Below are 51024 nucleotides of genomic sequence, written 5' to 3' on the forward strand. Positions count from 1 at the left end.
CGCGAAGGCGGCCGCACCGTCGGCGCCGGCGTCGTCGCAAAAATCATTGCTTAAGGAGCGGGCATGTCCACCAAGCAAAAAATCCGCATCCGCCTCAAGGCTTTCGACTACAAGCTGATCGACAGCTCGGCCGCCGAGATCGTTGACACCGCCAAGCGCACCGGCGCGATCGTCAAGGGCCCCGTGCCCCTGCCGACCCGCATGAAGCGTTTCGACATCCTGCGCTCGCCGCACGTCAACAAGACCAGCCGCGACCAGCTCGAAATCCGCACCCACCAGCGTCTGATGGACATCGTGGACCCGACCGACAAGACGGTCGACGCCCTGATGAAGCTCGACCTGCCGGCTGGCGTGGACGTCGAGATCAAGCTGCAATAAGCTTCTCGCTTGAGCACCGTCGGGCCAGTCGCCCAGTGGTGCTTGCAGAGAAAAAGCCCGCCGGTTATACTGGCGGGCTTTCCGGCTTCTGGCCGGAGATTTCGTGGTGCCGTTTGATCCTGAATCATCGGCCCTTAGCGCGGAGCCTCGGTTCCGCACCATCAGCCCCGGCCAATTGAAGTCGGGAACGGAGAAAACAATGAGTCTTAGCAACTCCCTCGGGTTGTTGGGTCGCAAGGTGGGCATGATGCGTCTGTTCACCGATGACGGGGACGCAGTGCCTGTCACGGTGGTCGATGTGTCGAACAACCGTGTGACGCAGGTCAAAACCCTGGCCCATGACGGCTACGATGCGCTGCAGGTCACCTTTGGTGCCCGCCGTGCCTCCCGCGTGACCAAGCCCGAAGCGGGCCATCTGGCCAAGGCCGGTGTCGAAGCGGGTGAAATCATCCAGGAATTCCGTGTCGCCTCCGACGTCGCTGCCCAGTACCAGCCCGGTGCCGTGGTCGCCCCCAACGCGATCTTCGCGGCGGGTCAGAAGGTGGACGTGCAAGGCACCTCGATCGGTAAAGGCTTCGCCGGCACCATCAAGCGCCACAACTTCAGCTCGCAGCGCGCCTCGCACGGCAACAGCCGTTCGCACAACGTGCCGGGCTCCATCTCCATGGCCCAGGATCCGGGTCGCGTGTTCCCCGGCAAGAAGATGACCGGGCACATGGGCGATGTGACCAAGACCATCCAGAACCTCGACATCGTGCGCGTGGACGAAACCCGTCAACTGCTCATGATCCGCGGTGCCGTTCCTGGCTCCAACGGCGGTTTCGTGACCGTGCGTCCCGCCATCAAGGCCAAATCCGGCAAGGGAGCAAACTGATGCAAGTTGAACTCCTGAACGACCAGGGTCAAGCCTCGTCCAACGTGGACGTGCCCGAGACCGTGTTTGGTCGCGACTACAACGAAGCCCTGATCCACCAGCTCGTGGTGGCTTATCAGGCAAACGCCCGTCAAGGTACGCGTGCACAAAAAGACCGCCAGATGGTCAAGCACTCGACCAAGAAGCCGTTCAAGCAGAAGGGCACTGGCCGCGCACGCGCCGGTATGACGTCTTCGCCGCTGTGGCGCGGGGGTGGTCGCATTTTCCCGAACAGCCCTGACGAAAACTTCACCCAGAAGCTCAACAAGAAGATGTACCGCGCCGGCATGGCGTCCATCTTCTCGCAGCTCGTGCGTGAAGGCCGTCTGGCCGTGGTCGATTCCCTGAAGGTGGACTCGCCCAAGACCAAGCAGCTGGCCGACAAATTCAAAGCCATGAACCTGCAATCGGTGCTGGTGATCGCCGAGGAAGTCGACGAGAACCTGTACCTGGCTTCGCGCAACCTGCCCAACGTGCTGGTGGTCGAGCCGCGTTACGCCGATCCGCTGTCGCTGGTGCATTACAAGAAGGTCATCGTCACCAAGGCGGCGATCGACCAGCTCAAGGAGATGTTCGCATGAGCGTCACGAAATACGACGAAGGTCGCCTGATGCAGGTCCTCGTGGCACCGATCGTGTCCGAGAAGGCCACCCAGGTTGCCGAGCAAACCAACGCCGTGATGTTCAAGGTGTTGCGTGATGCCTCCAAGCCCGAGATCAAGGCGGCCGTTGAACTGATGTTCAAGGTCCAGGTCAAGGGCGTTTCCGTGCTCAACCAGAAGGGCAAGTCCAAGCGCTTTGGCAAGACCGTCGGTCGTCGCGACCACGTTCGCAAGGCCTATGTGACGCTGATGCCGGGTCAAGAGCTGAACTTCGGCGGAGAGGGCGTTTAATCATGGCAGTCATCAAGATGAAACCGACTTCGCCAGGCCGTCGCGGCATGGTGAAGGTCACGCGTGACCAACTGCACAAGGGTGCGGGTTTTGCGCCCCTGCTGGAGCCCCAGTTCCAGAAGGCCGGTCGCAACAACAACGGTCACATCACCACCCGCCACAAGGGCGGTGGTCACAAGCACCACTACCGTGTGGTTGATTTCCGTCGCAACAAGGATGGCATCCCGGCCAAGGTCGAGCGCATCGAGTACGACCCGAACCGCACGGCGCACATCGCGCTGCTGTGCTACGCCGACGGCGAGCGCCGCTACATCATCGCCCCCCGTGGCGTTGAAGTGGGCGCGACCCTGCTGTCCGGCTCGGAGTCGCCGATCCGCGTGGGCAACACGCTGCCGATCCGCAACATCCCGGTCGGCTCGACCATCCACTGCATCGAGCTGCAGGTCGGCAAGGGCGCGCAAATCGCCCGTTCCGCCGGTGCTTCGGCCGTGCTGCTGGCCCGCGAAGGCATCTACGCCCAGGTGCGCATGCGCTCTGGTGAAGTGCGCAAGGTCCACGTGGATTGCCGCGCCACCATCGGCGAAGTGTCCAACCAGGAACACAGCCTGCGCCAGTTGGGCAAGGCCGGTGTGAAGCGTCACATGGGCATCCGCCCGACCGTTCGCGGTACCGCGATGAACCCGATCGACCACCCGCACGGTGGTGGTGAAGGCAAGACCGGCGAAGGCCGCGCTCCGGTGGATCCGTGGGGCAACCTGACCAAGGGCTATCGCACCCGCAACAACCGCCGCACGCAGTCGATGATCGTCTCGCGTCGCAAGAAGTAAAGGGTTGACAACATGACTCGCTCACTCAAAAAAGGTCCGTTTGTCGACCACCACCTGCTGGCCAAGGTTGAAAAAGCCCAAGCCACCAAGGACAAAAAGCCCGTCAAGACCTGGTCGCGCCGCTCGATGATCCTGCCCGATTTCATCGGCCTGACCATCGCCGTGCACAACGGCAAGCAGCACGTGCCCGTGTACATCACCGATCAGATGGTGGGACACAAGCTCGGCGAGTTCTCGCTGACGCGCACGTTCAAGGGCCACCCGGCCGACAAAAAAGCGAAGAAGTAAGGACTAACCATGGAAACCCGTTCAATCGTTCGAGGCGTTCGCCTCTCGGTCGACAAAGGCCGACTGGTTGCCGACCTGATTCGTGGCAAGAAGGTCGACCAGGCGCTCAACATCCTGGCGTTCACGCAGAAGAAGGCCGCTGGCATCGTCAAGAAAGCTCTTGAGTCCGCCATCGCCAACGCGGAACACAACGACGGCGCCGACATCGACGAACTGAAGGTCAAGACCATCTATGTCGAGCAAGGCACCACGCTCAAGCGCTTCTCGGCCCGCGCCAAAGGCCGCGGCAACCGCATCAGCAAACCCACGTGTCACATCTACGTGACGGTTGGCAACTGAAGAGGTCACAGGAATATGGGACAGAAAATCAACCCCACCGGGTTCCGCCTCGCAGTTTCCCGCAACTGGGCCAGCCGCTGGTACGCGAGCAACCGTGACTTCGCCGGCATGCTGGCCGAAGACATCAAGGTGCGCGAGTACCTTAAGGGCAAGCTGAAGAACGCCGCCGTTTCGCGCGTCGTGATCGAGCGCCCCGCCAAGAACGCCCGCATCACCATCTACTCGGCGCGTCCGGGCGTGGTGATCGGCAAGAAGGGCGAGGACATCGAGAAGCTGAAGAAGGAACTGGCCGCCAAGCTGGGCGTGCCGGTTGCGGTCAACATCGAAGAAGTGCGCAAGCCCGAAATCGATGCCAAGCTGATCGCCGACAGCATCACGCAGCAGCTCGAAAAGCGCATCATGTTCCGCCGCGCCATGAAGCGCGCGATGCAGAACGCCATGCGCCTGGGCGCCCAGGGCATCAAGATCATGTCGTCGGGTCGTCTCAACGGCATTGAAATCGCCCGTTGCGAGTGGTACCGCGAAGGTCGCGTGCCGCTTCACACCCTGCGCGCCGACATCGACTACGGCACGTCCGAAGCCAAGACCACCTACGGCATCATCGGTGTCAAGGTCTGGGTCTACAAGGGCGACACCCTGGGCCGCAACGATGCGCCCGTGGTGGCCGAGCCGCGTGTGGAAGAAGAGCGTCGCCCGCGCGGTCCGCGCCGCGAGCGTCCGGCAGGTCCTCCTGCCCGCGCCGCAGTTCGCCGCCCTGGCGCCAATGCCGCTCCGGCCGATGGCAGCGACAAGCCTGCCGAAGCCACCGGCACCGAAACCAAACCCGCCGTTAAGCGCGTTCGCAAAGACGCCGCGCCCGCATCTGCAGCTGCGGACGGCAAAGGAGAATAAACATGTTGCAACCTGCTCGCCGCAAGTTCCGTAAAGAACAAAAAGGCCGCAATACTGGCGTCGCCACCAGTGGTGCCACCGTCGCGTTCGGCGACTTCGGCCTGAAGTCGACCGACCGCGGTCGTCTGACGGCTCGCCAGATCGAGGCCGCACGCCGTGCGATCTCCCGTCACGTGAAGCGTGGCGGCCGCATCTGGATCCGCGTCTTCCCGGACAAGCCGATCTCCCAGAAACCTGCCGAAGTTCGTATGGGCAACGGCAAGGGTTCGGTGGAGTACTACGTGGCCGAGATCCAGCCTGGCAAGGTGCTCTACGAAATCGTGGGCGTGCCCGAACAGCTGGCGCGCGAGGCATTCACGCTGGCGGCCGCCAAGCTTCCGTTGCGCACCACGTTCGTGACGCGCATGTTGGGTCAGTGATTCAGGAGAACACAAGATGAAAACTGCTGAACTGCGCCAAAAGGATGTGGCCGGCCTCGAAGCCGAAGTGAAGGCACTGCAAAAGGCCCACTTCGGTCTGCGCATGCAAAAAGCCACTCAACAACTCAACAACAACGCCACGCTGGGTGATACCCGCCGTGCGATCGCTCGCGCCAAGACCATCCTGGCCGAGAAGCAGCGCGCCGCCGCCGCGGCCAAATAAGGAGTGACCATGACGGAAGCTAAAACATCCCTCAAGCGCACCTTGGTTGGCAAGGTGGTCAGCGACAAGCGTTCCAAGACCGTGACGGTGTTGGTGGAGCGCCGTGTGAAGCACGAGCTCTACGACAAGATCGTGGCGAAGTCCAGCAAGTACCACGCTCACGACGAAAAGAGCGAGTACAAGATGGGCGACGTGATCGAGATCACCGAGAGCCGTCCGCTGTCCAAGACCAAGAACTGGGTCGCCACGCGACTGGTGCAAAAGGCCGCGCTGGTCTGAGCCCCATTGCGTTGCTTGCAGCGCAGATCGAAAAAGCGACCGACAATTCGGTCGCTTTTTCTTTTTCCGGCCCGGCATGAACGGGCCTTCCAGCCACGGCCTGCGGGCCACACAACGAGGAGCACGACATGATCAAGGTGGGTGACAAGATTCCGGCGGCCACGCTGATGGAATACAGCGAAGTCGAAGGCAATGGCTGCAGCATCGGCCCGAACCCGGTGGACGTGCAGAAGGCGTCGGCGGGCAAGACGATCGCCGTGTTCGCGCTGCCCGGCGCGTTCACGCCGACCTGTTCCGCCAAGCACGTGCCGGGCTTTGTTCAGCACGCCGCCGACTTCAAGGCCGCGGGCGTGGACGAGATCTGGTGCCTGAGCGTGAACGACGCCTTCGTGATGGGAGCCTGGGCGCGCGACCAGAAGACGGGCGACAAGGTGCGCATGCTGGCCGATGGCAGCGCCGATTTCGCCAAGGCCACGGGCCTGACCCTGGACCTGACCGGCCGCGGCATGGGCCTGCGCAGCAACCGCTACTCGATGCTGGTCAAGGACGGCGTGGTGCAGTCGCTGAACGTCGAAGGCCCCGGCAAGTTCGAGGTGAGCGACGCCGACACCCTGCTGGCCCAGGCCAAAGCCGGCGCCTGATCCGCCACCCATGAAGAAAGCCGCCGGTGTCGCCACCTGGCGGCTTTTTTGTGGGCGCTTGTCCGGCTAGAGATCGACCTTGAGGTAATGCGCACCCGGAATGGGGTTGTGGTAGTACGGCGCCACCTCGACAAAACCCATCTCCTGGTACAGGGCGCGCGCCGTTTCCATGTCGCTCAGGGTGTCGAGCAGCATGGTGGTGTAGCCCGACAGCTGGCCGTCCGACAGCACGCGCTCCACCAGCAGGCGACCCAGGCCAAAGCCGCGAAAGGCCGGGCGCACGAACAGGCGCTTCATCTCGCAGGCGTTGAGGTGGTCGGTGTTGTAGAGCGGGCGCATGGCGCAGCAGCCGGCGGGTTCACCGTCCACGCAGGCCAGCAACAGCGTGCCCGCCGGTGGGGCGTAGGCGCCGGGCAGTTCCGCGAGCTCGGCGTCGAAGCCCTGGAAGCACAGGTCGATGCCCAGTCCTGCCTGGTACTCCAGGAAGAGCTGGCGAACGGTCTGCAGGTCGTCGGGAAACTGGGCCGGTCTCAGCGAGATCACGGCGGTTCCGGTGTCGGTCATGGCGGTGGGGAGAGCGGGCGCGAAGCCCGGTGGGTGGCGTGGCTGCCACTATACGACAGCATGGGCCGACCGCCGCCTCAGAAGGCGTTGCCCAGGCTGACCAACCAGCTCACCGCCGCGGTGCACAGGCCCAGCACCACCAGGGCCAGCAGGCGCGTGCCCGCCGTGTCGCGGGTGCTGGGCACGGGTACCGGCAGCTGCTTGTCGCCCACCATCATGGGCCGCACGAGGCCTTGCTTCTTCACCCACTTGTAGTAGGCGATGGCCAGCAGGTGCAGGCCCACGAGCACGAAGACGATGAGCTTGCCGATCTCCTTGTGGTAACCGGTCGCCAGCGATACCGTCTCGCCCGAGACGAAGCGCACCAGCGGGCCGAAGAAGGCGATTTCGTCGTCGCTCATGAGACCGGTGCCCACCTGGGCGGCGAGGATCAAGAGGAGCGCGAAGACGGAGAGCGCCCCCAGCGGGCTGTGGCCCACCGAGTGCTCGGGCCGGCCCCGTCCCCGGAGGTAGGCTGCCAGAGACGAGGGTGCATAGATGAAGCGGGTGAAGCGCGACCAGTGGCCGCCGATGAAGCCCCAGACCAGGCGGAACAGCAGCAGGGTCAACACCGCATAACCCAGGCGAAGGTGCCAGTTCATCCAGTTGCCGCCGATGCTGCCGGTGACGATCAGCCCGATGACGCAGGCCGCGAGCAGCCAGTGGAACAGACGGGTGGGCAGGTCCCAGACGCGGATGGTGTGCATGGTGATCGTGGAGGTTGGATTCGGAATCGAGGAATAGAGAAGGTATATCGGAAAACGTTCCAGTGGAACTTTGGCCAATTCCCTACACTCCTGAGCGGGTGGCTCCCGGAGCCACGCCGCAACGCCCCACAACCTCCTCAGGAGTTTTCATGAAAATAATCGCTCCCCTCGCCTTGGCCCTGGCCTTCGGCACCCTGTCGGCACCCGCCTTCGCGCAATTCCAGAAGCCCGAAGACGCGGTGAAGTACCGCAAGGGCGCGTTGACTGTGATGGCCAACCACTTCAGCCGCATCGGTGCGATGGCCAACGGCCGTGCGCCCTTCGATGCCAAGGTGGCCGCCGAGAGCGCCGTGATCGTGGAGACCATGAGCAAGCTGCCGTGGGAAGGCTTCGTGCCGGGCACCGACAAGGGCGACACCGGCGCCTTGCCCGTGATCTGGACCGAACAGGCCAAGTTCAAGGAGAGCTCGGAGAAGCTCCAGAGCGCCACCGCCCAGCTGGCGGCCGCCGCGAAAACGGGCAACCTCGACAGCGTGAAGACCGCGTTCGGCGCCACGGCCCAGACCTGCAAGGCCTGCCACGACGCCTTCCGCAAATAAGACGGATCGCCCTCCAAAGAAAAGGCCGGGAACGATCCCGGCCTTTTTCATGGAAGCTCGCCCGTGAAGGTTCAGGCCTGCTGGGCCAGCAGCTCTTCGATCAGCTTGTGCAGCGCGGGAAAATCGGGTTCCCCCACATAGCGTTTGACGATGCGGCCCTGTTTGTCCACCAGGTAGGTGGTGGGCGTGAGCTTGACGTCGCCCCATTGCTTGGCGATGTCGCCAGTGTTGTCCAGCGCGACCTTGAAGGGCAGCTGGCGGGACTGCGCGAAGTTGAGCACCCAGGCCGGCGGGTCGTACTCCATGGCCACGGCCACGGTCTCGAAGCCCTGTCCCTGGTACTTCTGGTACGTGGCGACGATGGAGGGCATTTCCTTCACGCAGGTGACGCAGGTCGTGGCCCAGAAATTCACCAGCGTGACCTTGCCTTTGAGGTCGGCTGTGGTGGCCTTGCTGCCATCGAGCAGCACAAAGGCGGATTCGGGCGCCGCGTCGCGGCCCGCGCAACCCGCCAGGCCCAGGGCGCCGAGGGCGCCCAGCGCGGCAGCCGCTTGAAGGGTGCGCCGGCGGTGCTGGCCGCGGGGGCTGAGATCGGTCATTGTCTTTTCACTTCCCGGGGGCTACATTGCCCCACGTCATTCATTGAACAGCTTGCTTCCCGGAGGAACCGCCATGCAGCGCCGCCAGTTTACCCAGTCCACCACCGCGATGATCGGCCTTCTGGTCCTCGCCGCCCATCAGCAGGCCAAGGCCTTGTCCTTGGGCGATCTCACCGAAGGCGACGCCAGCCAGGGCATCAAGGTGGCTCTGGAAAAGGGCGCCCTGGCCGCGGTGGCCTTGCTGGGCAAGACAGATGGATTCCTGGGCAACCCAAAAGTTCGGATTCCCTTGCCCGGATTTCTCGAAGATGCGTCCAAGCTGCTCAAGATGACCGGCCAGGGCAAACGGATCGACGAACTGGTCACGAGCATGAACCGGGCTGCCGAGGCCGCCGTGCCGATGGGGCGCGATGTGCTGGTGGGGGCGGTGAAATCCATGAGCGTGAGCGACGCCAAGAACATCCTGGGCGGGGGCGACAACTCCGTGACGCAGTTCTTTGCCGAAAAAACGCGCAGCCCGCTGGGCGAAAAGTTCCTGCCCATCGTGACCAAGGCCACCGACAAGGTGGGGCTGGCCAACCAGTACAACAAGGTGGCTGGCAAGGCCGCGGGCATCGGGCTGGTCAAGTCGGAAGACGCCAACATCCAGCGCTACGTCACTGGCAAATCGCTCGACGGGCTCTACACCATCATTGGCGAGGAAGAGCGCAAGATCCGCCAGGACCCGGTGGGCACCGGCAGCGCCATTCTGAAGAAGGTTTTTGGCGCTTTGAAGTGAGCGCCTCCTTGCAATTTTTTGCCGAAACTACTTGAGCTTCTGTCTGGCCTCGGCCAGGCGGGCTTCCAGGTATTCACCGTAGAAGTCGGGCACCGCAATGCCGACCAGGCGCTCGGCGAGCTCCCTCCCGTCCGGGCCGAAAAACAGCACCGTCGGCGTGAAGCGGGCCTTCCACGCCCGGGCCTGGTCGGCCGGCGTGCTCAGTTGCCCATCAAAACCCTGCAGGGTGCCCGTGCGGTCCATCACGTCGACCTGCACCGCGTGGACCTTGCCCTCGCGCCGCATGGGCAGCAGGTAGTGGTTGCGCACGATGGCGCAATAGGGGCAGCCGGTCAGCGTGGTCATCACCACCAGAGGCTCGCCGCGGGCGGCCGCGGCCTGCGCGGCGCCGCGCAGCGAGGTGGGTGTGGGCAAGGCCTGCGCGGTGATGGAGGGTGGTGGCGTGGCGATGTCGCTCATGGGGTCAAGATGGTGGGGCGTGGGCGGTCAGACCGCGCCGCGGCGTTGAAGTTCGGTCAGGCGCTCGGGCGGGCAGGCCAGCCAGTCATCCAACACCTCGGCCGTGTGCTGGCCCAACAGCGGTGGCGGCAGGTCGTTGCGCACCGGCGTGGCGCTGAGCTTGAGCGGGCTGGCGACGAGGTCGACCGCATCGGCCAGCGGGTGTGACCACGTGTGCACCATGCCGCGCGAGCTCACGTGCTCGTCGGCGAACACCTCGGCGAGGTTGTTGATCGGGCCGCAGGGCACTTTGGCGGCCTCCAGCGCGGCCAGCCAGTCGGCTTTGCCGCGCGTCTTGAGCAGGTCGGCCAGCAGGGGCACCAGCACCTCGCGGTGGCGCACGCGGTTCTGGTTCTGCGCGAAGCGCGGGTCGGTGGCGAGCTCGGGCCGTCCGGCCACCGCGCAGAACTTGGCGAACTGGCCATCGTTGCCCACCGCCAGGATGATGTATTGCGCCTGGCCTTGCGCGTCCGGTGCGACCTCGAAGGCCTGGTAAGGCACGATGTTGGCGTGGGCATTGCCCGCCCGGCCCGGCACCTTGCCTTCCTCCCGGCCGCGCACCAGGTAGTTGGCCCCCAGGTTGGCGAGCATGGCGACCTGGGTGTCGAGCAGCGCCATGTCGATGTGCTGGCCTTCGCCGGTGCGCTCCGCGTGGCGCAGCGCGGCCTGGATGGCGATGGTCGCGTACAGGCCGGTGAACAGGTCCGTCACCGCCACGCCCACCTTCTGCGGGCCGCCGCCGGGCAACGCATCGCGCTCGCCGGTCACGCTCATGAGGCCGCCCATGGCCTGGATGGCGAAGTCGTAGCCCGCGCGGTCCTTGTAGGGGCCGGTCTGGCCGAAGCCGGTGATCGAGCAGTAGACAAGCCGGGGGTTGATCGCGCGCAGTGCGGCGTAGTCCAGGCCGTAGCGCGCCATGTCGCCGACCTTGTAGTTTTCGACGAACACATCGGCCTTGGCCGCCAGCTCGCGGATCAGGGCCTGGCCCTCGGGCGTGGCGATGTCGCAGGTGATGGAGCGCTTGTTGCGGTTCGCACCCAGGTAGTAGGCCGCCTCGGCGGTGTCCTGGCCGTCGCGCCCCTGCAGAAAGGGCGGGCCCCAGCCGCGGGTGTCGTCGCCGCCGGGATGGCCTGCGCCCGGAGGGCGCTCCACCTTCACCACATCGGCGCCCAGATCGGCCAGCGTCTGCGTGCACCAGGGGCCGGCGAGCACGCGCGAGAGATCCAGTATGCGGATACCATCCAGAGCATTCATGTTGCCATTGTGCGCGACCCCGCCTTCGCTGCGGTGTCCGGCGGTGGCCTCTCTGGCTGGAATTCCATGTCTGTCCCCGTTCCCGGCGCCGCGCCGCGCCGCCGCCTGCGCCCGCTGGGGCTCGCGCTGTCCGCCGGGCTGGTTCTCAGTGCGTGCAACCCCACCTTCAACTGGCGTGAATTGCGCCCCGAGGGCTCGCCCTTGCTGGCGCTCATGCCCTGCAAGCCCGAGTCCGCCGCGCGGCCGGTGCCGCTCGACGGCCGTGCGCCGGCCGAGTTGCACATGCACAGCTGCGACACGGGGGGCCTGACCTTCGCGGTGGCCTGGGCGGAGTTGGGTGACGCCGCCCGGGTGCCCGCCGCGCTGGACGGCTGGCGCCGCGCCTCGCTGGGGGCCGTGCGCGTCGACCCGGCGCGAGCCGACGACCCCGCGGCACGCTGGCCGGTGGCCGTGCCCGGCGCCACCCTGGCCCTGGGCCTGGCGGCGCAAGGCGCCGACCACCAGGGCCAACCGGTGCAGGTGCGCGCGGTGCATTTCGCGCGCGGCACGCAGGTGTACCAGGCAGCGGTCTACGGCCCCGCGCTGCGCGACGACGTGACCACCGCCTTTTTTGACGGACTCAAGCTGCCATGAACCCGACTGTTCGACCCGGTCTCGTGCGCCTCGACGGCGCTGTGGCCCCGCGTCCCCCGCAAGGCGAGTTGCTCGCACCGCGCACCGTGGTCATCGTCTTCCTGACCTTCGCGCTCGCGTATTTCCTGTCGGCGCTGTTGCGCGCCATCACGGCCACGCTCTCTCCCACCCTGAGCGCCGAGATGTCGCTCAACGCGGGCGACCTTGGCCTGCTGGCCGGAGGCTATTTCTTCGGCTTCGCGCTCACGCAACTGCCGCTGGGCAACTGGCTGGACCGCCATGGCCCGCGCACCGTGATCCTATGGTTCCTGGGGGTGGCGGTCGTCGGCTGTGCCGCGTTTGCGCTGGCCACCAGCTTCACCTGGCTGCTGGCCGCGCGCGTGCTCATCGGCATGGGCGTGAGCGCCTGCCTGATGGCGCCGCTCACCGGCTACCGGCGCTGGCTCACGCCCCTGGCGCAGATGCGCGCGAACTCCTGGATGCTCATGACCGGCTCGTTTGGCATGGTGGCCGCCACCTTGCCGGTGCAGTGGCTGATGCCGCTGACCGGCTGGCGCGGCCTGTTCTGGCTGCTGGGCGGGTTGATCCTGCTGTCGATGGTGGGCATCGTCTGGACGGTGCCGCGCTGGCGGCGGATCGAGCCGGCGGAGGCCGCCGCGCCGGTTTCCGAGCCGGGTTACGGCATGGTCTGGCGCCATCCCTATTTCCGCCAGATGGTGCCGATTGGCTTCGTCAACTACGGCGGCATGATCGCCGTGCAGACGTTGTGGGCCGGGCCCTGGATGGTGAAGGTCGCGGGCTACACGCCGGAGCAGGCGGCCGGCGGCCTGTTCGGCATCAACCTCTGCATGCTGTGCACCTTCTGGCTCTGGGGGGTGTTCAACCCGCGGCTGGCGCGCCAGGGCTGGCTGCCCGAGCGCCTGATCGCCTGGGGCTTGCCGCTGAGTTTCGCCGTGCTGGCCGCCATCGTGCTGCTGGGCGAGCGCGCCGGCTGGCCGCTCTGGGCCCTGTATTGCGTGAGCTGCACGGTCGGCTCGCTGTCCCAGCCCGCGGTGGCCCTGGCCCTGCCGGCCGAGGCCGCCGGGCGGGCGCTCTCGGGCTACAACCTGGTCATCTTCGGTGGCGTGTTCGTGGTGCAGTGGGGCATCGGGCTGCTGATCGACGCCCTGGGGCTGTTCGTGGACGACGAGGTCGCCCGCTACCGGGGCGCCATCACCCTCTTTGGCGTCTGTGGCGTTCTCGCCTACGTCGTGTTCCTGCGCGCCCACCTGGGCCGCGCGGCCGGCCGCGCGGGCTAAACTGGGGCCATGAACGGCATCCTCATCATGGCGCACGCGCCGCTGGCCTCCGCACTGCGCCAGTGCGTGCTGCATGTGTTCCCCGAAAGCGCCGACGCGGTGTCGGCGCTGGATGTGCAACCCAACGTGCCGCCCGAGGAGTCGCTGGCGCAGGCCCGCGCGCTCATGCGCCAGATGCACCTGCCGCAGACGCTCGTGGTGACCGACGTGTTCGGTGCCACGCCCTGCAACGTGGCGCAGAAACTCATCGACGGCATCAACTCCAAACTCATCACCGGCGTGAACCTGCCCATGCTGTTGCGCACCGTGTCGTACCGCCATGAATCGCTGGATGCGCTGATCTCGCGCGCCATGATCGGCGCCACGCAGGGTGTCATCCAGGTGGCGGTGACCGCGCCTCAGAACCAGGCCAGAAGAGCCACGCATGATCAAGACCACCGTGACCATCAGCAATAAGCTCGGGCTGCACGCGCGCGCCTCGGCCAAACTCACCAAACTCGCCGGCGGCTTCGCCTGCGATGTGTGGATGTCGCGCGGCGAACGGCGCGTCAACGCCAAGAGCATCATGGGCGTCATGATGCTGGCCGCCGGCATCGGCAGCGTGGTCGAGATCGAGACCGACGGCAAGGACGAGCAATCCGCCATGGACGCGCTCGTCGCTCTGGTCAACGACAAGTTCGGCGAGGGCGAATGACCATCTCCATCCACGGTCTGGCGGTCTCCCGGGGCATTGCCATCGGGCGGGCCGTGATCGTGGCGTCCAGCCGCGTGGACGTGGCGCACTACTTCGTGCAGGCCGACCAGGTCGAGAGCGAGATCGAACGCCTGCGACATGCGCGCAACGCGGTGGCCGAGGAGATCGTGAAGGTGCAGCACAGCCTGCACGATCTCGGCCCCAATGACGCGCACCCCGAGCTCACCGCGCTGCTCGACGTGCACCTGATGCTGCTGCAGGACGAGCAGCTCACCAGCGGCGTGAAGCACTGGATCGTGGACCGCCACTACAACGCCGAATGGGCGCTGACCACCCAGCTCGAGGTGATCGCGCGCCAGTTCGACGAAATGGAAGACCCGTACCTGCGCGAGCGCAAGGCCGACCTGGAGCAGGTGGTCGAGCGCATGCTGCGCTTCATGCGCGGCGTGGCCTCGCCGGTGGCGCCGGGTGGCGAAGCCAAGGCGGTGCACGACAGCGCCATCGAGGCGCCGCTGGTGCTGATTGCGCACGACCTGTCGCCCGCCGACATGCTGCAGTTCAAGCAGAGCGTCTTCGCCGGTTTCGTCACCGACGTGGGCGGCAAGACCAGCCACACCGCCATCGTCGCGCGCAGCATGGACATCCCGGCGGTGGTGGGTGCGCGCTCGTCCAGCCAGCTGATCCAGCAGGACGACTGGGTCATCATCGATGGGGATGCCGGCGTGGTGCTGGTCGATCCCTCGCCCATCCTGCTGGCCGAGTACGGCTTCAAGCAACGCCAGGGCGAGGTCGAGCGCGAGCGCCTCTCGCGCCTGAAGAACACGCCGGCCGTCACGCTCGATGGTCAGAAGATCGAACTGCTGGCCAACATCGAACAGCCCGAGGACGCCGTGGCCGCCCTCAAGGCCGGCGCCGTCGGTGTGGGCCTGTTCCGCAGCGAGTTCCTGTTCATGGGACGCGCCGGCAAACTGCCCGACGAGGAAGAGCAGTACCACGCCTACCGGCGCGCGGTCGAGGGCATGCAGGGCCTGCCGGTCACCATCCGCACCGTCGACGTGGGTGCGGACAAGCCGCTGGACCGGGGCGCCTCGCGCGCCGGCGAGGACCACCTCAACCCCGCGCTGGGTTTGCGTGCGATCCGCTGGAGCCTGGCCGAGCCGGCCATGTTCCTGGTGCAACTGCGCGCCATCCTGCGTGCCGCCGCGCACGGCCCGGTGCACCTGCTCATTCCCATGCTGGCGCACGCCAGCGAGATTCGCCAGACCCTGGCGCTGGTCAACCGCGCCCGCGAACAGCTGGACAACGCCGGCATCGCCCATGGCCACGTCAAGCTCGGCGCGATGATCGAGGTGCCGGCCGCGGCCCTGACCATTCCGCTGTTCCTGCGCTACTTCGATTTCCTGTCCGTCGGTACCAACGACCTGATCCAGTACACGCTGGCGATCGACCGCGCGGACGAAGCGGTGTCGCACCTCTACGACCCGGTGCACCCGGCGGTGCTGCACCTGCTGGCCAGCACCATCGAGCAGTGCCGAGCCAAGGGCAAGGGCGTGAGCGTGTGCGGTGAGATGGCGGGCGACGTGAGCCTCACGCGGTTGCTGCTGGGCCTGGGGCTGCGCAGTTTTTCCATGCACCCCTCGCAGATCCTGGCGGTCAAGCAGCAGATCCTGCGCTGCGACACCACGCGCCTGCAGACCTGGGCGCAGAGCGTGCTCGCCGCGGAAGACCCAGCGGCCCTGATGACCGACTAGTTGCCGTGCTCCGGCGCCGGCTGCGGCTGGTGCGCCGAGATGGCCGCCAGCACGCTGGCGCTCACCAGCACCATGGCCAGGGCCTCCAGCGCGGTGGGCCAGCGCGCCTCCCACAGGAAGCCGTAGAGCAGGGCGAACAGGGTCTCGAAGAGGATCATCTGCCCGATCATGGTCAGCGGCAGCAGGCGGCTGGCCCGGTTCCAGAACGCGTTGCCGAGGATCGAGGCCACGATGGCCATGCCGGAGGCCACGCCGACGAAGCGCCCCCATTGCGCGCCGGTGTGGTCGCTCAGGTTGCTGCCCATGAAGGCCGGCACCGCCAGCAGCAAGGCCAGCCCGCCCGTTACCAGGCCGGTGAGCAGGCTCCAGTCGTGCGAGGACACATGAACCAGGCGCACCAGCCAGCGGCTGTTGCTCACGGCGTAGGCGGTCCAGGCCGCCAGCGCACCGAGGGCGCAGAGAAAACCCGTGAGGCGGTCGGCCACCGGCGCCTCGGACGGCACGCCCAGCGCCTGCCAGGCCACGCAGGCGATGCCTGCGATGCCCAGTGCCAGCGTGAGCGCGAGCCGGCGCAGCGGCACGGCACCGTGGCCCCGGCTGCCGATGAGCGTGACCGCCACAGGCAGGAAACCGATGACCAGCGAAGTCATGGCCATGCCACCGAGCTGAACGGCGGACGCCAGCAGCACGTAGTACAGGATGTTGCCCAGCAGGCTCAGGCGCAGCAGGGCCCACCATTCCGCTCGGCCGATCCGGGGCGTCACGGCGTGCCAGCGTGGCGCGATCAGGGCCAGCGCCATCAGGCCATAGGCCAGGTAGCGGGCGGCCGAGAGTTGCAAGGGCGAGAAGTCGCGCGCGAGTTCGGGGGCCAGGAACACGAAGCCCCAGGCGGCACCGGCAGCGGCGCCAAAGCCGATGCCCAGTGCCAGGGCGTGGTTGGGCCGGCTCATCGTTGGCCGGGCAGGAAGGAGAGGCTCATGCCCGGAGCTTAGCCCGGGCCTTCGTCGCGATCCGCCGGTGTGTCGTCGCGTTTCGCGGGTCTTGAGGGGCGCTCAGCCGCGTGGCGGCTCGCGGCGCAGGGCGGCCGTCAGGGCCGAGGGCGAGCGGTAACCGATGCGCCGCGCCGTGTCGGCCACGCTCAGCCCATGGGCGCGCCAGGCGCGGGCCTGGGCCAGGCGCTGTCGGCGCAGCCACTGCATGGGGCTGTCGCCCTGCTCGGCCTGGCAGCGCGCGGTGAACTGCGATGGGCTCAGGTGCACCTGCGAGGCCAGATCGGCCACGGTCAGCGGGGTCTGCCAGCGGGTCTGCAGCCACTGGTTCAGCGCGGCCCAGTCGATGGGGCGGCGAGGCCGTTCCAGGGGCAGGGCGGTGGCGCAATCGTGTTGCAGCCAGGCTTCGAGCAGCAGGCTGGCGCCGGCCTGGCGGGCGCGTGGCAGGCCCGCCGACACGGCGGCGGCCAGGTAACGCGCCAGGGGTTGCACGCCGGGGGGCGGCGCCGCGACGGCCCGGGCCCAGGCAAGGTCGTGCGAGTCCAGCACCAGGCAGCGCGTGGCGTCCCGTCCCTCGAAATCGTGGTGCTCGCCCGGCGGTACCACGCAGCCGTCGCCGGCGGCGATGCGTTGTCCGCGTCCCGCCACCTCCAGTTCGAGCACACCTTCCAGGCCCACCAGGATCTGGAAGTGGTCGTGGTCGTGGCTGCCGTGCGAGGCGCCGTAGTCGCGCACGCTCAGTTGGTCGTGCGCGGCAGGCATGTCACTTCACTTCGGGATTGAGCACGCCATGGGCTTGCTGGTCGGCGTGGTACGAGCTGCGCACCATGGCGCCCACGGCGGCATGCGTGAAGCCCATTTCGTAGGCCTTGGCCTCGAACATCTTGAAGGTGTCAGGGTGCACGTAGCGGCGCACCGGCAGGTGGTGGCCGCTGGGGGCGAGGTACTGGCCGATGGTGAGCATGTCGATGTGGTGCGCGCGCATGTCGCGCATCACCTCGAGGATTTCCTCGTCGGTCTCGCCCAGGCCGACCATGAGGCCGCTCTTGGTCGGCACATGCGGGAACAGCGCCTTGAACTTCTTGAGCAGGTTCAGGCTGAACTGGTAGTCCGAGCCCGGGCGCGCTTCCTTGTACAGGCGCGGCACGGTCTCGAGGTTGTGGTTCATCACATCGGGCGGCGCGGCCTTGAGGATGTCGAGCGCGCGGTCGTCGCGGCCCCGGAAGTCGGGCACCAGCACCTCGATCTGCGTCTGGGGCGAGAGGGCGCGGGTCTTCTCGATGCAGGCGACGAAGTGGCCGGCACCGCCGTCGCGCAGGTCGTCGCGGTCCACGCTGGTGATCACCACGTACTTCAGGTTCAGCTGCGCGATCGTCTTGGCCAGGTTGTCGGGCTCGTTCACATCCAGCGGATCGGGGCGGCCGTGGCCTACGTCGCAGAACGGGCAGCGGCGCGTGCACTTGTCGCCCATGATCATGAAGGTGGCGGTGCCCTTGCCGAAGCACTCGCCGATGTTCGGGCAGCTCGCTTCCTCGCACACCGTCACCAGCTTGTTGGTGCGCAGGATGTCCTTGATCTCGTAGAAGCGGGTGGTCGGGCTGCCGGCCTTGACGCGAATCCACTCGGGCTTCTTCAGCACCTCGGCCGGCACGATCTTGATCGGGATGCGCGCGGTCTTGGCCTGGCTTTTCTGCTTGGCCGTGGCGTCGTAGCTGGCAGCGGGCTGGGCGTCGCGGACGGTGCTGCTGGCGGGGGCCGTGGGGGTGTCGAGGCGGGTCATGGCATGGGCGCGGGTGGCGCGGTTGGGGTTCAGGGGCTCAGGGTGGCGATGAGCTTCTGGCTCAGCACCGCCGCGGCGTCGTCCCAGGAAGCCGCGACCCCGATTGTAGAAAGGTCGACCGTGGGCAGGCCCGCGTAACCGCAGGGGTTGATGCGATCGAAGGGTTGAAGATCCATCGCCACGTTCAGCGCCACACCGTGGTAGGTGCAATGGCGGCTGACCTTGATGCCCAGCGCGGCGATCTTGCCCAGGCCGGTGAAGTCGGGTGGGGGCAGGGGCTCGCCCGGGTTCCGCTTCTGCGGCCGCTGCGGCAGCACGGCGTGGCTGCCGGGGTCGTCCAGCCGTACGTAGATGCCGGGCGCGCCGGCCACGCGGTGGCCGGTCACGCCGAAGGTGGCCAGGGTGCGGATCACCGCCTCTTCCACGCGGTAGACATACTCCTTGACGAAATAGCCCGCGCGCTGCAGGTCGACCAGCGGGTAGGCCACCACCTGGCCCGGCCCGTGGTAGGTCACCTGGCCGCCGCGGTTGGTCGACACCACCGGGATGTCGCCCGGGGCCAGCAGGTGGTCTTCGCGACCCGCCAGGCCCTGGGTGAAGACGGGCGTGTGCTCGCAGACCCAGAGCTCGTCGGGCGTGTCGGCCGTGCGCGCTGCAGTGAACGCCTGCATCGCCTCGTAGGTGGGCGCGTGGTCCACCCGGCCCAGTGTGCGAATGATCACAGCACGACTTTGACCATCGGGTGCGTGGTCAGCGTGCGGTAGAGCTCGTCGAGCTGCTCGCGGCTGGTCACGTGCACCGTGAGCGTGAGGCCCAGGTAGTTGCCGGCCTTGCTCGGGCGCTGCTCGATCGTGCTCTCGTCGAAGTCGGGATCGAAGGCGCGTGCCACATGCGTCATGGCGGTGGCAAAGCCCTCGACGTTGGCGCCCATCACCTTGATGGGGAAGTCGCTCGGGTAGGTGATGAGCGATTGTTCGGGGGGGATGTCGGGCGGTAGTTCCATCGGTCCGGTGTCCAGTTCTTCAAATCGATTGCGTGGCCACCGCGCGCTGGTAGCCCGCATAGAGGCTCGCGCACACGGGGCCAGGCTGGCCCCGCTGGGCGCCATGGCCCACCGGCACGCCGTCCAGCGTGGTGATGGACAGCACTTCCTTGGTGGCCGAAGAGAGCAGCAGCTCGTCGGCCGACAGCACCTCCGCGCGCGTGACGCGGCGAAGCTCATGCCGCAGGCCTTGCTGCCGGCAGAGTTCCTCGACGAGCCCGAAGCGGATGCCTTCGAGCACCAGGTTGTCCTTGGGCGGGCCCATGACCACGCCATCCTTGACCACCCACACGTTGCTGGAGGCGCCTTCGCTCAGGAAGCCGTCGCGGAACATCACCACCTCCACCGCGCCCGCATCGGCGGCGATCTGACGCGCCATCACCGAACCCAGCAGGCTGGTGGCCTTGATGTGGGCCTTGCGCCAGCGAAAGTCGTCGGCCGTGACGCAGGCCACGCCGTGGGCGCGTTGCTCCGGGGTGGCCAGCTTCATCGGGTTGGCCATCGCGAACACCGTGGGCTTGAGGCCGGGCGGCATCACGTGGTCGCGCGGGGCCACGCCGCGGGTGATCTGTATATAGACGAGCTGGTTGTGTACGCCGCGGGTCTGCTGGTCGGCGATCAGGCGCCGCGCGATGCCCAGCCATTCGTCGGGCGAAAACGGGTTGGGAATGCGCAGTTCGCGCAGCGAGCGCTCCAGGCGCGCCATGTGCTCTGCGAAGCGGAACACGCGGCCGCCATAGGCGGGAAGCACCTCGTAGATGCCGTCGCCAAAGATGAAGCCGCGGTCGAGCACACTCACGCGGGCCTCTCGCAGCGGACCGTAGTCCCCATCCAGAAAGCACAGTGAGTCGGGCAGGTCGGTCATGGCGGGATTATCGGCCGCGCCCTCGGGGCGCGTGGCGGGCACGGTTATCCCGTCCGCCGAATATTGACGGAGGGCTGGGGTTTCTACGTATAATGAGCGGCTTTGCAACCCAGGCGCTTTGTCGTCTGTTTGTCACGCGCGAGGTCGAACATGACGCAAGGCCATTCGATCCCGCCCGGGTGGGCAGACCAGGAAGATGGGGAGCAGGAATCCGATTTCAAGCCATTGACGCGTGAAGAAGCGCAGCAGTGGCGGGTTGGCCAGCCAGTGTTCTCGCTCTGGCGGCTGGTGATGGTGCAGTGGCTGGTGGGGCTGGCGGCGAGCATCGTGGGTGGACTGCTGTGGCAGTCGTCCTCGGTGGCGTGGTCGGTTCTGTATGGCGCGGCGGCGGTGGCAATTCCTTCGGCCCTCATGGCCTACGGGTTGACCTCCAGTGCAATGTCCCGTGTGTGGGCGGCGCACGCCAATGCGGCATTTGCCGGCTTCCTGCTGTGGGAGGGCGTCAAGATCCTGTTGGCGGTGGTCATGTTGGCTGCGGCCCCCTGGGTGGTCTCTCCCCTGAATTGGTTCGGCCTTCTGGCCGGGCTTGTGTTGGTTCTCAAGGTCTATTGGTTTGGATACCTCATCCAGACCAGGCGATCAAATGCAAACGGTTGACTCTCCGGCTCATCGGACACACGAACATGGCTGCTGAAGGCACTTTGACCCCGGGCGAATACATCCGCCACCACCTCGTCCACCTGACGAACCACAAGCAGGAATCCATCGTCGATTTCTCTGTGATCAACCTTGACTCCGTCGTGGTGAGCGCGCTGCTGGGTCTGCTCACGGTGTTCGTGCTCTGGCGTGCCGCCCGCGTGGCCACGGCCGGCGTGCCGGGCCGTTTCCAGGCCGCCGTCGAGATGCTGGTGGAAATGGTCGATTCGCAGGCCAAATCCGTCATCCACAACGCCCAGAGCCGCAAGCTCGTCGCCCCCCTGGCGTTGACGGTGTTCGTCTGGATCTTCATGATGAACTTCATGGACATGATCCCGGTGGACCTGATCCCCCAGATCTGGCACAGCGCCGGCCCGGCCATGGGCTTCAAGGACTACCTGCGCGTCGTGCCCACCGCCGACCTGTCGACCACCCTGGGTCTGTCGGTGTCGGTGCTGCTGATGTGCCTGTTCTACAACATCAAGATCAAGGGGCTGGGCGGCTGGGCGCACGAGCTCGTGAGCGCGCCTTTCGGCACCAGCAAGAACCCGGTCTGGGCCTTGCTGCTGGGCATCGTCAACTTCCTGATGCAGATGATCGAGTTCGTCGCCAAGACGGTCTCCCACGGCATGCGGCTGTTCGGCAACATGTTCGCCGGCGAGCTGGTGTTCATGCTGATCGCGCTGCTGGGCGCCTACGCCACCCTGTCGCTGGGCGGTTCGCTCTTCTTCATTGGTCACCTGATCGCTGGCACGGTGTGGACCTTGTTCCACATTCTGGTCATCACCTTGCAAGCGTTCATCTTCATGATGCTGGCCCTGATCTATCTGGGGCAGGCGCATGACGCGCACTGACGCGGCTCTCTAGGTCGCATTCGGTTTCTCTCGTTTCTTTCCTTTCTCAACAAACTTCCACTTCATAGGAGTCATCATGGAAAACGTTCTGGGTCTTGTCGCACTGGCTTGCGGTCTCATCGTCGGTCTGGGCGCCATCGGCGCATCCATCGGCATCGCGCTGATGGGCGGCAAATTCCTCGAATCGTCGGCCCGTCAGCCCGAGCTGATGAACGACCTGCAGACCAAGATGTTCATTCTGGCCGGTCTGATCGACGCTGCCTTCCTGATCGGCGTGGCCATCGCCCTGCTGTTCGCTTTCGCGAACCCGTTCACGCTGTAATTCGGCTCGCTGCCCCGCGCGGGCTGGTGTTGCGGTGACGGCCTTTCATCCCGTCGCCACCATCCGCCACCCGCGTCGGCAGTCGGTGCGTCACCCCTCTTGTCAACACACAGAAAGGCGTTGCGATGAACATCAATGCAACCCTCTTTGCGCAGGCCATCGTCTTCGCGATTCTGGTGTGGTTCACGATGAAATTCGTGTGGCCACCCATCGCCAAGGCGCTCGATGAGCGTGCGTTGAAGATTTCCGAAGGCCTGGCTGCTTCCGAAAAAGCCAAGACCGAACTGGCCGTGGCCAACAAGCGGGTGGAAGAAGAGTTGAGCAAATCGCGCAACGAATCCGCCACCCGCCTGGCCGACGCCGAGCGACGTGCCCAGACCGTGATCGAAGAAGCCAAGGCGCGCGCCACCGAAGAGGCTTCGAAGATCGTGGCGGCCGCCCGCCAGGACGCCGAGCAGCAGGTCGTCAAGGCCCGCGAAGCCCTGCGCGAGCAGGTGGCTGCCTTGGCCGTCAAGGGTGCCGAGCAGATCCTCAAGCGCGAAATCAATGCCGGCGTTCACGCCGAATTGCTGGGTCGCCTGAAGGCCGAGCTCTGATCCGAGCCTGACGCCACCGACCGGCATTCAAAGGACCACCATGGCAGAAATCGCCACCATTGCCCGCCCCTATGCGGAAGCGCTGTTCAAGGCCGCAGGCCCTGACGCGGCTGGCGCCGCGGCCTGGCTCGACGAGCTGGCTGCCCTGGCCGCCAATGAACAGCTGCGTCAGTTCGCCGACAGCCCCAAGACCGAACCTGATCAGGTGCTTTCGCTCATGACCGGCCTGCTCAAGAGCAGCCTGCCCGCCATTGGCCAGAACTTCCTGCGCACCGTGATCGAGAACGGCCGCATCGAAGCCCTGCCCGAGATCGCCGCCCAGTTCCGCGCACTGAAGAACGCGCAGCTGGGGGCGTACGACGCGGTGGTCCACAGCGCCTTCGAGGTGGACAGCGCCACGCTGGCCGAGCTCTCCGGGGTGCTGGAAAAGCGCTTTGGACGCAAGCTCAACCTCCAGGTGAAGCTGCAGCCCGATCTGATCGGCGGCATTCGCGTCGTGGTGGGCGACGAGGTGCTCGACACCTCGGTCAAAGCCCGCCTGGAACAAATGAAGATTGCCCTGACGGCCTGACGGCTGTTTTTCCGGGCGCGCCTGCACACCATTTAACGAAAGAAGGAAAGAGTCATGCAACTCAATCCCGCCGAAATCTCCGAACTGATCAAGTCCCGCATCGAGGGTCTGGGCGCATCCAGTGATGTGCGCAACCAGGGCACTGTGGTCTCGGTCACCGACGGTATCGTCCGTGTCCACGGCCTGTCCGACGTGATGCAGGGCGAAATGCTGGAATTCCCGGCCAACAAGGAGGGCGTGCCTTCCTTCGGTCTGGCACTGAACCTCGAGCGCGACTCCGTCGGCGCCGTGATTCTGGGCGAGTACGAGCACATCTCCGAAGGCGACACCGTGAAGTGCACGGGCCGCATCCTGGAAGTGCCGGTCGGTCCCGAGCTCGTTGGCCGCGTGGTCAACGCCCTGGGCCAGCCCATCGACGGCAAGGGCCCGGTCAACGCCAAGATGACCGACGTGATCGAGAAGGTCGCGCCGGGCGTGATCGCCCGCAAATCGGTGGATCAGCCGGTGCAGACCGGCCTGAAGTCGATCGACTCCATGGTGCCCGTTGGCCGTGGCCAGCGCGAGCTGATCATCGGTGACCGCCAGACCGGCAAGACCGCCGTGGCGATCGACGCGATCATCAACCAGAAGGGTCAGAACATGACCTGCGTCTACGTTGCGATCGGTCAGAAGGCCTCGTCGATCAAGAACGTGGTGCGTGCCCTGGAGCAGGCTGGCGCGATGGACTACACCATCGTCGTGGCCGCTTCGGCTTCCGAATCCGCTGCCATGCAGTACCTGTCGGCTTACTCCGGCTGCACCATGGGCGAGTACTTCCGCGACCGTGGCCAGGACGCGCTGATCGTCTATGACGATCTGTCCAAGCAGGCCGTGGCCTACCGCCAGGTCTCGCTGCTGCTGCGCCGCCCGCCAGGCCGCGAAGCCTATCCCGGCGACGTGTTCTACCTCCACAGCCGTCTGCTCGAACGCGCAGCCCGCGTGAACGCCGACTACGTCGAAGCCTTCACCAAGGGTGAAGTCAAGGGCAAGACCGGTTCGCTGACCGCACTGCCCATCATCGAAACGCAGGCCGGCGACGTGTCCGCTTTCGTGCCGACCAACGTGATCTCGATCACCGACGGCCAGATCTTCCTGGAAACCAGCCTGTTCAACGCCGGTATTCGCCCCGCCATCAACGCTGGTATCTCGGTGTCGCGCGTCGGTGGTGCTGCCCAGACGGACCTGATCAAGAAGCAGTCCGGCGGTATCCGTACCGACCTGGCCCAGTACCGTGAACTGGCTGCGTTCGCGCAGTTCGCTTCCGACCTGGACGAAGCCACCCGCAAGCAGCTCGACCGCGGTGCCCGCGTGACCGAACTGCTGAAGCAGGCCCAATACGCGCCGCTGTCCATCAGTTTGATGGCCGCCTCGCTGTTCGCTGTGAACAAGGGCTACCTGGACGACATCGACGTCAAGAAGGTGCTGTCGTTCGAAGCCGGCCTGCATGCTTTCCTGAAGGACAAGCACGCCGCCCTGCTGCAGAAGATGGAAGCCGGCAAGGCGCTGGACAAGGACAAAGAAGCCGAAGCCCAGCTCGCCGCTGCGGTTGCCGATTTCAAGAAGACCGGCACGTACTGATCCGCCCCCATTGACCAGCTAAGGAGCCCCAATGGCAGCAGGTAAGGAAATACGCGGCAAGATCAAATCGGTGGAGAACACCAAGAAGATCACCAAAGCCATGGAAATGGTCGCCGCCTCCAAGATGCGCAAGGCGCAGGAGCGCATGCGCTCCGCGCGTCCCTACGCCGAAAAGGTGCGCCAGATCGCTGGCAACCTGAGCCGGGCCAACCCGGAGTACACGCACCCGTTCATGCAGACCAACGACGCCAAGACCGCCGGTTTTGTCGTGGTCACGACCGACAAGGGTCTGTGCGGCGGTCTCAACACCAACGTGTTGCGCGCGGTGACGACCCAGCTCAAGGAACTGCAGGCCCAGGGCGTGAGCGCCGAGGCCGTGGCCATTGGCAACAAGGGCCTGGGCTTCCTCAATCGCATCGGTGCCAAGGTGGTGTCCAGCGTGACCGGGCTGGGCGACACGCCTCACCTGGAAAAGCTGATCGGCCCCGTCAAGGTGCTGCTCGATGCGTACACCGAAGGTCGCATCAACGCGGTCTACCTGTCGTACACCAAGTTCATCAACACGATGAAGCAGGAATCGGTGATCGAGCAACTGCTGCCGCTCAATGCAGGCACCTTGCAAGACAACGCCGGTGGCCGCGACTGGGACTACATCTACGAACCCGATGCAGCCACCGTCATCGACGAACTGCTGCTGCGCTACGTGGAAGCCCAGGTGTACCAGGCGGTTGCCGAGAACATGGCGTCCGAGCAATCCGCCCGCATGGTGGCCATGAAGGCCGCCACCGACAACGCCGGCAGCGTCATCGGTGAACTCAAGCTGGTCTACAACAAGACCCGTCAGGCCGCGATCACGAAAGAACTTTCGGAAATCGTCGCCGGTGCCGCCGCGGTCTGAAGCAGCCGCCCAACCGAATCCAGAGAAAACAGAAGGTATCCATCATGTCTCAAGTACAAGGCAAGATCGTCCAGTGCATCGGCGCCGTCGTGGACGTGGAATTTCCGCGCAACCAGATGCCGCGCGTTTACGACGCGCTGAAAATGGAAGGCTCCACCCTGACGCTGGAAGTCCAGCAGCAGCTGGGCGACGGCGTGGTGCGCACCATTGCGCTGGGCTCGTCCGACGGCCTGCGCCGCGGCATGGTGGTGACCAACACCTCCAACCCCATCATGGTCCCGGTCGGCAAGGCCACCCTGGGCCGCATCATGGACGTGCTGGGCGCGCCCATCGACGAGCGCGGCCCGGTTGACCAGGCCCTGACGGCTTCGATCCACCGCAAGGCCCCCGCCTACGACGAACTGTCCCCCTCGCAGGAACTGCTGGAAACCGGCATCAAGGTGATCGACCTGGTCTGCCCGTTCGCCAAGGGCGGCAAGGTGGGTCTGTTCGGTGGCGCCGGTGTGGGCAAGACTGTGAACATGATGGAACTCATCAACAACATCGCCAAGGCCCACAGTGGTCTGTCGGTGTTCGCTGGTGTGGGTGAGCGCACCCGCGAAGGCAACGACTTCTATCACGAGATGGCCGACTCCGGCGTCGTGAACCTCGAGAAGCTCGAAGACTCGAAAGTGGCCATGGTCTACGGCCAGATGAACGAGCCGCCGGGCAACCGTCTGCGCGTGGCCCTGACCGGCCTGACCATCGCCGAGTCGTTCCGCGACGAAGGCCGTGACGTGCTGTTCTTCGTGGACAACATCTACCGCTACACCCTGGCCGGTACCGAAGTGTCCGCCCTGCTGGGCCGCATGCCTTCCGCCGTGGGCTACCAGCCGACGCTGGCCGAAGAAATGGGCCGCCTGCAAGAGCGCATCACCTCCACCAAGGTCGGCTCGATCACCTCCATCCAGGCCGTGTACGTGCCTGCCGATGACTTGACCGACCCGTCGCCCGCCACCACCTTCGCCCACTTGGACTCCACCGTGGTGCTGAGCCGTGACATCGCCGCGTTGGGCATCTACCCCGCTGTGGACCCGCTGGATTCCACCAGCCGCCAGCTCGATCCGCTGGTGGTGGGCCAGGACCACTACGAAACCGCTCGCGCCGTGCAAGGCACGCTGCAGCGCTACAAGGAACTGCGCGACATCATCGCCATCCTGGGCATGGACGAACTGGCGCCGGAAGACAAGCTGGCCGTGGCCCGCGCCCGCAAGATCCAGCGTTTCCTGTCGCAGCCCTTCCACGTGGCTGAAGTGTTCACCGGCTCGCCCGGCAAGTACGTGCCGCTGGCCGAAACCATCCGTGGTTTCAAGATGATCACCGCCGGTGAATGCGACCACCTGCCCGAGCAGTCGTTCTACATGGTCGGCACCATCGACGAAGCCTTCGAAAAGGCCAAAAAAGTCGCGTAAAGCGGCGTACTCGGGCGCCCGGCGTTGTTGGTGTGCTCGATGTGCTACAGCACATCTCCGCGCACCGCCTAGCCGGACACCCGATTACTTGCTTTCCGTCGACTTTTCAAAGGAGTACATATGAGCACCATCCGCGTCGATGTGGTCAGCGCCGAAGAATCCATCTTCTCCGGCGAAGCCAAGTTCGTGGCGCTGCCGGGCGAGGCCGGTGAGCTGGGCATCCTGCCCGGCCACATTCCGCTGATCACCCGCATCAAGCCCGGCGCCGTGCGCATCGAGAAGGCCGATGGCGGTGAAGAATTCGTGTTTGTGGCCGGTGGCATTCTGGAAGTGCAACCGCACCACATCACTGTGTTGTCCGACACCGCGATCCGTGGCCACGACCTTGATGAGGCCAAGGCGACCGAAGCGCGCCGGCAGGCCGAAGAGGCCGTCAAGAACGCCAAGAGCGATCTCGATCTGGCCAAGGCCACGTCGGAACTCGCGGTCATGGCCGCGCAGATCGCCGCCCTGCGCAAATACCGCCAAAAGAAATAAGCGACGACTTCGTGTCGTTTATCAAGGAAGGACCGGCCTCGTGCCGGTCTTTTTGTTGGCTTTTGCGGCGAGCGGTGTGACAGTCCGCATACCATCTCGGACAAGACAGAACACGTTGGGAGCATCGCCGATGTCATCCATTTTTGAGAGCCCCGACATGGCCCCGGAAGAGGTGGCAGCCCGTTTGCTGGTCACCTCGTCGGCGCTGGCCGACCTCACCCTGAGCGATGCGCTGAAAGTGGTGGGCTACATGCGGCCCAAGCTCATCAAGGCGGGTGCGGTCATCATCCAGGAGGGGGAGGTCAAGCAGACCGACTACATGCTGCTGGTGCTGGAAGGCGACATCGCGGTCGAGAACGAGTTGCCCGGCCTGCATGAGAGCATGGTGGTGAACATCATGGGCCCCGGCCACCTGATCGGTGAAATGGGCGTGCTCGATGGCGCGCCGCGCTCGGCCACCTGCACCGCCAACACCGACATCGCGGCGGCCGTGCTCTCGCGCACGGCCTTGATGCGCCTGCTCAAGGACGACCCGAGGTTGGGCGCCCGCCTGCTGCTGGCGATCTCCAAGCGCATGGCCGATCGTCTGCGCGAGACCACGCGCAAACTCAAGACTTTTGCCCAGATGAACAAGGCGCTGCAGCAGGAGCTGAATGTGGCGCTCAACAACGGCCGCACCGCGCAGGACAAGCGGCGCGGCTGAATCCGCCGGCGCGCGTCAGCGGCGCACGACGCCGTCGGCCAGCTCGTTGCGCCGGGTGGCGCCGGCGTCGGCCGGGAAATTCAGCACCAGCAGGGCGGACACTTCTTCCAGGGCCTGCGTGAGCCCATCCTCGAAAGCCCCCTCGCGCAGGCGCGCACCCAGACGGTCCACGATGGCCTGCCATTCGGTCGGCGCGACGCGTTGTGCCAACGCCCGGTCCGCCACGAACTCGATGGCGTGCTCGGCCAGCAGCAGGTAGATCAGCACACCGTTGTTGTGCTCGGTGTCCCAGATGCGCAGGCGGCCGAACCAGGTCAGCGCGCGCTCGCGCACCACGGTGGACAGCGGGGTGCTGGCATTGATGCGCCAGAGGTAGCTCAGGGGCAGGGCGGCCTCGACGCACAACCGCACCTCGCCGCTGTGCCGGCCCTCGCTGGCGGCCACGCGCCGCGCCAGGCGCTCGGCCATGTCGTCGGGCACCGCGCGCGCGGTGTCCGAGGCGTCCAGCCAACGGTGCTTCAGGATGCGGGTGAGTTTGTTCATGGCCTGTTCCCCTCACCAGCCGCCGGAAGCGCCGCCGCCGCCGAAATTGCCGCCACCGCCCGAGCTGAAACCACCACCGCCAAAACCTCCTCCGCGTCCTCCACCCCCACCTCCGAAGCCGCCACCGCCCCAGCCGCCGCCACGCCCGCCGCGGCCGGAGCCTCCCGAAGTGGGTGCCGGCAGGAATTGCAGGAACAGCGCGGCCAGCATGCCGAGCAGGCCGGCGCCGATGGCCACCCAGACCACGGCGGTCAGCATCCAGGCCAGGCCACCGGCGCCAATGCCCGTGAACACCGTGCCCAGCTTGTTGCCGAAGATGCCGCGCAGCACGGCCGAGAACATGGGCACGGCAAAGACCAGGAACACCAGCACCTCCATGCCGTCGAAATCGTCGAGGCCGGCGCCATCGCGTGTGGCCTGTTCCGCGGGCAGGGGCAAATTCTCACCCCGGATGCGGGCCAGGATCTGATCGACACCGGCCTCGATGCCGGCGGCGTAGTTGCCGATGCGGAACGCGGGCGTCACCGCGCCGTCGATGATGCGCTTGGCCATCAGGTCGGGAATCGCGCCTTCCAGCGCCTTCGCGGTGGCGATGCGCAGGCGCCGGTCGTCCTTGGCGATCACGAACAGCACGCCGTCGCCCACATCGCGCCGGCCGATCTTCCAGGCGTCGCCCAGGCGCTGTGAGTAATCGGCGATGTCTTCGGGTGCGGTGGTGGCCACCATCACCACCACCACCTGCGAGCCGTTCGTCTTTTCAAAGGCCGCGAGCTTGGCCTCGATGGCGGCGAGGCTCGCCACATCGAGCGTGCCCGTCTGGTCGATCACGCGCGCGCGCAATTCTGGGATGGGCTGCAGGCCTTGCGCCAGCACCCAGGTGGGGAAGAACCAAAGCCCCAGGGTGGCCAACAGCCACCGGGCCAGGCGCAGCGTCATGGCTTCTTGAAGTCCACCGTGGGCGGTGTCGAGATCGCGGCCTCGTTGGCGACCTGGAAGTTGGTCTTGGGGCCGTAGCCGAAGACCATCGCGGTGAGGTTGGTGGGGAAGCTGCGCGCGAGCACGTTGTACTCCTGCACGGTCTGGATGTAGCGGTTGCGCGCCACGGTGATGCGGTTCTCGGTGCCTTCGAGCTGCACACGCAGGTCGCTGAAGCCCTGGTTGGCCTTGAGGTTGGGGTACTGCTCCACCACCACCATCAGGCGGCTGAGCGCGCTGCCCAGTTCGCCTTGCGCGGCCTGGAACTGTTGCATCGCGGCCGGGTTGTTCAGCGTCTCGGGCGTGACCTGGATCGACGTGGCCTTGGCCCGGGCCTCGATCACGCGGGTGAGCGTTTCCTGCTCGAAGTTGGCCTCGCCCTTGACGGTGGCGACGATGTTGGGGATCAGGTCGGCTCGGCGCTGGTACTGGTTGAGCACCTCCGACCAGGCCGACTGGCTCTGCTCGTCCAGGCGCTGGAAGTCGTTGTACCCGCAGCCCGTGAGGCTGGTGGCGAGCAACAGGGCGGCGGCCCAGGTGGACAGGCGTCGAATGGATGTGCGCATAAAACCTCCGCTGGATGAGATCAGGTCGATCAGCGGGAATATACCCGGGGGTGCCCCCGGGCAGCCGGGCACTGGCGGCAAAATAGCCCCCATGCGAAAACCCAAACTGCCCCCCGGTTCGGCGGACGACACGGAGGCGGCCTTCTACGACGCGCTGCAACACGCCGACATCGAGCGCCTCATGGCCTGCTGGGCGGACGAGGACGACATCGTGTGTGTGCATCCGGGGGGGCCTCGGCTCGTGGGGCACGCCGCGGTGCGCGCCGCGTTCGAGACCATGTTCGCCAGTGGCAGCGTGCAAGCCCAGCCCGAGAAGGTGCGCCGGCTCGATGCCGGTGGCTGCAGCGTGCACAGCGTGGTCGAGCGCGTGGCCGTGATGACGGACGATGGCATGCAACACGCCTGGGTGGTGGCCACCAACGTCTATGCCAAGACCGCCCAAGGCTGGCGCATGGTCGCGCACCACGCCAGCCCCGGCTCACGCACCGAGCCGCTCGAGGCGTTCACCACCCAGCCGGTGCTGCATTGAAGTCCGACCGCTTTTCCTACCGTGCGCCGTGGTGGTTGCCGGGAGGCAACCCGCAGACGGTGTGGGCCGCGCTGGCCAGCCGCCGCCATTTCGGACCGCCGCCGCGCTGGAAGCGCAGCCGATGGAAGACGCCCGATGGCGACTTCATCGATGTGGACCAGGCCTTGCACAGCAGCGCGCCGGAGGCACCCCTGCTGGTGCTGTTCCATGGGCTGGAGGGTTCTTCCGCGAGCCAGTACGCCGTGGCCTTCGCCGATTTCGCCGCCGCCCACGGCGTGGCCTATGCGGTACCCCACTTCCGGGGATGCTCGGGCGAACTCAACCAGGCGCCACGCGCCTACCACTCGGGTGACTTCCAGGAGATCGACTGGATCCTGCGCCGTTTTGCCGCAGAACACCCGGGCCGGCCACTGATTGCCGTGGGCGTGTCGCTGGGTGGCAATGCCCTGATGCGCTGGGCCGGTGAGATGGGCTCGGAAGCGACCTCCTGCGTGCGCGCCATTGCATCGGTGTGTTCCCCGCTGGACCTGGCTGCGGGCGGCGACGCCATCGGGCGCGGCTTCAACCGCGTGGTCTACACCCGCATGTTCATGCGCTCCATGGTGCCCAAGGCGCTCGGCAAGCTGGAGCAGCACCCGGGCTTGTTCGACCGGCAGAAGCTGCTGGCCGCGCGCGACCTCTACGAGTTCGACAACCTCTTCACCGCGCCCCTGCACGGCTTCAAGGACACGGCCGACTACTGGGCGCGCGCCTCGGCCAAGCCGGTGCTTCAAAGCATCCGCGTACCCGCGCTCGCGCTCAATGCGCGCAACGACCCCTTCGTGCCCGCCGAGTCCCTGCCGACCCAGCAGGACGCGGGCCATCACGTCACCCTGTGGCAACCCGAGCAGGGCGGCCATGTGGGCTTTCCGGTTTCGCACGGACCCCTTGGCCTTCCCGGGCATGTGCGCGCGATGCCCGAGGCCGTGGGAAACTGGCTGCTCGCCCATCTTTGAGGAGCCTCGCCATGGACGACATCGTCAAGGCCGCGATGGCCAAGTGGCCCAATGTGCCGCACTGTTACGGCTGGCTGGGCCTGGATGCCCGCGGCAACTGGTACATGCGCGACGACCGCACGCAGGCGCAAGGGCCTTTCCCCGCCAGCAAGGGCTCGCTGCTCAAGCACGACAAGCTCATCGAGTTCATCCACCGCAACTACGCGGCCGACGCGCAAGGCCAGTGGTACTTCCAGAACGGGCCGCAGCGCGTGTACGTCGAACTCGAAGCCACGCCGTGGATCTGGCGCCTGCAGCCCGAGGGTGGTGTGTCGTCCCACACCGGCCTGCCGGCGCGGGTGCAGGAGAGTCTGCTGGACGAATGGGGCCGGCTGTACCTGGTGACCAATCTGGGTGTCGGGCTGGTGCACAGCGCCGACATGAACCTCGCCGCCGACGCGGTCGAAGCTGGCCGCTGGCGCCCGGCCGAGGTGCTTGCCGATGCGCTGCCGGCGCGGTTCGGTTTCATTCCCCATCCCCAGGCGCTACAAGCAGCCTGAGGGCGGCCGCGCGCGGGCACAAAAAAGCCGGCACGGGGCCGGCTTTTGGGCGGAAGGGGACGTGCCTTACTTCACTGCGTTCAGCATGTACTGCACGGCGGCCTTGATGTCCGCCTCTGCGGCGGCGCCTGCACCACCCTTGGGAGGCATCGCACCCTTGCCCTTGATGACCGTGGCGGTCAGGGTGTCCAGGCCAGCGCCCACGCGGGGTGCCCAGGCGGCCTTGTCGCCGAACTTCGGTGCACCGGCCACGCCGGCCACGTGGCACACGGCGCAAGCCTGCTTGTACAGGGCCTCACCGGCGCCAGCGGCCACGGTGGCCGAGGCGGCAGGTGCCGGCGCAGCGGCAGCGGCAGCAGGGGCCGCAGCAGCCACGGCAGGAGCGGGGGCAGGCGCTGCAGCGGCTGGCGCAGCGGCCGCAGGGGCTGCTGCAGCTGCGGGTGCCGGTGCCTGGGGCTCGGGGAACTTGCCGCCAGCGGCGTTGGCCAGGTGCACCACGGCGCGGCCGATCTCGGCGTCGCGGAACGCGCCGCCGCCTTGCGCGCCCATGGCGCCCTTGCCTTTGAGGGCAGAGGTCAGCAGGGCTTCATAGCCGGTGGCGATGCGGGGACCCCAGGCGGCGGCGTCGCCGAACTTGGGTGCGCCGGCCAAGCCAGCGGCATGGCAGGCCGCGCATTGGGCGGTGTACACCGACTCGCCGGAAGCCAGCGGACGGTTGGCGTCGCGCAGCTCCACCGTGCCCACGCGCTGGATGCGCTGGGCAACGGCCTGCTCCATGTCCACCGCGCCGGCCGCCGGCTTGTTGGCCGAGACCACGTAGTACACGAGGCCGATGATGATGAAAATGGGCGCGACGAACGCAAAGAAGGCCGTCCACATCAACTGGGTTGGCGTCTTGATGGGACCGGTATGGTGTTCTTCGTGCGCGTGGTCGCTCATGATGTCCTCAGGGGTGGCGAAGCAAGGCCTGTGTGGGTGTGGGGCGTGCCCGTGTCAGGCCGGGCAAACAGCCTTGGATTATAGCCAAGCCCCCTTGGCACCCGCCGGGCGCCGCCCCCTCGGCTGATAGAATCGCTGGCGTTGCGGCTGTAGCTCAGTGGATAGAGTATTGGCCTCCGAAGCCAAGGGTCGTGGGTTCGATCCCCGCCAGCCGCACCAACCACGTACAAGCCCTTGAGTTGCCTCAAGGGCTTTGTCGTTTCCGGGCAGGCTCTTTTCGAGGGTTGCTCACAGCTGCTGTGCCCAAGGGTGTGGACAACCCGTGGGACAACTGCCGCAGGCCGCGGCCCGCATGGCGGTGTGAGCGATGCTCAAAAAAAGGGCATGGCCCGCTCTCGAGTGCAGGGCAATGTCGAGGTGTGCGGGTCGGCCACGTACCCGCAGTGTGAGCTTGCTCAGGCCTCAGCCTTGATGGGATTGACCAGCGTTCCGATGCCTTCGATTTCCACCTCGCACACATCGCCGGGCCGCATCCAGACCGGTGGTTGACGCACAAAACCCACGCCGGCAGGTGTGCCGGTGATGATCATGTCGCCCGGGTGCAATCCGATGCCCTCGGAGCAGGCCGATACCAGTGCGGCCACATCGAAGATCATGTCGCGGGTATTGCCGTCCTGCAGCAGCTGGCCGTTGAGCCGGCACTGGACATTCAAGCCCCTGGCGCCCGGCGGCAGCTCGTCGGCCGTGACGAACTCGGGGCCGAAGCCACCGCTGGCGTCGAAGTTCTTGCCCCACAACCACTGGTGGGAGCGCGCCTGGTAGTCGCGCACGGTGCCGTCATTGAAGATGGAATAGCCCGCGACGTGTTCGAGCGCGCGGTCCCGAGGGATGTTCCGGCCCGCCTGACCTATCACGACCACCAGCTCCGCCTCGTAGTCGAACTGGGTGGACAGTTGGGATCGGACCATCGCCTGCCCGTGTGCGACCCAGGAGGAGGGAAAGCGCTGGAAGATCACGGGGTGGGACGGAGGCGGGGCGCCGATTTCCCTGGCATGGTCGCTGTAGTTCAGACCGATGCCGAACGCCTTCGACGGGTTGAGCAGCGGAGGCAGCCAGGTGATCCGATCGAGCGGGATGCGGTGGCGGGGCTTGCCCGCGATCGTGGCCCGGACCCGGTCCAGGCCGCCGTTCCCGAGAAGCAGCAGTGCATCGAGCGTTGACGGGTGTCCCTCGGCCGTGAGGTGGATGACCGTGTCACCGTCCCGGGCGCCCAGGGCGGGGCGGCCAACGGCGTCGTCCATGAAAGCCAGCAATCGCATCGGGAAGTCCTTTTCGGCAGGGGTTAGTTCGGTGCGGCGGTGGCCAGTGACTGGATGTAGGCGGTCCCCGTTTTCAGGACATGTCGAAAGAGGATTTCGCCGGCGAAGCGCGCGTCGCGCAATTCCATGGCCGACATCACGAGCTCATGTTCCTTGACCGATTCTTCCCAGCGCCCATCGGTCGTGATCGCGACAAAGCGCGGGCGCCGGGCGCGTGTCATCAGGTCGGCATGGGTGCGGCTGAGTTGCGGGTTGTCCGCCATCGCGATGATGGTTTCGTGGATGCGGTGGTTGAGTTCGAAATAGCGGTCGCGGTCCTGTTCGGCGTAGCGCTGCAGCATTTCGTCGTGCAGCGCGCGCAATTTCACCAACGCAGGCACCGAGGCCTGAAGTGTCACGGTCTCCACTGCCAGCCGCTCCAGTGCCGCAATCACGGCGAACAGGTTGACGATTTCGTCGGTCGAAGGCGTGGTCACGCGCGACCCCCGGTTGGGCAGCAGCTCGACCAGCCCCTCGGCCGCCAGCACCTTCAAGGCCTCCCGAATGGGCGTGCGTGACACACCCAGAACCTCGCAGAGCTCCATTTCATTGATGCGTTCGCCCGAGGCCAGATCACCGTGGACGATCATGTCCCGGATGCGGTCGCAGGTGTCGGCGTGCACACCGTGTCGCCGTCGTCGGTCCTCGGCACCTGGCGGTTCTTGCGCGCCTTGTGCCGAGCCGGCGCTTTCGGCTTGCTGTGCCATCGGTTTGTCCATCGCGCCTCCAATTTGCATGCAGATCCCAGATCCAAAAGTTCTTTTTGCATTATATAGGTGCATGTTTTCCAAGCTTTCCCGAAAAAATGCACCAATACAGGGCGTAAATGAGTTGTTGACAGCGGTTTCCGAAAAAAGATAATTCACTTCAGCGAAATTTGCATTACCAGTGCCTTCGCGACCGTGAAATCCATCCGCCTGCCCATCTTAGGAGTTGCCATGAAGTTTCGCCGATCCCTTCTTCTCCCGGCCATTGCGGCCCTGGCCTTCGCGGGCCTTCACGCCCCTTCGATGGCCCAGCAGCGGCTTCGCGTGGCGGGCAACTTCCCAGCGGACCACACGGCGACCAAAGTGATGGAGATTTTCAAGAAAGAGGTCGAGGCTCGCACGCAGGGAGAGTTGCAGATCGACCTGTTTCCGAACATGCAGCTCGGCGGGGCGTCCGAGAACGTTGACCAGGTGCGCTCGGGGACGGTCTTTGCGATCGTGACCTCGATTGCCTATTTCACCCGCATCGTGCCGGAGTACGAGGCGGTCAGCCTGCCTTTCCTCTTCAGCTCGCGCGAAGCGGCTTTCCGGGTCATGGACGGGCCGGTGGGCAAGCTGTTTGACGAACGCATGGCTCAGAAGGGCTTTGTCAGCCTGGGTTATGGCGAGCTGGGCTTTCGCCATGTGACGAACAACGTGCGGCCCATCACGTCGTCCGCCGACTTCAAGGGACTGAAGATCCGGCTTCAGCCCAACGAGGTGCATCTGGATACCTTCCGGGCACTCGGCGCCAACCCGGTGGCCATGGACGTGAAGGAGGTCTACTCGGCCATGCAGCAGGGCGTGCTCGACGGCCATGAGAATCCTTACAACATCATCGCCAGTCGCCGCTTCAACGAAGTTCAAAAGCACTTGTCTGACACCGGGCACTTCTACGATTTCATCAACGCGGCCGCCAACAAGCGCCTGTTCGAGCGCCTGAAGAAGCCGCACCAGGATGCGGTGATGGCCGGCATGAAGGAGGCCATGGTCTGGCAGCGCGCCGAGGCGGCCAAGCAGGACGAGGGCTGGCGTCAGCAACTGGTGAAGGCCGGCATGACCTTCACCCCGATCACGCCGCAAGGCCGTGCCGATTTCCGCCGCAGCACCGCCAGCGTGGTGGAGTCGCTCAAGAAGCGCATTGATCCGAAGCTGATCGATGCGGTTGTGAGTGAGGCCACGAAGTGACGCAGGGGCTGAACCCCTCGGAGGCGGCACCGCCTTCTGACGATCGGCTGCCTTCGATCTGGCCGGCTCTGCGGCGCTGGGTCGAAGCTTTTGACAAGGCATCGATGGTTGTGATCGTCGTGGCCATGGCCGCGATGACGCTGATGGTGAGTCTGCAGGTGTTCTGGCGCTATGTGCTGGGTTCATCCATCGACTCGGCCGACGAGGTCTCGCGCCTGTTCTTCGTCTGGGTCATCTTTCTGGCGATCCCGCATGGCATCAAGTACGCCGTGCACGTGGGGATTGACCTGTTGATCATGAACCTGTCCCCCAGGAACAAGGACCGGCTGTTCCGGCTCGTGAGCGTGGCCAGCGCGGTCCTGATGGCGGCGATCTTCTACGCCGCCTGGGTCGCCACCCTGGACAAGTGGCAAGAGCTCATGCCGACCTTGCCGATCTCCGCCGGCATCTATTACGTCGCCGTGCTCATCTGCGCGGCCCACTCGTTCGTCCACCTCGTGTTGCACGCGTGGCTGGGTTCCCGCATCTGGGAAGGGAGGTTGTCATGACATTGCTCGTGATCTGTGTCTTCTGCCTGCTCGCGTTCGCAGGTATGCCGCTGGCGTTCGCGCTGGGCTTCGCCTCGCTTGCCGCGCTCTATGCCGCCGACTTCGAACTGGTGATGTTGTCCCAGCGCATGCTGCATGCGGTGGACAACTTCCCTCTGATGGCGATCCCCTTGTTCATGCTCGCTGGCGAACTCATGGTCAAGGCGGGCATGATGGAGCGCCTGGTGACCTTTGCCAACAGCCTGGTTGGCCGGGTGCACGGCGGGCTGGCGCATGTGACCATCATCGCCGGCACGATCCTGGCTTCGGTCAGCGGCGCGGCGGTGGCCTCGGCGAGTGCGCTGGGCAGCGCCTTGGTGCCCTCCTTGCGCAAGCACTACCCGGACAGCTTCAACTGCGCGGTGATCGCATCGGCGGCCAACCTGGGGCCGGTGATCCCACCGTCCAATGCCATGATCGTCTATGCCCTGATGGCCGGTTCTTCGGTCTCGGTCGGTGGCCTATTCATGGCCGGCATCGTGCCCGGCGTGCTGCTCGCGCTGGGCTTCATCGGCATCGCCAGTTTCATCTCCTGGAAGCGCAAGTACCCCCCGACGGGCGAGGCCTTCAACGCCCGCAACGCCTGGGTGCAGTTCCGCAAGGCGCACATCATTCTGTTCATGCCGATCATCGTGGTGGGCGGCATCATCGGAGGGGTGTTCACGGCCACCGAGGGCGCTGCGATTGCCGTGGTGTATTCGGCGCTGGTCGGTCTGTTGATCACCCGCAAGCTGAGCTTCGCCGATCTGCCCGGCTGCCTGTTCCGCGCGGCGGTCACGGCGTCGATGGTGGGCGCGCTGATCGCGCTGGCCGCCACCGTCACCTTCCTGCTCACGATCGACATGGTGCCGCAGCAGATGGCCGACTTTGTCAAGGCCATGACGTCGGACCCGATGGTGTTCGTGCTGCTCACCATGCTGCTGCTGGTGGTGGTCGGCATGTTCCTGGAGTCGAACGCGGCCTACATCATGCTGGTTCCCCTGTTTGTGCCGATTGCGGATGCCTTCGGTCTGGATCCGCTGTGGTTTGGCTTCCTGTTCATGTTCAACCTGGTGATCGGCATGATGACGCCCCCGGTGGGGGTGCTGTTCTTTGTGATGAGCGGCATCACCCGCGTTCCGATGGGGGCGATCATCAGGGAATCCATGCCCTTCGTGGCTTTCCAGTTTGCCGTCCTGCTGCTGTGCGTGGCCTTCCCGTCCATCGTCACGGCCCTGCCGCGCGCGCTTGGTTTCTAGGTGGTCGCCATGACACAAGAGGCTTCGACCCCTGCGACATCAGATCCGCTGGATCTGCTGATCACCGGTGCCACCGTGGTGCACACGCGCCCGCAGCTGGAGGTGATCGACAACGCGGTGATCGGCATTGCCGGCGCGCGCATCGCCTTTGTGGCTGGCGCCGGTGATGCACCCCGCGTGAGCGCGCGCCGCACCATCGATCTGCGCGGGCACATGGTGTTGCCCGGTTTCATCAATGTGCACACCCACACCATCCTGACCATGGTGCGCGGCGTGGCCGAGGACATGGGCTTCGCGCCCGCCTATACCCCGGGTGTGCCGCACGGCCATGAGGTGACGCCTGACGAGGCGGTTGCGCTGGCCCGGCTGGGTGCACTGGAGGCGCTGATGTTCGGCTCCACGGTCATCAACGACAGCTACGTGCACGCGGACCTCACCTTGCCGGCCATGGCCGGCGTGGGGCTGCGCGCCTATGCCTGTGGCCGCATCCATGATGTGGATTTCTCGCGGGTGCACCTGGGCGAGTGGCGCCACGATGACGCGATCGGGGAGCGCACGCTCGCGGAGGCGATGGCGCTGCACGAACGATGGCAGGGTGGGCCTGACGGACGCACGGGCGTGCACCTCACCCCGCACGCGCCGGACACCTGCTCGCGGGCGCTGCTGCGGCGGGTGGCAGACCACCGCGAGCGCCATGGGGGCGTGGTGACCACGCATCTCTCGCAAAGCCGCATGGAGAACCAGCGCGTGCAGGAGCGCGACGGGTGCTCGCCCTGTGAGCTGCTGGATGAGACCGGTTTGCTCGGTCCCGCGCTGATCGCCGCGCACGGCATGTACATGAGTGAGGCCGACATGCGGCGAGCTGGCGCGGCGGGCATGAGCCTCGCGCACGTGCCCAAGGGCAATGCGACGGGCGGTCGCATCGCGCCCACGCGGACCATGCAGGACGCCGGTATCCGCCTGGCGCTGGCCACGGACAACATGCACGCGGACATGATCGAGGTCATGCGCTGGGCGCTGAACCTCGGCCGCATCCAGACCGGTGGCATCGACGACGGCTGGCAGCCTGCGGACATGTTGCGCATGGCGACCTACAACGGGGCGCACGCGATGGGTCTCGGCGAGCACATGGGCAGTCTGGAAGCCGGCAAGCTGGCCGATATGGTGTGCGTGGACATGCGCCGGCCGCACCTCGTGCCCTGCATCAACCCGCTGGGCAACCTCGTGCACACCGGTCAGGGCCGCGACGTGGCCCTGGTGATCGTGCACGGCGAGGTCGTCGTCGAAGGCGGTCGCGCCCTGCGCGTTGACCAGGACAGCATCTTGGCCGACGCCCAGCAGGCGGCGGCTGCACTTTGGCAGCGGGCTCGCGCACAAGTCGAGCCTCGGAGAACCGCTTGAAAATTCTCGTCATCAATCCCAACATCTCCCTCAGCGTGACTGAGCTGATTCGCAATGAGGCGCAGCGCGCGGCCTTGCCGGATACGCGGATCACCATGGCCACCGCGCCTTTCGGTGTGGCCTATATCGAAACCCCTGGCGAGGCCGCCGTGGGTGCCTATGCCTCTTTGCAGCTTCTGGCGCAGCAACAGGCCGAGCACGACGTGGCCGTGATCGCCGCTTTCGGCGACCCGGGTGTGGCCGCTGCCAAGGAGCTGCTGGACATCCCGGTGGTTGGCCTGACCGAATCCGCTGTGGCCGCCGCCTTCCTGCTCGGGGGGCGCTTCGCCATCGTGGGCATCTCGCAGCGCATCGGCGCCTGGTACGTGCAAACCGTGGATCAATTGGGTTTGTCCTCACGCATGATCGGTTACCGCGGTCTCCAGCAGGGTTTTGCCAGCGTGGGCACGGTTCAACAGGAGGCGCGCGACGTGCTGCGCGAGATGTGTCTGGCTTGCGTGGAGCAGGACGGAGCGGACAGCATCATCCTGGCGGGCGCGCCGTTGGCCGGGCTGGCGCGCGAGATCGCCGACGACGTGCCTGTGCCGCTGATCGATGGGGTGGGCAGCGCGATCCGCATGGCCGAGGCCCTGGGGCGCGGCGCCTACACGCCCCGTCGCAGCGGTGCGCTGTCGCCCCCACCGCCCAAGGCGCATCAGGGTCTGGAGGGTGGGCTGGCCACGCTGATCGGGCGGCAGCCATGAATGCCGCCTTCGATCTCGTGATCCGCAATGCCCGTGTGGCGACCGCATCGGATTGCTTCGAGAGCGACATTGGCATTCGCGATGGGGTGATCCAGCAACTTGGCCGGCAGCTTGCCGGTGGTGCCCGCGAGATCGATGCGCTGGGGCGGGTGGTCACGCCGGGTGGGGTTGATGCCCACTGCCATCTCGATCAGCCCATGGCCCCGCCCGTGCGCATGGCCGACGATTTCGATACCGGCACACGCGCCGCGGCCTGTGGAGGCACGACCACCGTCATTCCTTTTGCGGCCCAGGTGAAAGGCCAGTCCTTGCGTGCCGCGGTGGACGACTACCACCTGCGCGCACAGGGAAAGTCGCATCTCGATCACGCTTTCCATCTGATCGTGAGCGATCCCACGCCCGACGTGCTCGCGCGGGAACTGCCCGCGCTGATCCGGGAGGGATACACGTCGTTCAAGATCTACATGACGTATGACGACCTCAAGCTCAACGACGGCCAGATCCTGGATGTGCTCGAAGTCGCGCGGCGACACGATGCGATGGCCATGATTCATGCGGAAAACGCCGATTGCATCGCCTGGCTGACCCGTCGCCTTGAGGCCGCAGGTCGCACCGCACCCCGCTTCCATGCGCACGCGCGGCCGATGCTGGTGGAGCGCGAAGCCACGCACCGCGCCATCGCGTTGGCCGAGCTGATCGATGTGCCGATCCTGGTCGTTCACGTGTCGGGGCGCGAGGCCGTGGAGCAGATCCGCTGGGCCCGTTCGCAAGGCCTGAAGGTGTTCGCGGAGACCTGTCCGCAGTACCTGTTCCTCACCGCCGAGGACCTGGGCATCGACGACAGCTACAAGGGTGCGCGCTGCGTGTGCAGCCCGCCGCCACGCGACAAGCAGAACCAGCAGGTGATCTGGGACGGCTTGGCCGACGGCCTGTTCACGGTGTTTTCGTCCGATCACGCACCGTTTCGCTTTGACGGTACCGAGGGCAAGAAGCCGGGAGGAGAGGAGGTCCCGTTCCAGCACATTCCCAACGGGATTCCCGGCATCGAGACCCGCATGCCGCTGCTGTACTCGGAAGGGGTGCTGGGCGGGCGCATCACGCTGCAGCGCTTCGTCGAACTCACGGCCACCAATCCCGCCAAGGCCTATGGCTTGCATCCTCGCAAGGGCACGATCGCCATCGGCAGCGACGCCGACCTGGTGATCTGGGACGAAGGCGAACGCACGGTGCGCAACACGGAACTGCACCATGCCGTGGACTACACCCCCTACGAAGGCATGGCTTTGCGCGCCTGGCCAGGTACCACGCTGGCGGGGGGCGAGGTGGTGTGGGATGGCCGGAACTTCCACCCCCGGCAAGGCAAGGGCCGGTACCTGCGGCGAGGCCGGCCCAGCCTGTTGCCACAGGCACCCCGCTCGGCAACACCTTAGTGGTCGTGGCGGGCGCCTAGTACGGCCGCCCGTCCTTGTGCGTGAAGGCCCAGCGGCCGTCGACCTGCACGGCCTGCAGGTCGTCCTCCGGGTAGCTGACCTCGTCGCCCTCGCTGCGGTCACCCACCTCCAGGTATTGCACCTCCTGGTCGGTTTCGTTGGCCAGCCGGTGGCCATTGCCGCTGCCGGCCGGAAAACCCGCGCACATGCCCGGCGACAAGGGCGTGGCGCCCTCGTCGGTGTACAGCGTCGGGTGCCCGGCCAGGATGTAGACGAACTCGTCCTGCCGGCTGTGGGCATGGCGCAGCGCCGACACCGCTTTCGGCGGCAGGGTCGTGAGGTTGACCCCGAAGTGGGACAGGCTGAAAAGGTCGCCCAGCGGACGTTTGATGCGCCCGGCCATGCGGGAGGCAAAGGGCTCGGGGTAGTTCGACGGACGGCTGCGGGCTGGTGCGTCGGCGGCCACCAGGGCCGGGGTTTTCGGGGTGTCAGGCATGGTCGGGATTGTGGGCGGTCGAGAAAAAGCGGGCAAGAGCCGGCCCTGATCGGGGCTTCGCTGGCGCGGGGGCGACTCAAGATCGGGGCCAATCCGCCGATGCCCTGGGTACCGAGCCCCTATCCCTCCAGAAAGCTTCCCGCATGAAACTCAATGACATCAAGGTCGGCAGCCGCCTGGCGGTTGCTTTTGGACTGGTCCTGCTGATCACCGCACTGATGGCCGGTGTCGGCGTCTGGCGCCTGCAGGAGCTGATGCAGACCACGCGCGCCCTGACCGGGGAAGACAACGAAAAGCTGCAGCTGGCCGTGCGCTGGCGCCAGACCATCGACGTGAACTGGGTCCGAACCCGGGCGGCGATCCTCGATTCCGACACCAGCCGCATCCCGATGTGGCAGGCCGACATGGACAAGACCTCCGAGATCACCACCGCTTCGCGCAAGCGCATGATCGAACTGGTTCACTCCGACACGGGCAAGGCGCTGATCGCCGACATCGACGCCGCACGCGAGGCCTACCGCACGCCGCGCGCTGCTGTGCTCAAGGCCCGCATGGCCGGCGAAGACATGAGCGCCGCACTCGACCGCGACCTCAAGCCGCTGGCCGAGGCCTACATCAACGCCATCTTCAAGCTGGAGCAGCGCCAGCAAGGCATCTACGACGCAGCCCTGAAGGAAGCCGAAGAGAAGGCCGCGAACGGTCGCAACATCCTGATCCTGGGTGGCGTGCTCGCGACCCTGCTGGGTGCGGCCGCCGCTTTCGTGCTGAGCCGCTCGATCACCGTGCCGCTGCGGCAGGCCGCCGAGGGTGCACGCCTGATCGCCGACGGCGACCTGACCCGCGCCATCCGCGCCGAAGGCCGCGACGAAGCCGCCCAGCTGCTGCAGGCGCTCAAGGGCATGCAGGACAGCCTGGGCCGCGTGGTCTCCAACGTGCGCGGCAACGCCGAGGGCGTGGCCATGGCCAGTGCTGAAATTGCCCAGGGCAACAACGACCTGTCGGCCCGCACCGAGCAGCAGGCCAGCGCGCTGGAAGAGACCGCCGCCTCCATGGAGCAGCTCAGTTCCACCGTGCGCCAGAACGCCGACAACGCGCAGCAGGCCAACCAGCTCGCGATGAGCGCCTCCACCGTGGCCCAGCAGGGTGGCGAGGTGGTCGCCCAGGTGGTGGACACCATGCGCGACATCAATGACAGCAGCCGCAAGATTGCCGACATCATCGGCGTGATCGACGGCATCGCCTTCCAGACCAACATCCTGGCGCTGAACGCCGCGGTGGAAGCGGCGCGCGCCGGTGAACAGGGCCGTGGCTTTGCCGTGGTGGCCGGTGAAGTGCGCAACCTTGCGCAGCGCAGTTCGGAAGCGGCCAAGGAAATCCGCAGCCTGATCACCGCCAGCGTGGAGCGCGTGGAGCAGGGCAGCTCGCTGGTCGACCGTGCCGGCGTGACCATGACCGAGGTGGTGAACTCGATCCGTCGCGTCAACGACATCATGGGCGAGATCAGCGCGGCCAGCCAGGAGCAGAGCTCGGGCGTGGCTCAGGTCGGCGAGGCCGTCACGCAGATGGACCAGGCCACGCAGCAGAACGCGGCGCTGGTGGAGGAAAGCGCGGCCGCGGCCTCCAGCCTCAAGACCCGCGCCGAGCAGATGGTGCAGGCCGTGGCGGTGTTCAGGCTGGGCTGAGGAAACACCCCCTGCGCCGCTTTGCGGCTCCCCCCTCTGTGGCGCGCCTTCGGCGCTTCGAGGGGGCGGCATCTCGGGCCGGCGCAGCCGGACCCTTGATGCCCCTGGATGGGCTATCTCATGCGCTGCGGATCGCGCTGCGCTGCGGTGAAGTGCAGGGCCAGCCAGGCGAAGACCGCCCCCACGGTGGCCCCGGCCAGCACGTCGAGGAACACGTGCTGGCGTATCGCCATCGTGGACCAGACGATCACCCCGCAATGCAACACGCTGAGCCAGCGCAGCGCGGCCGGCGCACCGGTCTGCCGGAAGATGCGCTGGAACCAGAAGGCCGAGAACACCGCCGAACCCACGTGCAGCGAGGGACAGGCGTTGCCCGAGGCGTCGATGCCTTTCAGGAAGGCCAGCCGGGGATGCTGGGACCAGTCGATGTCGGTCAACGGTGTCTGGGTCGGGGCCAGCCAGAACAGCGCCAGGCAGAACACGCACAGCGCACCCACCCACAGGCCGTAGCGAAGCAGTTCGCGCAGGTCGGGCAACAGGGCGGGCGCCAGCGACACGTAGACCCACAGCGACACGTAGGCGTAGAAGGCACCGGGCAGGAACGGCACCCAGTCGTCCACCACGAGCGTGGGCATCATGAGCGGTTCGGCCATCGGGTGGTGCAGCACCCAGAAGTAAGCCTGGAAGAACAACACCATGAACGCCATGGTGCCGAAGGCCTTGAGGTACCACAGCGTGACGAACCGGGACAGGAGCTGGCGGTACCAGGCGCGTTCGGTGGGGATGGGCATGGGTGTGGGTGGGGCCGGCGCAGGGTGGCGGGCCTAATGTACGACACACGTGTGACAGCCGGCCTTCCTGTAGCCTCTTTGTATAATCCCATGCCCTGTGAAGCAAGGGCGGCGCGCCCGCCCAAGGCCGTACCAGAACCCCAAGACGGTCCTTGCTTCGGAGGAGTTCCCCCATGTTCGTTTTGCGCATCGGCTTGCGTACAGGCCCCACCGTGCCAGTCTCCTCCTTGGGCAATCTTCATGAGCTCCACTGAACTGATCCGCACCTTCCTCGTCGACCGCCTGGGCGTCCAGCCCGATCAGGTGCTGCCCGAGGCCTTGCTGGCCGAGCTCGGGGTGGACTCGCTGATGCTGGCCGAACTGATGTTCGAAGCCGAGGACCGGCTGGGCATCGACATCCCCTCCGACGTGCAGCCGCCCAGGACGGTGGCCGAGATGCAGGCCGTGATCGATTCGCTGGCCGCGCTCAAGGCCAGCTGAACCATGCGCTCTCACCGCGTCGCGATCACCGGCATCGGGGTGATCAGCCCCTACGGCGGTGATGCCCGGGACTTCTTCGAACGCCTGCTGGCGGGCGAATCCGCCGTGCGCCACCTGCGGGTGACGCAGGATCTGCCGCGCCCGCTGTCCCACCCGTTCGTGGGCTGCGCTGGCTTCGACCCCGAGGCCGCGCTGGGCAAGCCGCTGGCGCTGATGATGGAGCGTTTCGCCCAACTCGGCGTGGCAGCGGCCTTCCAGGCCTGGGAGCAGGCCGGCCTGGCGCGCCAGGCCATGGACACCGAGCGCGAGGCCTGGGGCTGCATCTGGGGCACCGCCCTGGGCGGCCTGGAGGCGCACGAGCGCGGTGGCCGCGATCTGTGGATCCGGGGGCGCGACCGCGTCTCGCCGCTGTCGGTGGTGCAGGGCATGAACAACGCGGTCAACGCCCACATCTCCATCCAGCTCGGCCTGGGCGGCGTGAGCACCAGCCACACCGCGGCCTGCGCGTCCTCCAGCATCGCCATCGGCGAGGCCTTCCGGCGCGTGCGCAGCGGTGAGGCCACGGTGATGGTCACCGGCGGCTCCGACGTCTGCCAGTCCTACAGCGTGTTGCGCGCCTGGGAAGCCATGCGCGTGATGGCACCCGGCGACGCCGACACCGCGCCCGCCGCCTGCCGCCCGTTCGCGGCCGACCGCGCCGGCCTCGTGCTCGGCGAAGGCGGGGCGGCGCTGGTGCTGGAGGCCTGGGACCACGCGGTCGCCCGCGGCGCGACCATCCATGGTGAAATCGTGGGCTATGGCACCAGTTGCGATCACAGTCACCTGGTCCGCCCGCACCGGCAGGGCCAGGTGCGCGCCTTGCGCGCCGCGCTGGCAGACGCCGGCCTGGCGCCGGCCGAGGTCGGCTACGTCAACGCCCATGGCACGGCCACCCCCGAGGGCGACCCGGTGGAGATCGCGGCCCTGTGCGAAGTGTTCGGCGATGGCGCTTCGGAGTTGCCCGTGAGCGCCACCAAATCCATGCACGGCCACCTGCTCGGCGCCGCCGGCGCGATCGAGGCCGTGGCCACCGTGCTGGCGCTGCGCGAGCAGGCCATTCCGCCCACCGCCCACCTGGCCGGTCGCATCGACCCCGCCTGCGAGGGCGTGGACCACGTGCTGCAAGGCCGCCGCCAGGTGCCGCTGCGCGCGGCGCTGTCCAATTCCTTTGCCTTCGGTGGCAGCAACGCCGTGCTGGCGTTCCGCGCGCCGCCCCTTTGAAGACCCCTTTTCCCGAGTGACCGTCATGACCCAACCCGTCTCCCCTGAAACCGTCGATGCCCTCTGGCCCGAGGTGGTCGCGCTGATCATCGAAGCCCTCAACATGGAGCTCGCGCCCGCCGAGGTGGATCCCGACGGGCCCTTGTATGGCGACGGCATGGGCCTGGACTCCATCGACATGCTGGAGATCTCGCTCGTCATTTCCAAACGCTATGGTTTCCAGATGCGTTCGGACAACGAGGACAACGAGAAGATCTTCGCCTCGCCGCGCGCCCTGGCTGCCCACATCGCCAGCCAGCGCACCCAATGAGATGACCGCCTCCACGCTGCTGCGGGACCTCGGTGCGCTGCTCCTGATGGTGGCCTGGGTGATCGCGGCGCACGTGGGCAGCAACGGCTGGGGCAATGCCGACTTCAACGCCGCCGTGGCCGTGCTGCCCATCGCCGTGGCCGTGCTGATGGCACTGTGGCGCCTGTCCCATTGGGCCGTGCGCGGGGCCGGTGTGCTGGCCCTGGGCGCCTTGCTGGCCTGGCTCTGGCCGCAGCTGCGCCACAACGTGGCGCTGCTGTATTACATCCAGCACCTGGGCATCCACATCGCACTGGGCGTGCTGTTCGGCAAATCGCTGCTCGGCCCCGGCGACGCCCTCATCACCCGCATGGCGCGGCGCATCTTCGGGACCGAGCTGTCCGAGCGCAAGCTGCGCTACACGCGCGGCGCCACGCTGGCCTGGACGGTCTTCTTCTTCGCCAATGCGCTGGTCTCCACGGGGCTCTTCATCTGGGCGCCGCCGGCCATCTGGTCGATCCACGCCAACGTGCTGACCGGTCCGCTGATCGGCCTCATGTTCCTGGGCGAGCACCTCGTCCGCCTGCGGGTGCTGCCGCCGCACGAACGCCCGGGCCTGGCCGACATCCGGCGGGCCTACCAGCGCGAGTCGGCGCGCCGCAGCACCGCGCCACCGCCGCCATGAACGACACGACCCTGCCGCTGATCGGGGCTCACGGGCTCGACGATGTGTTCGCCTGGCGCGCGCAGAGCGCGGTGCGCGTGCGCGAGTTCCTGGCCGATGCGCACGCGCTCGCCGCCCGCCTGCCCGAAGGCGGCTGGCTGCTCAACGTGTGCGAAGACCGCTACCACTTCGCCGTCGGTTTCGCGGCGGGCCTGCTCGCGGGCAAGGTCAGCCTGCAGCCCTCGTCGCAGTCGCCGGAAACGCTGCAGCGCCTGGCGGCCGATTACCCCGGCGTGTCCTGGCTGGGCGACCGGCCAGAGGCGGTGCCCGATCTGCCCGGGATGGTCTTTCCCGACCTCGCTGCCAGCCCTCGGCCTGAGGTCAGCGACATGCCCGAGGTGGACGCCGAGCGCGTCGTCGCCATCCTGTTCACCTCAGGCTCGACCGGCCTGCCCCAGCCGCACCGCAAGACCTGGGGCAAGCTGGTGCTCAATGGCCGCGCCGAAGCCACCGCCCTGGGTCTGATGCAGCGGCCGCAGACCATCGTCGGCACCGTGCCCATCCAGCACAGCTACGGCTTCGAGTCCACCTTCCTGATCGCGCTGCACGGCGGCTGCCGGTTCGCGGCCGGCAAACCCTTCTACCCGCAGGACATCGTGGCCGCGCTGGACGCCGTGCCGCGCCCGCGCATGCTGGTGACCACACCGTTCCACCTCTCCGCGCTGCTGGCGTCGGAACTGCCGCTGCCGCCCATGGACCTGGTGCTCTCGGCCACCGCGCCACTCAGCCCCGATCTCGCGCGCCGCGCCGAAGAGCGCTGCGGCGCGCCGGTGCACGAAATCTACGGCTCCACCGAATCCTCCGCGCTGGCCAGCCGCCGCACGCTGGACGGCGCGGCCTGGCAGCTGATGCAGGCGGTGCGGCTGGAACACGAAGGCGATACCACCTACGCCATCGGCGGGCATGTCGAAGGCCGCGTGCCGTTGGCCGACATCATCGAGTCCGGCTCCGAGGGCTGTTTCCTGCTGCACGGCCGCCATGCCGACCTGATCAACATCGCCGGCAAGCGCACCTCGCTGGCCTACCTGAACCACCAGATCGGCGCGCTGCCCGGCGTGGTGGACGCGGCCTTCTTCCTGCCCGATGAGCTCGGCGACGACGGCGTGACGCGCCTGACCGCCTTCGTGGTCGCGCCCACGCTGGACGGCCGCGCGCTCTTGGCCGGCCTGCGCCAGCGGCTGGACGCGATCTTCCTGCCGCGCCCGCTGGTGTTCGTCGAGGCACTGCCGCGCAACAGCACCGGCAAGCTGCCGCGCCAGGCCTTGCAGGCGCTCTACGCCGAGAAAGTGGGCCCAGGCCATGGACGCGGCTGAGTTCCACTGGACCGTGCCGCCCGATCACCCGGCGCTCGCCGGTCATTTCCCGGCGCGGCCCATCGTGCCGGGCGTGGTGCTGCTCGATCAGGCCCTGATGTTCGCCGGGCGAATGCTGGAGCGGCCGGCCACGGGCGGATGGCAGGTCGCGCAGGCCAAGTTCTTCGTTCCGGTCGGGCCGTCCCAGCGGCTGCGATTTGCTCTGCAGACCACGCCGCGCGGCGCCATCGCCTTCAGCGTGAGCTGCGAGGATCGCGAAGTGGCGGCGGGCAGCCTTGTGCCACCGGCGCCATGAGGGGCGACACGCCACCCGAGTGGATGCGCCAGCGCGAACGCAGCCACCTCGGCGCGCTGCGGTTCATGGTCTGGCTCTCGCTCACGCTGGGCCGCCCCTTCGGCCGGCTGGTGCTGCGCTTTGTCACCCTGTACTTCGTGCTCTTCTCGCCCCGCGCGCGCCGCGCCGGCCGCGACTACCTGCGCCGCGCGCTCGGCCGGGCACCCAACTGGCGCGACGGTTACCGGCACGTGTTCAGCTTCGCGAGCACCGTGCACGACCGCGTCTACCTGCTCAATGACCGCTTCGACCTGTTCGACATCACGCTCGTGGGCGACGACGCCTTGCACGAAACCTTGCAGCGCCAGCGCGGCGCCCTGCTGCTCGGCGCCCACCTGGGCAGCTTCGAGGTTCTGCGGGTGATGGCCCATGCCCGGGCCCACGCGCCCGTGGCGATGATGATGTACGAGGACAATGCGCAGAAGATCAACGCCATTCTCAACGCCATCAAACCAGGCGCCCGGCAGGATGTGGTGGCGCTCGGCCACCCCGATACCATGCTCAAGGCGCGCGACAAGCTCGACGACGGCTATCTGGTGGGTCTGCTGGCCGACCGTTCCCTGGCCAATGACAGCACGGCAGAATGCCAGTTCCTGGGGGCGCCGGCGCGGCTTGCGATTGGACCTTGGCGCATGGCCGCCATGCTGCGCCGGCCGGTGTTCTTCATGGCTGGCCTGTACCTGGGCGGCAACCGCTACGAACTGCGCTTCGAGCAGCTGGCCGATTTCTCCGCCGTCGAGCGCGGCGAACGCGACGCCGCCATCGCGCAGGCCATGCAGGCCTACGCCGACCGCCTGAGCGAACTCTGCCGCCGGGCGCCTTACAACTGGTTCAATTTCTACGATTTCTGGCAACGCACATGATCCGACGATTCCTCACCGGCCTCCTGCTGCTGGGCTTCACCGCCCTGGCGCACGCCGCCCTCGACCTCGACCAGCTGATGGCCGAGCTCGCCCGCAACCCCGGTGGGCAGGCGAAGTTCGTCGAGAAACGCCACCTCGCGCTGCTGGACAAACCCGTCATCGCCACCGGCGAGATGCGCTACACGCCGCCCGACCGGCTGGAGAAACGCACGCTCACGCCCCAGGTCGAGACCATGGTGCTCGACAAGGACACGCTCAGCCTGGAGCGCGACCGCCGTCGCATGACGATCCGCCTGAGCGCGCGCCCCGAAGTGGCGGCTTTCGTGGACAGCATCCGCAGCACGCTCGCGGGCGACCGCGCCGCGCTGGAGCGCAACTACAAGCTCTCGCTCAGCGGCAGCCTGGAGGCCTGGGTGCTCGTTCTGGTGCCCAACGACGAGCGCATCACCAGCCTGCTCAAGAGCATCACCGTCAAGGGCGTGCGCCAGCAGGTGCTGGGCATCGACTACCTGCAGGCCGATGGCGACCGCACCGAAATGACGATCGAGCCGACGCCATGACCCGAAGCGTGTGGCGTGCCCTGCTGATCT

General features: G+C 66.6%; 67 protein-coding genes and 1 tRNA gene (1 of these 68 only partly in view). 49 read left to right on the plus strand and 19 right to left on the minus strand.

Annotation, left to right across the window (positions count from 1 at the left end; translation table 11 throughout):
• The first annotated feature begins 63 nt into the window (after nt 1–63).
• From rpsJ to ACODTB_RS18445, 12 genes are all read left to right on the plus strand, one after another.
• On the plus strand, nt 64–378 hold the full coding sequence (gene rpsJ / locus ACODTB_RS18390; RefSeq protein WP_056266806.1) for a 30S ribosomal protein S10: 315 nt from the start codon (nt 64–66) through the stop codon (nt 376–378).
• A gap of 199 nt (nt 379–577) precedes the next feature.
• Nucleotides 578–1252: a 50S ribosomal protein L3 gene (rplC, locus tag ACODTB_RS18395; RefSeq protein WP_137918338.1), complete on the plus strand. Its 675-nt coding sequence runs from the start codon at nt 578–580 to the stop codon at nt 1250–1252.
• Nucleotides 1252–1872, plus strand: coding sequence for a 50S ribosomal protein L4 (gene rplD, locus ACODTB_RS18400; protein WP_291114572.1), 621 nt, complete (start codon nt 1252–1254; stop codon nt 1870–1872). The genes rplC and rplD overlap by 1 nt, the downstream gene beginning before the upstream one ends.
• On the plus strand, nt 1869–2183 hold the full coding sequence (rplW, locus tag ACODTB_RS18405) for a 50S ribosomal protein L23 (protein ID WP_068174618.1): 315 nt from the start codon (nt 1869–1871) through the stop codon (nt 2181–2183). Before rplD ends, rplW begins: the two co-directional genes overlap by 4 nt.
• A gap of 2 nt (nt 2184–2185) precedes the next feature.
• A complete protein-coding gene (rplB, locus tag ACODTB_RS18410; RefSeq protein WP_291114567.1) occupies nt 2186–3010 on the plus strand; it encodes a 50S ribosomal protein L2 in 825 nt (274 codons plus the stop codon).
• 12 nt (nt 3011–3022) lie between these two features.
• Nucleotides 3023–3298: a 30S ribosomal protein S19 gene (gene rpsS, locus ACODTB_RS18415; RefSeq protein ID WP_204735724.1), complete on the plus strand. Its 276-nt coding sequence runs from the start codon at nt 3023–3025 to the stop codon at nt 3296–3298.
• Nucleotides 3299–3307: 9 nt separating this feature from the next.
• A complete protein-coding gene (gene rplV, locus ACODTB_RS18420; RefSeq protein ID WP_137918325.1) occupies nt 3308–3637 on the plus strand; it encodes a 50S ribosomal protein L22 in 330 nt (109 codons plus the stop codon).
• 15 nt (nt 3638–3652) lie between these two features.
• Complete coding sequence (gene rpsC, locus ACODTB_RS18425) at nt 3653–4528, plus strand: 30S ribosomal protein S3 (RefSeq protein ID WP_291114559.1); 876 nt, start codon at nt 3653–3655, stop codon at nt 4526–4528.
• Nucleotides 4529–4530: 2 nt separating this feature from the next.
• Nucleotides 4531–4947 (plus strand): 50S ribosomal protein L16, encoded by a 417-nt coding sequence (rplP, locus tag ACODTB_RS18430; RefSeq protein WP_066089098.1) that lies wholly within the window; start codon nt 4531–4533, stop codon nt 4945–4947.
• A 16-nt stretch (nt 4948–4963) separates the two neighbouring features.
• Nucleotides 4964–5170, plus strand: coding sequence for a 50S ribosomal protein L29 (rpmC, locus tag ACODTB_RS18435; protein WP_291114553.1), 207 nt, complete (start codon nt 4964–4966; stop codon nt 5168–5170).
• 9 nt (nt 5171–5179) lie between these two features.
• Nucleotides 5180–5449, plus strand: a complete 270-nt coding sequence (gene rpsQ, locus ACODTB_RS18440; RefSeq protein WP_291114550.1) for a 30S ribosomal protein S17 — start codon at nt 5180–5182, stop codon at nt 5447–5449.
• A gap of 128 nt (nt 5450–5577) precedes the next feature.
• On the plus strand, nt 5578–6090 hold the full coding sequence (locus tag ACODTB_RS18445; protein WP_291114547.1) for a peroxiredoxin: 513 nt from the start codon (nt 5578–5580) through the stop codon (nt 6088–6090).
• Nucleotides 6091–6156: 66 nt separating this feature from the next.
• Here ACODTB_RS18445 and ACODTB_RS18450 read toward each other — a convergent pair whose 3' ends face one another.
• Together ACODTB_RS18450 and ACODTB_RS18455 are read right to left on the minus strand one after the other, a co-directional pair.
• Complete coding sequence (locus tag ACODTB_RS18450) at nt 6157–6654, minus strand: GNAT family N-acetyltransferase (protein ID WP_291114544.1); 498 nt, start codon at nt 6652–6654, stop codon at nt 6157–6159.
• A gap of 77 nt (nt 6655–6731) precedes the next feature.
• Complete coding sequence (locus ACODTB_RS18455; RefSeq protein WP_291114541.1) at nt 6732–7400, minus strand: cytochrome b/b6 domain-containing protein; 669 nt, start codon at nt 7398–7400, stop codon at nt 6732–6734.
• A 149-nt stretch (nt 7401–7549) separates the two neighbouring features.
• Between ACODTB_RS18455 and ACODTB_RS18460 the strand changes: the two genes are divergently transcribed.
• Nucleotides 7550–7999, plus strand: a complete 450-nt coding sequence (locus ACODTB_RS18460) for a c-type cytochrome (RefSeq protein WP_291114538.1) — start codon at nt 7550–7552, stop codon at nt 7997–7999.
• Between the two features lie 71 nt (nt 8000–8070).
• Here the strand turns inward: ACODTB_RS18460 and ACODTB_RS18465 are convergent, their stop codons facing one another.
• Nucleotides 8071–8598 (minus strand): TlpA family protein disulfide reductase, encoded by a 528-nt coding sequence (locus ACODTB_RS18465; RefSeq protein ID WP_291114535.1) that lies wholly within the window; start codon nt 8596–8598, stop codon nt 8071–8073.
• Nucleotides 8599–8671: 73 nt separating this feature from the next.
• Here ACODTB_RS18465 and ACODTB_RS18470 point away from each other — a divergent pair, with 73 nt between their 5' ends.
• Nucleotides 8672–9376, plus strand: a complete 705-nt coding sequence (locus tag ACODTB_RS18470; RefSeq protein ID WP_291114532.1) for a DUF4197 domain-containing protein — start codon at nt 8672–8674, stop codon at nt 9374–9376.
• 27 nt (nt 9377–9403) lie between these two features.
• Here the strand turns inward: ACODTB_RS18470 and ACODTB_RS18475 are convergent, their stop codons facing one another.
• Together ACODTB_RS18475 and ACODTB_RS18480 are read right to left on the minus strand one after the other, a co-directional pair.
• A complete protein-coding gene (locus ACODTB_RS18475) occupies nt 9404–9835 on the minus strand; it encodes a thioredoxin fold domain-containing protein (RefSeq protein ID WP_291114529.1) in 432 nt (143 codons plus the stop codon).
• 27 nt (nt 9836–9862) lie between these two features.
• Entirely contained in the window at nt 9863–11128 is a 1266-nt protein-coding gene (locus ACODTB_RS18480; RefSeq protein ID WP_291114526.1) for a CaiB/BaiF CoA transferase family protein, read from the minus strand.
• Between the two features lie 66 nt (nt 11129–11194).
• Between ACODTB_RS18480 and ACODTB_RS18485 the strand changes: the two genes are divergently transcribed.
• The 5 genes from ACODTB_RS18485 to ptsP are packed head-to-tail and all read left to right on the plus strand — an operon-like array spanning nt 11195 to nt 15504.
• On the plus strand, nt 11195–11761 hold the full coding sequence (locus ACODTB_RS18485) for a hypothetical protein (protein ID WP_291114523.1): 567 nt from the start codon (nt 11195–11197) through the stop codon (nt 11759–11761).
• Nucleotides 11758–13059 carry an MFS transporter gene (locus tag ACODTB_RS18490; RefSeq protein ID WP_291114520.1) on the plus strand — a complete coding sequence of 434 codons (1302 nt, stop codon included), beginning with the start codon at nt 11758–11760 and terminating at the stop codon, nt 13057–13059. Before ACODTB_RS18485 ends, ACODTB_RS18490 begins: the two co-directional genes overlap by 4 nt.
• A 9-nt stretch (nt 13060–13068) precedes the next feature.
• Complete coding sequence (locus ACODTB_RS18495) at nt 13069–13515, plus strand: PTS sugar transporter subunit IIA (RefSeq protein ID WP_291114517.1); 447 nt, start codon at nt 13069–13071, stop codon at nt 13513–13515.
• A complete protein-coding gene (locus tag ACODTB_RS18500) occupies nt 13484–13753 on the plus strand; it encodes an HPr family phosphocarrier protein (protein WP_291114514.1) in 270 nt (89 codons plus the stop codon). Before ACODTB_RS18495 ends, ACODTB_RS18500 begins: the two co-directional genes overlap by 32 nt.
• On the plus strand, nt 13750–15504 hold the full coding sequence (ptsP, locus tag ACODTB_RS18505) for a phosphoenolpyruvate--protein phosphotransferase (protein WP_291114512.1): 1755 nt from the start codon (nt 13750–13752) through the stop codon (nt 15502–15504). Before ACODTB_RS18500 ends, ptsP begins: the two co-directional genes overlap by 4 nt.
• Here ptsP and ACODTB_RS18510 read toward each other — a convergent pair.
• From ACODTB_RS18510 to ACODTB_RS18535, 6 genes are all read right to left on the minus strand, one after another.
• A complete protein-coding gene (locus ACODTB_RS18510) occupies nt 15501–16454 on the minus strand; it encodes a DMT family transporter (protein WP_488929621.1) in 954 nt (317 codons plus the stop codon). The two genes, ptsP and ACODTB_RS18510, sit on opposite strands and share 4 nt — an antisense overlap.
• Nucleotides 16455–16556: 102 nt before the next feature.
• Nucleotides 16557–17255 (minus strand): AraC family transcriptional regulator, encoded by a 699-nt coding sequence (locus ACODTB_RS18515; protein ID WP_291114506.1) that lies wholly within the window; start codon nt 17253–17255, stop codon nt 16557–16559.
• Nucleotide 17256: 1 nt separating this feature from the next.
• Nucleotides 17257–18273: a lipoyl synthase gene (gene lipA / locus ACODTB_RS18520; RefSeq protein WP_291114503.1), complete on the minus strand. Its 1017-nt coding sequence runs from the start codon at nt 18271–18273 to the stop codon at nt 17257–17259.
• 29 nt (nt 18274–18302) lie between these two features.
• Nucleotides 18303–18944, minus strand: coding sequence for a lipoyl(octanoyl) transferase LipB (gene lipB / locus ACODTB_RS18525; protein ID WP_488929640.1), 642 nt, complete (start codon nt 18942–18944; stop codon nt 18303–18305).
• Nucleotides 18945–18991: 47 nt separating this feature from the next.
• On the minus strand, nt 18992–19276 hold the full coding sequence (locus ACODTB_RS18530; RefSeq protein WP_291114497.1) for a DUF493 family protein: 285 nt from the start codon (nt 19274–19276) through the stop codon (nt 18992–18994).
• 19 nt (nt 19277–19295) lie between these two features.
• Entirely contained in the window at nt 19296–20180 is an 885-nt protein-coding gene (locus ACODTB_RS18535) for a D-amino acid aminotransferase (protein ID WP_291114494.1), read from the minus strand.
• Nucleotides 20181–20330: 150 nt separating this feature from the next.
• Between ACODTB_RS18535 and ACODTB_RS18540 the strand changes: the two genes are divergently transcribed.
• The 10 genes from ACODTB_RS18540 to ACODTB_RS18585 all read left to right on the plus strand — a co-directional run bounded on the left by ACODTB_RS18540 (nt 20331) and on the right by ACODTB_RS18585 (nt 28425).
• Nucleotides 20331–20837, plus strand: a complete 507-nt coding sequence (locus tag ACODTB_RS18540) for an ATP synthase subunit I (protein WP_291114491.1) — start codon at nt 20331–20333, stop codon at nt 20835–20837.
• Nucleotides 20838–20863: 26 nt separating this feature from the next.
• Nucleotides 20864–21730, plus strand: coding sequence for a F0F1 ATP synthase subunit A (atpB, locus tag ACODTB_RS18545; protein WP_291114489.1), 867 nt, complete (start codon nt 20864–20866; stop codon nt 21728–21730).
• 76 nt (nt 21731–21806) lie between these two features.
• Entirely contained in the window at nt 21807–22052 is a 246-nt protein-coding gene (gene atpE, locus ACODTB_RS18550) for a F0F1 ATP synthase subunit C (RefSeq protein WP_009519254.1), read from the plus strand.
• A gap of 125 nt (nt 22053–22177) precedes the next feature.
• A complete protein-coding gene (locus ACODTB_RS18555; protein ID WP_291114486.1) occupies nt 22178–22648 on the plus strand; it encodes a F0F1 ATP synthase subunit B in 471 nt (156 codons plus the stop codon).
• A 40-nt stretch (nt 22649–22688) separates the two neighbouring features.
• A complete protein-coding gene (locus ACODTB_RS18560) occupies nt 22689–23219 on the plus strand; it encodes a F0F1 ATP synthase subunit delta (RefSeq protein ID WP_291114483.1) in 531 nt (176 codons plus the stop codon).
• A gap of 54 nt (nt 23220–23273) precedes the next feature.
• Nucleotides 23274–24836, plus strand: coding sequence for a F0F1 ATP synthase subunit alpha (atpA, locus tag ACODTB_RS18565; protein ID WP_291114480.1), 1563 nt, complete (start codon nt 23274–23276; stop codon nt 24834–24836).
• Nucleotides 24837–24867: 31 nt separating this feature from the next.
• Nucleotides 24868–25734, plus strand: coding sequence for a F0F1 ATP synthase subunit gamma (atpG, locus tag ACODTB_RS18570; protein ID WP_291114477.1), 867 nt, complete (start codon nt 24868–24870; stop codon nt 25732–25734).
• A gap of 44 nt (nt 25735–25778) precedes the next feature.
• On the plus strand, nt 25779–27185 hold the full coding sequence (gene atpD, locus ACODTB_RS18575) for a F0F1 ATP synthase subunit beta (protein ID WP_291114474.1): 1407 nt from the start codon (nt 25779–25781) through the stop codon (nt 27183–27185).
• Nucleotides 27186–27305: 120 nt separating this feature from the next.
• Nucleotides 27306–27722, plus strand: coding sequence for a F0F1 ATP synthase subunit epsilon (locus tag ACODTB_RS18580; RefSeq protein WP_291114471.1), 417 nt, complete (start codon nt 27306–27308; stop codon nt 27720–27722).
• A gap of 157 nt (nt 27723–27879) precedes the next feature.
• Nucleotides 27880–28425: a cyclic nucleotide-binding domain-containing protein gene (locus ACODTB_RS18585; protein ID WP_291114468.1), complete on the plus strand. Its 546-nt coding sequence runs from the start codon at nt 27880–27882 to the stop codon at nt 28423–28425.
• A gap of 15 nt (nt 28426–28440) precedes the next feature.
• On the opposite strand, the gene ACODTB_RS18590 is transcribed toward ACODTB_RS18585, so the two are convergent.
• Genes ACODTB_RS18590 through ACODTB_RS18600 form a run of 3 tightly spaced genes read right to left on the minus strand, consistent with a single transcriptional unit; the run spans nt 28441 to nt 30509 of the window.
• Nucleotides 28441–28968, minus strand: a complete 528-nt coding sequence (locus tag ACODTB_RS18590) for a TPM domain-containing protein (RefSeq protein WP_291114465.1) — start codon at nt 28966–28968, stop codon at nt 28441–28443.
• Nucleotides 28969–28980: 12 nt separating this feature from the next.
• Entirely contained in the window at nt 28981–29904 is a 924-nt protein-coding gene (locus ACODTB_RS18595; protein ID WP_291114462.1) for a TPM domain-containing protein, read from the minus strand.
• Nucleotides 29901–30509, minus strand: a complete 609-nt coding sequence (locus tag ACODTB_RS18600) for a LemA family protein (RefSeq protein ID WP_291114459.1) — start codon at nt 30507–30509, stop codon at nt 29901–29903. The genes ACODTB_RS18595 and ACODTB_RS18600 overlap by 4 nt, the downstream gene beginning before the upstream one ends.
• Before the next feature lie 91 nt (nt 30510–30600).
• Here ACODTB_RS18600 and ACODTB_RS18605 point away from each other — a divergent pair, with 91 nt between their 5' ends.
• The 3 genes from ACODTB_RS18605 to ACODTB_RS18615 are packed head-to-tail and all read left to right on the plus strand — an operon-like array spanning nt 30601 to nt 32572.
• Nucleotides 30601–31038, plus strand: a complete 438-nt coding sequence (locus ACODTB_RS18605) for a YybH family protein (protein ID WP_291114456.1) — start codon at nt 30601–30603, stop codon at nt 31036–31038.
• Nucleotides 31035–32033 carry a YheT family hydrolase gene (locus ACODTB_RS18610; protein WP_291114453.1) on the plus strand — a complete coding sequence of 333 codons (999 nt, stop codon included), beginning with the start codon at nt 31035–31037 and terminating at the stop codon, nt 32031–32033. Before ACODTB_RS18605 ends, ACODTB_RS18610 begins: the two co-directional genes overlap by 4 nt.
• 11 nt (nt 32034–32044) lie before the next feature.
• Nucleotides 32045–32572: a DUF2946 family protein gene (locus tag ACODTB_RS18615; RefSeq protein WP_291114450.1), complete on the plus strand. Its 528-nt coding sequence runs from the start codon at nt 32045–32047 to the stop codon at nt 32570–32572.
• A 66-nt stretch (nt 32573–32638) separates the two neighbouring features.
• Here ACODTB_RS18615 and ACODTB_RS18620 read toward each other — a convergent pair whose 3' ends face one another.
• Nucleotides 32639–33511, minus strand: a complete 873-nt coding sequence (locus ACODTB_RS18620; RefSeq protein ID WP_291114447.1) for a c-type cytochrome — start codon at nt 33509–33511, stop codon at nt 32639–32641.
• A gap of 143 nt (nt 33512–33654) precedes the next feature.
• Between ACODTB_RS18620 and ACODTB_RS18625 the strand changes: the two genes are divergently transcribed.
• Nucleotides 33655–33730, plus strand: a tRNA-Arg gene (locus tag ACODTB_RS18625).
• A 236-nt stretch (nt 33731–33966) separates the two neighbouring features.
• Here the strand turns inward: ACODTB_RS18625 and ACODTB_RS18630 are convergent.
• Both ACODTB_RS18630 and ACODTB_RS18635 read right to left on the minus strand, forming a co-directional pair.
• Complete coding sequence (locus ACODTB_RS18630) at nt 33967–34830, minus strand: fumarylacetoacetate hydrolase family protein (RefSeq protein ID WP_291114444.1); 864 nt, start codon at nt 34828–34830, stop codon at nt 33967–33969.
• A 23-nt stretch (nt 34831–34853) separates the two neighbouring features.
• Nucleotides 34854–35588, minus strand: coding sequence for a GntR family transcriptional regulator (locus tag ACODTB_RS18635; protein ID WP_291114441.1), 735 nt, complete (start codon nt 35586–35588; stop codon nt 34854–34856).
• 219 nt (nt 35589–35807) lie between these two features.
• Between ACODTB_RS18635 and ACODTB_RS18640 the strand changes: the two genes are divergently transcribed.
• The 6 genes from ACODTB_RS18640 to hydA all read left to right on the plus strand — a co-directional run bounded on the left by ACODTB_RS18640 (nt 35808) and on the right by hydA (nt 42202).
• Entirely contained in the window at nt 35808–36803 is a 996-nt protein-coding gene (locus ACODTB_RS18640) for a TRAP transporter substrate-binding protein (RefSeq protein WP_291114437.1), read from the plus strand.
• A 104-nt stretch (nt 36804–36907) separates the two neighbouring features.
• Nucleotides 36908–37351, plus strand: coding sequence for a TRAP transporter small permease (locus ACODTB_RS18645; RefSeq protein ID WP_291114435.1), 444 nt, complete (start codon nt 36908–36910; stop codon nt 37349–37351).
• Entirely contained in the window at nt 37348–38628 is a 1281-nt protein-coding gene (locus tag ACODTB_RS18650) for a TRAP transporter large permease (RefSeq protein ID WP_291114432.1), read from the plus strand. Before ACODTB_RS18645 ends, ACODTB_RS18650 begins: the two co-directional genes overlap by 4 nt.
• Nucleotides 38629–38637: 9 nt before the next feature.
• Nucleotides 38638–40029 (plus strand): amidohydrolase family protein, encoded by a 1392-nt coding sequence (locus ACODTB_RS18655; RefSeq protein WP_291114429.1) that lies wholly within the window; start codon nt 38638–38640, stop codon nt 40027–40029.
• On the plus strand, nt 40026–40772 hold the full coding sequence (locus ACODTB_RS18660) for an aspartate/glutamate racemase family protein (protein ID WP_291114426.1): 747 nt from the start codon (nt 40026–40028) through the stop codon (nt 40770–40772). Before ACODTB_RS18655 ends, ACODTB_RS18660 begins: the two co-directional genes overlap by 4 nt.
• The gene (hydA, locus tag ACODTB_RS18665) at nt 40769–42202 is read left to right on the plus strand and encodes a dihydropyrimidinase (protein ID WP_291114422.1); all 1434 of its coding nucleotides are present in this window, start codon (nt 40769–40771) and stop codon (nt 42200–42202) included. Before ACODTB_RS18660 ends, hydA begins: the two co-directional genes overlap by 4 nt.
• 16 nt (nt 42203–42218) lie before the next feature.
• On the opposite strand, the gene ACODTB_RS18670 is transcribed toward hydA, so the two are convergent.
• The gene (locus ACODTB_RS18670) at nt 42219–42698 is read right to left on the minus strand and encodes a cupin domain-containing protein (RefSeq protein ID WP_291114419.1); all 480 of its coding nucleotides are present in this window, start codon (nt 42696–42698) and stop codon (nt 42219–42221) included.
• Between the two features lie 143 nt (nt 42699–42841).
• On the opposite strand from ACODTB_RS18670, the gene ACODTB_RS18675 reads away from it, so the two are divergent.
• Nucleotides 42842–44380 (plus strand): methyl-accepting chemotaxis protein, encoded by a 1539-nt coding sequence (locus ACODTB_RS18675; protein WP_291114415.1) that lies wholly within the window; start codon nt 42842–42844, stop codon nt 44378–44380.
• A gap of 113 nt (nt 44381–44493) precedes the next feature.
• Here the strand turns inward: ACODTB_RS18675 and ACODTB_RS18680 are convergent, their stop codons facing one another.
• The gene (locus ACODTB_RS18680) at nt 44494–45171 is read right to left on the minus strand and encodes a phosphatase PAP2 family protein (protein ID WP_291114412.1); all 678 of its coding nucleotides are present in this window, start codon (nt 45169–45171) and stop codon (nt 44494–44496) included.
• 240 nt (nt 45172–45411) lie between these two features.
• Between ACODTB_RS18680 and ACODTB_RS18685 the strand changes: the two genes are divergently transcribed.
• The 9 genes in view from ACODTB_RS18685 to ACODTB_RS18725 are tightly spaced (at most 25 nt apart) and all read left to right on the plus strand, a layout consistent with a single transcriptional unit that may run on beyond the window.
• Nucleotides 45412–45651, plus strand: a complete 240-nt coding sequence (locus ACODTB_RS18685; protein ID WP_291114409.1) for an acyl carrier protein — start codon at nt 45412–45414, stop codon at nt 45649–45651.
• Between the two features lie 3 nt (nt 45652–45654).
• Nucleotides 45655–46911 (plus strand): beta-ketoacyl-[acyl-carrier-protein] synthase family protein, encoded by a 1257-nt coding sequence (locus ACODTB_RS18690; RefSeq protein WP_291114406.1) that lies wholly within the window; start codon nt 45655–45657, stop codon nt 46909–46911.
• A 25-nt stretch (nt 46912–46936) separates the two neighbouring features.
• Entirely contained in the window at nt 46937–47221 is a 285-nt protein-coding gene (locus ACODTB_RS18695; RefSeq protein ID WP_291114403.1) for a phosphopantetheine-binding protein, read from the plus strand.
• A 1-nt stretch (nt 47222) separates the two neighbouring features.
• Nucleotides 47223–47885 carry a COG4648 family protein gene (locus tag ACODTB_RS18700; protein WP_291114400.1) on the plus strand — a complete coding sequence of 221 codons (663 nt, stop codon included), beginning with the start codon at nt 47223–47225 and terminating at the stop codon, nt 47883–47885.
• Nucleotides 47882–49237: an AMP-binding protein gene (locus ACODTB_RS18705; RefSeq protein ID WP_366833155.1), complete on the plus strand. Its 1356-nt coding sequence runs from the start codon at nt 47882–47884 to the stop codon at nt 49235–49237. Before ACODTB_RS18700 ends, ACODTB_RS18705 begins: the two co-directional genes overlap by 4 nt.
• The gene (locus ACODTB_RS18710) at nt 49224–49532 is read left to right on the plus strand and encodes an ApeI family dehydratase (protein WP_366833153.1); all 309 of its coding nucleotides are present in this window, start codon (nt 49224–49226) and stop codon (nt 49530–49532) included. The genes ACODTB_RS18705 and ACODTB_RS18710 overlap by 14 nt, the downstream gene beginning before the upstream one ends.
• The gene (locus ACODTB_RS18715; protein WP_291114395.1) at nt 49529–50434 is read left to right on the plus strand and encodes a lysophospholipid acyltransferase family protein; all 906 of its coding nucleotides are present in this window, start codon (nt 49529–49531) and stop codon (nt 50432–50434) included. The genes ACODTB_RS18710 and ACODTB_RS18715 overlap by 4 nt, the downstream gene beginning before the upstream one ends.
• Complete coding sequence (locus ACODTB_RS18720) at nt 50431–50994, plus strand: LolA-related protein (RefSeq protein WP_291114392.1); 564 nt, start codon at nt 50431–50433, stop codon at nt 50992–50994. The genes ACODTB_RS18715 and ACODTB_RS18720 overlap by 4 nt, the downstream gene beginning before the upstream one ends.
• Nucleotides 50991–51024: the 5' portion of an MMPL family transporter gene (locus ACODTB_RS18725; protein ID WP_488929622.1), read on the plus strand. The gene runs 2306 nt beyond the window's last position; only the first 34 of its 2340 coding nucleotides appear in the window; it begins with the start codon at nt 50991–50993; its stop codon lies off the right edge, out of view. The genes ACODTB_RS18720 and ACODTB_RS18725 overlap by 4 nt, the downstream gene beginning before the upstream one ends.

This window comes from Hydrogenophaga sp. FG152, assembly GCF_057809615.1.

Excerpts from the sequence above, each read along its gene's own strand:
- rpsJ (WP_056266806.1), top strand. The coding sequence starts at position 64 with ATGTCCACCAAGCAAAAAATCCGCATCCGCCTCAAGGCTTTCGACTAC.
- rplC (WP_137918338.1), top strand. The coding sequence starts at position 578 with ATGAGTCTTAGCAACTCCCTCGGGTTGTTGGGTCGCAAGGTGGGCATG.
- rplD (WP_291114572.1), top strand. The coding sequence starts at position 1,252 with ATGCAAGTTGAACTCCTGAACGACCAGGGTCAAGCCTCGTCCAACGTG.
- rplW (WP_068174618.1), top strand. The coding sequence starts at position 1,869 with ATGAGCGTCACGAAATACGACGAAGGTCGCCTGATGCAGGTCCTCGTG.
- rplB (WP_291114567.1), top strand. The coding sequence starts at position 2,186 with ATGGCAGTCATCAAGATGAAACCGACTTCGCCAGGCCGTCGCGGCATG.
- rpsS (WP_204735724.1), top strand. The coding sequence starts at position 3,023 with ATGACTCGCTCACTCAAAAAAGGTCCGTTTGTCGACCACCACCTGCTG.
- rplV (WP_137918325.1), top strand. The coding sequence starts at position 3,308 with ATGGAAACCCGTTCAATCGTTCGAGGCGTTCGCCTCTCGGTCGACAAA.
- rpsC (WP_291114559.1), top strand. The coding sequence starts at position 3,653 with ATGGGACAGAAAATCAACCCCACCGGGTTCCGCCTCGCAGTTTCCCGC.
- rplP (WP_066089098.1), top strand. The coding sequence starts at position 4,531 with ATGTTGCAACCTGCTCGCCGCAAGTTCCGTAAAGAACAAAAAGGCCGC.
- rpmC (WP_291114553.1), top strand. The coding sequence starts at position 4,964 with ATGAAAACTGCTGAACTGCGCCAAAAGGATGTGGCCGGCCTCGAAGCC.
- rpsQ (WP_291114550.1), top strand. The coding sequence starts at position 5,180 with ATGACGGAAGCTAAAACATCCCTCAAGCGCACCTTGGTTGGCAAGGTG.
- ACODTB_RS18445 (WP_291114547.1), top strand. The coding sequence starts at position 5,578 with ATGATCAAGGTGGGTGACAAGATTCCGGCGGCCACGCTGATGGAATAC.
- ACODTB_RS18450 (WP_291114544.1), bottom strand. The coding sequence starts at position 6,654 with ATGACCGACACCGGAACCGCCGTGATCTCGCTGAGACCGGCCCAGTTT.
- ACODTB_RS18455 (WP_291114541.1), bottom strand. The coding sequence starts at position 7,400 with ATGCACACCATCCGCGTCTGGGACCTGCCCACCCGTCTGTTCCACTGG.
- ACODTB_RS18460 (WP_291114538.1), top strand. The coding sequence starts at position 7,550 with ATGAAAATAATCGCTCCCCTCGCCTTGGCCCTGGCCTTCGGCACCCTG.
- ACODTB_RS18465 (WP_291114535.1), bottom strand. The coding sequence starts at position 8,598 with ATGACCGATCTCAGCCCCCGCGGCCAGCACCGCCGGCGCACCCTTCAA.
- ACODTB_RS18470 (WP_291114532.1), top strand. The coding sequence starts at position 8,672 with ATGCAGCGCCGCCAGTTTACCCAGTCCACCACCGCGATGATCGGCCTT.
- ACODTB_RS18475 (WP_291114529.1), bottom strand. The coding sequence starts at position 9,835 with ATGAGCGACATCGCCACGCCACCACCCTCCATCACCGCGCAGGCCTTG.
- ACODTB_RS18480 (WP_291114526.1), bottom strand. The coding sequence starts at position 11,128 with ATGAATGCTCTGGATGGTATCCGCATACTGGATCTCTCGCGCGTGCTC.
- ACODTB_RS18485 (WP_291114523.1), top strand. The coding sequence starts at position 11,195 with ATGTCTGTCCCCGTTCCCGGCGCCGCGCCGCGCCGCCGCCTGCGCCCG.
- ACODTB_RS18490 (WP_291114520.1), top strand. The coding sequence starts at position 11,758 with ATGAACCCGACTGTTCGACCCGGTCTCGTGCGCCTCGACGGCGCTGTG.
- ACODTB_RS18495 (WP_291114517.1), top strand. The coding sequence starts at position 13,069 with ATGAACGGCATCCTCATCATGGCGCACGCGCCGCTGGCCTCCGCACTG.
- ACODTB_RS18500 (WP_291114514.1), top strand. The coding sequence starts at position 13,484 with ATGATCAAGACCACCGTGACCATCAGCAATAAGCTCGGGCTGCACGCG.
- ptsP (WP_291114512.1), top strand. The coding sequence starts at position 13,750 with ATGACCATCTCCATCCACGGTCTGGCGGTCTCCCGGGGCATTGCCATC.
- ACODTB_RS18510 (WP_488929621.1), bottom strand. The coding sequence starts at position 16,454 with ATGAGCCGGCCCAACCACGCCCTGGCACTGGGCATCGGCTTTGGCGCC.
- ACODTB_RS18515 (WP_291114506.1), bottom strand. The coding sequence starts at position 17,255 with ATGCCTGCCGCGCACGACCAACTGAGCGTGCGCGACTACGGCGCCTCG.
- lipA (WP_291114503.1), bottom strand. The coding sequence starts at position 18,273 with ATGACCCGCCTCGACACCCCCACGGCCCCCGCCAGCAGCACCGTCCGC.
- lipB (WP_488929640.1), bottom strand. The coding sequence starts at position 18,944 with ATGCAGGCGTTCACTGCAGCGCGCACGGCCGACACGCCCGACGAGCTC.
- ACODTB_RS18530 (WP_291114497.1), bottom strand. The coding sequence starts at position 19,276 with ATGGAACTACCGCCCGACATCCCCCCCGAACAATCGCTCATCACCTAC.
- ACODTB_RS18535 (WP_291114494.1), bottom strand. The coding sequence starts at position 20,180 with ATGACCGACCTGCCCGACTCACTGTGCTTTCTGGATGGGGACTACGGT.
- ACODTB_RS18540 (WP_291114491.1), top strand. The coding sequence starts at position 20,331 with ATGACGCAAGGCCATTCGATCCCGCCCGGGTGGGCAGACCAGGAAGAT.
- atpB (WP_291114489.1), top strand. The coding sequence starts at position 20,864 with ATGGCTGCTGAAGGCACTTTGACCCCGGGCGAATACATCCGCCACCAC.
- atpE (WP_009519254.1), top strand. The coding sequence starts at position 21,807 with ATGGAAAACGTTCTGGGTCTTGTCGCACTGGCTTGCGGTCTCATCGTC.
- ACODTB_RS18555 (WP_291114486.1), top strand. The coding sequence starts at position 22,178 with ATGAACATCAATGCAACCCTCTTTGCGCAGGCCATCGTCTTCGCGATT.
- ACODTB_RS18560 (WP_291114483.1), top strand. The coding sequence starts at position 22,689 with ATGGCAGAAATCGCCACCATTGCCCGCCCCTATGCGGAAGCGCTGTTC.
- atpA (WP_291114480.1), top strand. The coding sequence starts at position 23,274 with ATGCAACTCAATCCCGCCGAAATCTCCGAACTGATCAAGTCCCGCATC.
- atpG (WP_291114477.1), top strand. The coding sequence starts at position 24,868 with ATGGCAGCAGGTAAGGAAATACGCGGCAAGATCAAATCGGTGGAGAAC.
- atpD (WP_291114474.1), top strand. The coding sequence starts at position 25,779 with ATGTCTCAAGTACAAGGCAAGATCGTCCAGTGCATCGGCGCCGTCGTG.
- ACODTB_RS18580 (WP_291114471.1), top strand. The coding sequence starts at position 27,306 with ATGAGCACCATCCGCGTCGATGTGGTCAGCGCCGAAGAATCCATCTTC.
- ACODTB_RS18585 (WP_291114468.1), top strand. The coding sequence starts at position 27,880 with ATGGCCCCGGAAGAGGTGGCAGCCCGTTTGCTGGTCACCTCGTCGGCG.
- ACODTB_RS18590 (WP_291114465.1), bottom strand. The coding sequence starts at position 28,968 with ATGAACAAACTCACCCGCATCCTGAAGCACCGTTGGCTGGACGCCTCG.
- ACODTB_RS18595 (WP_291114462.1), bottom strand. The coding sequence starts at position 29,904 with ATGACGCTGCGCCTGGCCCGGTGGCTGTTGGCCACCCTGGGGCTTTGG.
- ACODTB_RS18600 (WP_291114459.1), bottom strand. The coding sequence starts at position 30,509 with ATGCGCACATCCATTCGACGCCTGTCCACCTGGGCCGCCGCCCTGTTG.
- ACODTB_RS18605 (WP_291114456.1), top strand. The coding sequence starts at position 30,601 with ATGCGAAAACCCAAACTGCCCCCCGGTTCGGCGGACGACACGGAGGCG.
- ACODTB_RS18615 (WP_291114450.1), top strand. The coding sequence starts at position 32,045 with ATGGACGACATCGTCAAGGCCGCGATGGCCAAGTGGCCCAATGTGCCG.
- ACODTB_RS18620 (WP_291114447.1), bottom strand. The coding sequence starts at position 33,511 with ATGAGCGACCACGCGCACGAAGAACACCATACCGGTCCCATCAAGACG.
- ACODTB_RS18630 (WP_291114444.1), bottom strand. The coding sequence starts at position 34,830 with ATGCGATTGCTGGCTTTCATGGACGACGCCGTTGGCCGCCCCGCCCTG.
- ACODTB_RS18635 (WP_291114441.1), bottom strand. The coding sequence starts at position 35,588 with ATGGACAAACCGATGGCACAGCAAGCCGAAAGCGCCGGCTCGGCACAA.
- ACODTB_RS18640 (WP_291114437.1), top strand. The coding sequence starts at position 35,808 with ATGAAGTTTCGCCGATCCCTTCTTCTCCCGGCCATTGCGGCCCTGGCC.
- ACODTB_RS18645 (WP_291114435.1), top strand. The coding sequence starts at position 36,908 with ATGGTTGTGATCGTCGTGGCCATGGCCGCGATGACGCTGATGGTGAGT.
- ACODTB_RS18650 (WP_291114432.1), top strand. The coding sequence starts at position 37,348 with ATGACATTGCTCGTGATCTGTGTCTTCTGCCTGCTCGCGTTCGCAGGT.
- ACODTB_RS18655 (WP_291114429.1), top strand. The coding sequence starts at position 38,638 with ATGACACAAGAGGCTTCGACCCCTGCGACATCAGATCCGCTGGATCTG.
- hydA (WP_291114422.1), top strand. The coding sequence starts at position 40,769 with ATGAATGCCGCCTTCGATCTCGTGATCCGCAATGCCCGTGTGGCGACC.
- ACODTB_RS18670 (WP_291114419.1), bottom strand. The coding sequence starts at position 42,698 with ATGCCTGACACCCCGAAAACCCCGGCCCTGGTGGCCGCCGACGCACCA.
- ACODTB_RS18675 (WP_291114415.1), top strand. The coding sequence starts at position 42,842 with ATGAAACTCAATGACATCAAGGTCGGCAGCCGCCTGGCGGTTGCTTTT.
- ACODTB_RS18680 (WP_291114412.1), bottom strand. The coding sequence starts at position 45,171 with ATGCCCATCCCCACCGAACGCGCCTGGTACCGCCAGCTCCTGTCCCGG.
- ACODTB_RS18685 (WP_291114409.1), top strand. The coding sequence starts at position 45,412 with ATGAGCTCCACTGAACTGATCCGCACCTTCCTCGTCGACCGCCTGGGC.
- ACODTB_RS18690 (WP_291114406.1), top strand. The coding sequence starts at position 45,655 with ATGCGCTCTCACCGCGTCGCGATCACCGGCATCGGGGTGATCAGCCCC.
- ACODTB_RS18695 (WP_291114403.1), top strand. The coding sequence starts at position 46,937 with ATGACCCAACCCGTCTCCCCTGAAACCGTCGATGCCCTCTGGCCCGAG.
- ACODTB_RS18700 (WP_291114400.1), top strand. The coding sequence starts at position 47,223 with ATGACCGCCTCCACGCTGCTGCGGGACCTCGGTGCGCTGCTCCTGATG.
- ACODTB_RS18705 (WP_366833155.1), top strand. The coding sequence starts at position 47,882 with ATGAACGACACGACCCTGCCGCTGATCGGGGCTCACGGGCTCGACGAT.
- ACODTB_RS18710 (WP_366833153.1), top strand. The coding sequence starts at position 49,224 with ATGGACGCGGCTGAGTTCCACTGGACCGTGCCGCCCGATCACCCGGCG.
- ACODTB_RS18715 (WP_291114395.1), top strand. The coding sequence starts at position 49,529 with ATGAGGGGCGACACGCCACCCGAGTGGATGCGCCAGCGCGAACGCAGC.
- ACODTB_RS18720 (WP_291114392.1), top strand. The coding sequence starts at position 50,431 with ATGATCCGACGATTCCTCACCGGCCTCCTGCTGCTGGGCTTCACCGCC.